General features: G+C 54.6%; 41 protein-coding genes (2 of these 41 only partly in view). 30 read left to right on the plus strand and 11 right to left on the minus strand.

Features of this window, described 5'->3' with window-relative positions:
• The 3 genes from ABD949_RS25600 to ABD949_RS25610 form a co-directional block, all read right to left on the minus strand.
• Positions 1-1,543 carry the 5' portion of a hypothetical protein gene (locus ABD949_RS25600; RefSeq protein ID WP_345248400.1) on the minus strand. Its footprint begins 626 nt before the window's first position, so 1,543 of the gene's 2,169 nt are visible here — the first part of the coding sequence; its start codon is at positions 1,541-1,543; its stop codon lies beyond the left edge, outside the window.
• Positions 1,544-1,550: 7 nt separating this feature from the next.
• Positions 1,551-4,979 (minus strand): HEAT repeat domain-containing protein, encoded by a 3,429-nt coding sequence (locus ABD949_RS25605; protein WP_345248402.1) that lies wholly within the window; start codon positions 4,977-4,979, stop codon positions 1,551-1,553.
• A 102-nt stretch (positions 4,980-5,081) separates the two neighbouring features.
• Positions 5,082-7,526, minus strand: coding sequence for a TonB-dependent receptor (locus tag ABD949_RS25610; protein WP_345248404.1), 2,445 nt, complete (start codon positions 7,524-7,526; stop codon positions 5,082-5,084).
• Positions 7,527-7,668: 142 nt separating this feature from the next.
• Between ABD949_RS25610 and ABD949_RS25615 the strand changes: the two genes are divergently transcribed.
• On the plus strand, positions 7,669-8,592 hold the full coding sequence (locus ABD949_RS25615; protein WP_345248406.1) for an SMP-30/gluconolactonase/LRE family protein: 924 nt from the start codon (positions 7,669-7,671) through the stop codon (positions 8,590-8,592).
• A 65-nt stretch (positions 8,593-8,657) separates the two neighbouring features.
• Here ABD949_RS25615 and ABD949_RS25620 read toward each other — a convergent pair whose 3' ends face one another.
• Positions 8,658-9,131, minus strand: a complete 474-nt coding sequence (locus tag ABD949_RS25620; protein ID WP_345248408.1) for a Dps family protein — start codon at positions 9,129-9,131, stop codon at positions 8,658-8,660.
• A 220-nt stretch (positions 9,132-9,351) separates the two neighbouring features.
• Here ABD949_RS25620 and ABD949_RS25625 point away from each other — a divergent pair, with 220 nt between their 5' ends.
• From ABD949_RS25625 to ABD949_RS25660, 8 genes are all read left to right on the plus strand, one after another.
• A complete protein-coding gene (locus tag ABD949_RS25625) occupies positions 9,352-12,375 on the plus strand; it encodes a sensor histidine kinase (RefSeq protein WP_345248412.1) in 3,024 nt (1,007 codons plus the stop codon).
• 42 nt (positions 12,376-12,417) lie between these two features.
• Positions 12,418-13,059: a response regulator gene (locus ABD949_RS25630; RefSeq protein ID WP_345248414.1), complete on the plus strand. Its 642-nt coding sequence runs from the start codon at positions 12,418-12,420 to the stop codon at positions 13,057-13,059.
• A gap of 130 nt (positions 13,060-13,189) precedes the next feature.
• Positions 13,190-13,756: a hypothetical protein gene (locus ABD949_RS25635; RefSeq protein WP_345248416.1), complete on the plus strand. Its 567-nt coding sequence runs from the start codon at positions 13,190-13,192 to the stop codon at positions 13,754-13,756.
• Between the two features lie 34 nt (positions 13,757-13,790).
• Positions 13,791-15,050, plus strand: coding sequence for a hypothetical protein (locus tag ABD949_RS25640; RefSeq protein ID WP_345248418.1), 1,260 nt, complete (start codon positions 13,791-13,793; stop codon positions 15,048-15,050).
• 181 nt (positions 15,051-15,231) lie between these two features.
• On the plus strand, positions 15,232-15,666 hold the full coding sequence (locus ABD949_RS25645; protein ID WP_345248420.1) for a hypothetical protein: 435 nt from the start codon (positions 15,232-15,234) through the stop codon (positions 15,664-15,666).
• A 192-nt stretch (positions 15,667-15,858) separates the two neighbouring features.
• Complete coding sequence (locus tag ABD949_RS25650; RefSeq protein WP_345248422.1) at positions 15,859-16,146, plus strand: hypothetical protein; 288 nt, start codon at positions 15,859-15,861, stop codon at positions 16,144-16,146.
• A 55-nt stretch (positions 16,147-16,201) separates the two neighbouring features.
• The gene (locus tag ABD949_RS25655) at positions 16,202-16,456 is read left to right on the plus strand and encodes a hypothetical protein (protein WP_345248424.1); all 255 of its coding nucleotides are present in this window, start codon (positions 16,202-16,204) and stop codon (positions 16,454-16,456) included.
• Between the two features lie 27 nt (positions 16,457-16,483).
• Positions 16,484-17,713 carry an acyltransferase family protein gene (locus ABD949_RS25660; protein WP_425576809.1) on the plus strand — a complete coding sequence of 410 codons (1,230 nt, stop codon included), beginning with the start codon at positions 16,484-16,486 and terminating at the stop codon, positions 17,711-17,713.
• Positions 17,714-17,750: 37 nt separating this feature from the next.
• On the opposite strand, the gene ABD949_RS25665 is transcribed toward ABD949_RS25660, so the two are convergent.
• Together ABD949_RS25665 and ABD949_RS25670 are read right to left on the minus strand one after the other, a co-directional pair.
• A complete protein-coding gene (locus tag ABD949_RS25665) occupies positions 17,751-19,271 on the minus strand; it encodes an FG-GAP repeat domain-containing protein (RefSeq protein ID WP_345248426.1) in 1,521 nt (506 codons plus the stop codon).
• Between the two features lie 24 nt (positions 19,272-19,295).
• Positions 19,296-22,985, minus strand: a complete 3,690-nt coding sequence (locus tag ABD949_RS25670) for a CRTAC1 family protein (RefSeq protein WP_345248428.1) — start codon at positions 22,983-22,985, stop codon at positions 19,296-19,298.
• 428 nt (positions 22,986-23,413) lie between these two features.
• Here ABD949_RS25670 and ABD949_RS25675 point away from each other — a divergent pair, with 428 nt between their 5' ends.
• Positions 23,414-26,686, plus strand: coding sequence for a SusC/RagA family TonB-linked outer membrane protein (locus ABD949_RS25675; protein ID WP_425576810.1), 3,273 nt, complete (start codon positions 23,414-23,416; stop codon positions 26,684-26,686).
• A gap of 82 nt (positions 26,687-26,768) precedes the next feature.
• Positions 26,769-28,538 (plus strand): RagB/SusD family nutrient uptake outer membrane protein, encoded by a 1,770-nt coding sequence (locus ABD949_RS25680; protein ID WP_345248432.1) that lies wholly within the window; start codon positions 26,769-26,771, stop codon positions 28,536-28,538.
• Between the two features lie 138 nt (positions 28,539-28,676).
• On the opposite strand, the gene pgeF is transcribed toward ABD949_RS25680, so the two are convergent.
• Positions 28,677-29,447 (minus strand): peptidoglycan editing factor PgeF, encoded by a 771-nt coding sequence (gene pgeF / locus ABD949_RS25685; RefSeq protein WP_345248434.1) that lies wholly within the window; start codon positions 29,445-29,447, stop codon positions 28,677-28,679.
• Between the two features lie 281 nt (positions 29,448-29,728).
• Between pgeF and ABD949_RS25690 the strand changes: the two genes are divergently transcribed.
• Together ABD949_RS25690 and ABD949_RS25695 are read left to right on the plus strand one after the other, a co-directional pair.
• Positions 29,729-30,121: a T9SS type A sorting domain-containing protein gene (locus ABD949_RS25690; protein WP_345248436.1), complete on the plus strand. Its 393-nt coding sequence runs from the start codon at positions 29,729-29,731 to the stop codon at positions 30,119-30,121.
• A gap of 460 nt (positions 30,122-30,581) precedes the next feature.
• On the plus strand, positions 30,582-30,974 hold the full coding sequence (locus ABD949_RS25695) for a hypothetical protein (RefSeq protein ID WP_345248438.1): 393 nt from the start codon (positions 30,582-30,584) through the stop codon (positions 30,972-30,974).
• A 69-nt stretch (positions 30,975-31,043) separates the two neighbouring features.
• Here ABD949_RS25695 and ABD949_RS25700 read toward each other — a convergent pair whose 3' ends face one another.
• On the minus strand, positions 31,044-32,009 hold the full coding sequence (locus ABD949_RS25700) for a tryptophan 2,3-dioxygenase family protein (RefSeq protein WP_345248440.1): 966 nt from the start codon (positions 32,007-32,009) through the stop codon (positions 31,044-31,046).
• A 130-nt stretch (positions 32,010-32,139) separates the two neighbouring features.
• The gene (locus ABD949_RS25705; protein ID WP_345248442.1) at positions 32,140-32,397 is read right to left on the minus strand and encodes a GlsB/YeaQ/YmgE family stress response membrane protein; all 258 of its coding nucleotides are present in this window, start codon (positions 32,395-32,397) and stop codon (positions 32,140-32,142) included.
• Between the two features lie 216 nt (positions 32,398-32,613).
• On the opposite strand from ABD949_RS25705, the gene ABD949_RS25710 reads away from it, so the two are divergent.
• From ABD949_RS25710 to ABD949_RS25720, 3 genes are all read left to right on the plus strand, one after another.
• Positions 32,614-33,144, plus strand: a complete 531-nt coding sequence (locus tag ABD949_RS25710; protein WP_345248444.1) for an ABC transporter permease — start codon at positions 32,614-32,616, stop codon at positions 33,142-33,144.
• Between the two features lie 264 nt (positions 33,145-33,408).
• Positions 33,409-33,813 carry a hypothetical protein gene (locus ABD949_RS25715; RefSeq protein WP_345248446.1) on the plus strand — a complete coding sequence of 135 codons (405 nt, stop codon included), beginning with the start codon at positions 33,409-33,411 and terminating at the stop codon, positions 33,811-33,813.
• A gap of 136 nt (positions 33,814-33,949) precedes the next feature.
• Complete coding sequence (locus ABD949_RS25720) at positions 33,950-34,231, plus strand: hypothetical protein (protein ID WP_345248448.1); 282 nt, start codon at positions 33,950-33,952, stop codon at positions 34,229-34,231.
• A 20-nt stretch (positions 34,232-34,251) separates the two neighbouring features.
• Here the strand turns inward: ABD949_RS25720 and ABD949_RS25725 are convergent, their stop codons facing one another.
• Complete coding sequence (locus tag ABD949_RS25725; RefSeq protein WP_345248450.1) at positions 34,252-35,976, minus strand: hypothetical protein; 1,725 nt, start codon at positions 35,974-35,976, stop codon at positions 34,252-34,254.
• Between the two features lie 310 nt (positions 35,977-36,286).
• On the opposite strand from ABD949_RS25725, the gene ABD949_RS25730 reads away from it, so the two are divergent.
• The 13 genes from ABD949_RS25730 to ABD949_RS25790 all read left to right on the plus strand — a co-directional run bounded on the left by ABD949_RS25730 (position 36,287) and on the right by ABD949_RS25790 (position 56,100).
• Positions 36,287-36,886 (plus strand): RNA polymerase sigma factor, encoded by a 600-nt coding sequence (locus ABD949_RS25730; protein ID WP_345248452.1) that lies wholly within the window; start codon positions 36,287-36,289, stop codon positions 36,884-36,886.
• A 46-nt stretch (positions 36,887-36,932) separates the two neighbouring features.
• Positions 36,933-38,045, plus strand: coding sequence for a FecR family protein (locus ABD949_RS25735; protein ID WP_345248454.1), 1,113 nt, complete (start codon positions 36,933-36,935; stop codon positions 38,043-38,045).
• A 29-nt stretch (positions 38,046-38,074) separates the two neighbouring features.
• A complete protein-coding gene (locus ABD949_RS25740) occupies positions 38,075-41,581 on the plus strand; it encodes a SusC/RagA family TonB-linked outer membrane protein (protein ID WP_345248456.1) in 3,507 nt (1,168 codons plus the stop codon).
• Positions 41,582-41,586: 5 nt separating this feature from the next.
• The gene (locus ABD949_RS25745) at positions 41,587-43,116 is read left to right on the plus strand and encodes a SusD/RagB family nutrient-binding outer membrane lipoprotein (RefSeq protein ID WP_345248458.1); all 1,530 of its coding nucleotides are present in this window, start codon (positions 41,587-41,589) and stop codon (positions 43,114-43,116) included.
• A 62-nt stretch (positions 43,117-43,178) separates the two neighbouring features.
• Positions 43,179-44,147: an amidohydrolase family protein gene (locus ABD949_RS25750; protein ID WP_345248460.1), complete on the plus strand. Its 969-nt coding sequence runs from the start codon at positions 43,179-43,181 to the stop codon at positions 44,145-44,147.
• Positions 44,144-44,935 carry an HpcH/HpaI aldolase family protein gene (locus ABD949_RS25755; RefSeq protein WP_345248462.1) on the plus strand — a complete coding sequence of 264 codons (792 nt, stop codon included), beginning with the start codon at positions 44,144-44,146 and terminating at the stop codon, positions 44,933-44,935. Before ABD949_RS25750 ends, ABD949_RS25755 begins: the two co-directional genes overlap by 4 nt.
• 155 nt (positions 44,936-45,090) lie before the next feature.
• Positions 45,091-46,539, plus strand: coding sequence for a GntP family permease (locus tag ABD949_RS25760; protein ID WP_345248464.1), 1,449 nt, complete (start codon positions 45,091-45,093; stop codon positions 46,537-46,539).
• A gap of 22 nt (positions 46,540-46,561) precedes the next feature.
• Complete coding sequence (locus ABD949_RS25765) at positions 46,562-47,422, plus strand: 2-hydroxy-3-oxopropionate reductase (RefSeq protein WP_345248466.1); 861 nt, start codon at positions 46,562-46,564, stop codon at positions 47,420-47,422.
• 32 nt (positions 47,423-47,454) lie between these two features.
• Positions 47,455-48,597 carry a mannonate dehydratase gene (locus ABD949_RS25770; protein ID WP_345248468.1) on the plus strand — a complete coding sequence of 381 codons (1,143 nt, stop codon included), beginning with the start codon at positions 47,455-47,457 and terminating at the stop codon, positions 48,595-48,597.
• Positions 48,598-48,689: 92 nt separating this feature from the next.
• Entirely contained in the window at positions 48,690-50,012 is a 1,323-nt protein-coding gene (locus tag ABD949_RS25775; protein ID WP_345248470.1) for an enolase C-terminal domain-like protein, read from the plus strand.
• 148 nt (positions 50,013-50,160) lie between these two features.
• Positions 50,161-53,142: a SusC/RagA family TonB-linked outer membrane protein gene (locus ABD949_RS25780; protein ID WP_345248472.1), complete on the plus strand. Its 2,982-nt coding sequence runs from the start codon at positions 50,161-50,163 to the stop codon at positions 53,140-53,142.
• An 18-nt stretch (positions 53,143-53,160) separates the two neighbouring features.
• Complete coding sequence (locus ABD949_RS25785) at positions 53,161-54,678, plus strand: RagB/SusD family nutrient uptake outer membrane protein (RefSeq protein ID WP_345248474.1); 1,518 nt, start codon at positions 53,161-53,163, stop codon at positions 54,676-54,678.
• Between the two features lie 12 nt (positions 54,679-54,690).
• The gene (locus tag ABD949_RS25790) at positions 54,691-56,100 is read left to right on the plus strand and encodes a glucoamylase family protein (RefSeq protein ID WP_345248476.1); all 1,410 of its coding nucleotides are present in this window, start codon (positions 54,691-54,693) and stop codon (positions 56,098-56,100) included.
• Between the two features lie 167 nt (positions 56,101-56,267).
• Here ABD949_RS25790 and ABD949_RS25795 read toward each other — a convergent pair whose 3' ends face one another.
• Positions 56,268-56,822: an NUDIX hydrolase gene (locus tag ABD949_RS25795; protein WP_345248478.1), complete on the minus strand. Its 555-nt coding sequence runs from the start codon at positions 56,820-56,822 to the stop codon at positions 56,268-56,270.
• A 127-nt stretch (positions 56,823-56,949) separates the two neighbouring features.
• On the opposite strand from ABD949_RS25795, the gene ABD949_RS25800 reads away from it, so the two are divergent.
• Positions 56,950-57,671: the 5' portion of an Ldh family oxidoreductase gene (locus ABD949_RS25800; protein ID WP_345248480.1), read on the plus strand. The gene runs 376 nt beyond the window's last position; only the first 722 of its 1,098 coding nucleotides appear in the window; it begins with the start codon at positions 56,950-56,952; its stop codon lies off the right edge, out of view.

The following is a 57,671-nucleotide window of genomic DNA, read 5'->3' on the forward strand; positions in this document are numbered from 1 at the left end:
AAGAAGCCAGCCGCAGGGGCATGTTACTGGCTAGTTTATATGCCTGAAGTAAAGGAGTCCCGACACCTTTACCATAACGCCGGTCGAAGGCTGCCGCAAAGACCGCATCGGGGGTAGCCGGGTTGTACAGGAGCCGCCCCCATAACGCATAAAACAGCCAGTGCTTCTCAAACGCATACCGCCAGGTTTTTGCGGCCGATGGCTTGTGCGAGTAATCGACCGCCGGAATGTAGCCTTCCGAGCCAATGAAATACCCATTTACGTAGTCCTGTTTGTTGGTGGCGATATGCTGCCGGATAAAGTCGGGCTGGCCCCAGCGCAGGATAAAAAAGTCTTCGTTGCGGATCATCCACTGGATCTGATAATTCGCTGGTTTCGGAGTCCAGAACCGCTCGTCCAGTTTGCCGGAGTGGTAATCATGGGTAATGGCCAGGTTAGGGGTGGAATGGCCATGCGACCAGTTGAACTTGATCTCGACCAACGCTGGTTCTGTCAGGCCGGCGCGGTCAATCACGCCCCGCATCGCCATGGGATCGCCGGCCAGTACCGACCGGTGCAGGAATTTAACCGGACGTTTGGCCGCTTTCATACCAGCTACTACCGTTTTTTCAATCCAGTCTTCCCGCTCCTGGGGCGACATCTTTCCGTCAAAGGTCCCCATCCAGTCGGCGAGGGTAACGCCGATGCCGGTGAGGTCATCGTATTCATCAATGAGTTGCGTCACCGATTCGCGGGTGTAGCGCTTAACCAGGTCGGAGCGGTCGTTGTATTCCTGGGCGTGGTACGCCTTGGCAAATTCCGGCGACACCACGATATTCCAGTTAACGATAAACGTCTGGATACCCCGTTGCTTCGCCATCCGAAACAGAGTTTTCCAGAACTGCTGCCAGTCTTTCATCTCCTGCTCGTTCAGTGGGGTTGCCGCCGGAAAGTTAGTGGCCCGGATCATGTAGGGGAACGGATGGTTATTCCAGAGCGACAGCACGTTTAGGCGGTTCTCCGCCATCATGTCGAGAAAAGCTTCCCAGAAACGAAGATCCCGGCAGGTTTCGGTGTGCAGCGTCGTGGCCGGGCTGTTGCGGTACGGCGACCACGGCAAGTTAAACTTAACGATGCGGTAGATGAGGTGCGGATTCTCTGTTTTGGCTGCGAGCGTCTGGTACGTTCCGGTTCCTTGCAGGTGTTCTGCCAGTTCCAGAATGCCGTATTGGGCTCCTACGGCATCCCCGGCCAGTACCACCAATGTTTTTCGGCCGTTCAGCCAGAGGTAGCCAAAACCTTCTGGCTGTAACGCTTCCAGTTCTTTTTGGGGGAGGTGCGGCCGGAGTGCAACGGGAATCGTCTTATCGGCAACTACCCAGATAGCGGGCAGGGCCGTTGAGGAAGTGGTCGTAACCGGTACGAGTTTTTGCCCTTTTTCGGAGAATACCTGCTGAAGCCTGCCGACGGCATAAGCGACGGGTTCCTGCCCTGCATCGTAGCGGATACTTACCTGAGCGTAAGCAGCGCTGGTGAGCAGGAGCAGGAACCAGAGAGCTTTCATAAAGGAATTACTTATCGTCTTTCAGCGTCGACAGAAAACTGACCACATCCCGGATTTCCCGCTTCGACAGCAGGTACTTCATATCGGGCATACTCGACGGGGCGTTGGTCCGTTTCGCAATCTGGTCTTTTTTGATGGCTGCGTCGGGCTGATCGCCCACTTTCACCAGGACCTCCGTAGCCGTTTCGCCCTGTAAAACGCCACTCACGGTCTTGCCGTTTTTGAGCTGAAGGGTCACCGTTCCGTAGCCGGGGGCCAGGCGGGCGCTGGGGTTAATCAGGGCTTCCAGTAACTGCTCCTGGGTCAGCCGGCTGGCTACGCCATTCAGGCGGGGGCCGGCATTACCGCCGAGGTCGTCGTAGGCGTGGCAGCGGATACACTGTGCCGTCTGGTGGCGGAAGAACGTACGCCGGCCCAGATTCGCATCACCGCCCGATAAGGCCCCTTTGTAAGACGCCAGTACCGCATCCGGCGACAATTTGGATGTGATGGCTTTATGACGGGCCATCAGGGGCGCAGACTTGGTGCTGGTAATCGACTCTTCCAGTTCAAGGCTGATGTCGGCCGGCAGTTTACCAGCCGCCAGTTGCCCGAGCAACTGGTCGTATACCTTCTGCGACTGCTGCACCGGTAGCTTCCCAAGCGTCAGCACGGCAGCCTGTTTCTCCTCGGTGGTGCGGGTGTTGATCACGTCCGACAGCAGGGCCACCATGCGGTCTTTGGCCATGCTGGTCTTGGTCACCAGATCCAGGCCGGCTACCCGCACACTCTTCTCCGGATCGGCCAGCGCCTGCTCAATCGCTTTGCCGACTTCTTTGTCGTTTAGCGCAACCAGCGCCCGCAGGGCGTCAATGCGCACGCCCGCTTCCTTGTCATTCTTCAGGCTGGCAAGCAACTGCGGTGACGCCTGGGTCATGCCCAGCCGGCTGATGCCCTTTACCGCGCCTGACCGCAATGAAAGTTCCGGGCTGTTCAGCATGGCGATGTACGTATCGGCGGCTTTGCTTCTGACAAGCGCCGGGTCGCGGGTGATTTCACCCCGGTAGCGACCATCTACCCGATCCAGCAACGACGGTTTGGCCCAAGTGCTGAGGGCATCCAGCGCTTCGGCACGCATGGCTACCGGAGCGCCTTCTTTGGCGGCATAGGTGATCAGGTTCTGCATGGCTTCCGGCGAACCTACCCGCAGGTTGGCGTTAATAGCGCGACGGATCAGCGGTTCATTGGTGAAGCGGGTGTTGACCAGCAGATTCCCCAGGGCAGGCAGCGCATCCTTAATGGAAAGATCATCGTTGATACCTCGTGCGGCTTCAGTCACTATAAACTCGTCTGTGTCGGCCAGGAAGTTGGCAATGCCCGGATGGCTCATGCGCCGGAGGGCCACCACGGCGGCAATCCGTACGGCCTTTGACGGGTGCTTTGCCAGTGCCACGACCGGCTCCGCTTTGCCGATGCGGGCCAGGGCCAGACTACCAGCATGGCGGATGTACGCATCTTCGTCGTTATTCGCTTCCAGCAGTTGTATAATCGGTTGAACGGCCGGTTCGTACGCAATGCGGCCCAGGGCTTCGGCGGCAAAGAAGCGGGCGCGGGCATTGGCATCTTTTAGCAGCGGCATTAGCGCCTGACCCGCATCTTTGTAGCGCACATCGCCCAGCCATTTAGCGGCCTGAGCCCGGATTTCGGCGTCACTATCCTGGAGCAGCGGCATCAGAAGCTGTCCGTATTTTTTGTCCTGACGGGTCAGTTGGCTGATGCCCCAGATACCGTGTACCCGCGCAAGCTGGTGGTCGGTTTGCCGGATGCTGGCGGTAAATATATCGGCCCCTTTGGTACCCCGCTTTGCCAGCTCCAACTGTGCCTTCTGGCGAACCCGCATATCCGGGTTTTTCAGCAGATCACCCAGATAGGCCTCCGATTGTTTAGTAAAGTCTTCCGCCAGTAGCTTTTTCGTCAGCAGCCGTTCCGCCGAAGCAGCCGCTTTCTGGTCGTCGAGTTTCCAGATGCGGCCGTAATCTTTGGTATCCCAGCCGTTGATCCAGTCAGCGATGTACATGGCTCCGTCCGGGCCGAAGTCAATACCCGTAGCCAGCACATTGCCCAGAATCTTTTTCTGCTCGGCCAGTTCAAACGTAGCGCCTTTGGGCTTCAGCTTGAACGCGTGAACTGCCGAACGGGCGGGGTTACCGACAAATTCGGCCACAAAGAAGGTGTTTTTGTACTGTGGGCTCAGGGCGGTGCCAGGGTTGTAGATCAGGCCGGCCGGGCCGCTGACAAAATTGGTGATGGTCGGCGTAATGTAGGCCGCCTGGCCCTCAAAGCGCGGCTTATACATCTGCTCATCCATCCAGACCTTATACGTATTGTTGAGCGGATCGCGGTACTTGCCGTACTGCCAGTTGCTGCGCCAGCCGGTGTCCGAGCCGTTGACGATATACACCAGCCGTTCTTTTTCGCCGGGATGGTCGCCATCATTATCCTCGCTGATCAGGTTGCCGTATTCATCAAAAGCAAACTCGTGGGTGTTGCGCACGCCATAGGCAAATACTTCAAAGTCGCTGCCGTCGGGATTCGACCGCACCACAACGCCACAATTGGGGTATTCCCATTTCTGGCCATCCTGGCCTTTGCCGTTGAAGCCTATATCGCCAATCTGCCAGTAGATCTTGCCGTCGGGACCCATTTTGACACCGGACATGCCGTGACCGCTAAAGCCGATGTGGATGCCGTACCCGTGCGAAATGGAATTTTTCTGGTCGGGAATGCCATCGCCGTTCGTATCTGTCATGCGCCACAGGTCGGGGCCAACGGCGACGTACAGATCATTACCGTGGGCCAATACCCCACCGGCTACATCGGTTACTTCATCGTTAAAGTCCTCCACAGCCAGAAAGGATTCATCCGCAACGCCGTCGCCGTCGGTATCCCGCAGCCGGAAGACCTGCTCTTTTTCGACCGTCATGTCGCGCCAGTCGTGCGAACCATCGCCGTTCACATCCTTCAGCCACTCGTTCTTCTTGCTGTTGGCCGGCGATAACACGCTCCGCAGAAACGCCCGTTTGTCCTCGATGGTCTGTAGCCGGTTCGACTCAATCTCCCAGTCCTGGTGCCCCCGGATGTCGAATTCCGAGTTTTTCTGCCGGTTGGTCCGGGTATAGAACAGGCGGCCCAGATCATCCATGTTGATGGCGATAGGGTCTGCCACGAGGGAGTCGACGCCCCACAAGCGGAGGCTAAGACCTTCGCCCAGTTCGGGTGTGACCAGGGCCTCTATGTTTTTTGCCAACTGAGCAGCCTCGGCAGGGGCCATGCGTTTGATCCGGTTTTTGATGGGATCATCGGTGAAGGCAAGCAGGAGCGTACCGGCCGTGGCAAACAGGGCCGACGACCAGACTATTTTTTTATAGATGGGTTTGACTGTATGAACAATAGTCATAATAACGGATTATTAGGAGCTTGTTGGTTACTTTGGCTCCGCACAGAAGCCACTCAGCAACCGCAATGCAAGTTACAAAATCAGGTGGATCTGTTCAGGATATTAAAATTCGCCTTCGCTGTTTTCCCGTACCTTCTTCTTGGCCTGACGCAGACGGTAGTTGAACGTCAGGTTGATCTGCCGCAGCCGTCCCTGTGAATTGATTTCGGTGTAGAAGTTAGCGCCTTCGGTAATGGACCGGAACCGGCGCGAGTTAAACACATCGAGTACGTTGAGGGTAATGGTGGCGTTGTTGTTCAGCACATCCTTGCTGAAAGCCAGATCCAGGGTAGCAATAGCTTTGGCAAATCCCTGGGGCATTTGCCGGGGCGCTTCGTAGTTGCCCCGCAACTGGAAATCAGCGTTTTGCCAGAAAGTGAACCGTGAGGTCAGGCGGGTAAACCAGCTGTAGGTGTCACTCTGGAAATTCGCGTCCAGGTTGCCGCCGTTGGTAACCGCCCGGAAGAAGTTGACATTACCATCCAGTTTCCACCATTTGTACGGTGCGAAGGAACCGGTAAATTCAGCGCCGTAGGAATCTTCCGTCGCCAGGTTTTCCGGCCGGGTATTGGCGTTTCCCTGCTCGTCTACGCGACGGATGCGGAGGATTTTGCCAATCGTGTGCCGGTAGTACAGTGAGGAACTGATCGACCCCTTCTCCACGTACTTGATGTGCCCCATCTCGAATGCGTTGGTAAACTCCGGGTTCAGGTCAGGGTTGCCGCTGAAGAAGTTGCGGCTGTCGCTGAACGTCATAAACGGACTCAGGTCGTTGTACTGCGGCCGGCGCACCCGGCGACTGTAGCTGATCTGCAACGCATGTTGCCGGGGCAGGTTGTAGGTCACATGGGCGCTCGGAAACAGGTTAGCGTAGGTACGCGGATTCACCTCGTTGGTCAGGCGCAGGGTGGTAGTTACGCCGGTCCACTCGGCCCGCAGCCCAGCCTGGTAGGAAAGCTTCTTATTCTTGTTGCCAATGATGCCGTACAGGGCGTGGATGTTTTCTTCGTACAGAAAATCGTTGGTCAGGCCGGGCAGTGGTCGCCAGCCGCCTTCCTGCGTCTGCTCCCGAACGGTAAAGTCGTTGGTCATGTCGCGGGAACTACTGCGCAAACCGGCTTCAAACTTGCCGTCTTTGCCGAAGGGCTGCACGTAATCGACCTGAACTAACAGTTGCTTCTCGGTTTCGTCGTTGAGTGACCGCTGTAGGATGGAAGGCAGTTTGGACGGAGTGCCGTCGGGGTTAAAGGTCTTTTGCGTAAAGTACTGGTCAGAGCTTTCCCAATTGTCGAGGTAGCGCACATCGGCGGTGAGTTCGTGGCCTTCGCGGGCAAAGCTCCGTTTGTAGCTGAGGACGTATTCGGAGTTCGGTTCGGTTTCGGTCTCGTCCTGGGTTCGCAGCGTGGTGCTGAGCAGGTTACTGGTTGTAGACAGGTAATCGAGGTACTGCAGATCCATGTACCGTTTGCCCTTGCTGATGCGCCAGGTGTACGAGCCGGTCAGGACGTTTTTGGGATTGAAGTAGTAATCGATACCGGCGCGGGCATTGTTGTTCTGGCCGTTCAGGCGGCTGGTCGAGTTCTGACGGGTAATAAAGGTGGAATCGTTGCGGTAGAGTTCCTGATATTGACTGCTCCGGCCCGGTGTGTTTCGGTACGATGCGGTGTAGTTAACGAAGAAGTTCAGGTTCTTGCGCCGGTAGTTGACGTTGGCAGCCGCCCCAAAGTTGGCTGGAAAGCCGGTGATGATGTCAAAGGAGCCGTTGAATCCCTGTTTCTGGTCTTTTTTAAGGATAATGTTTATGATGCCACCCATTCCTTCGGCTTCGTAGCGGGCCGAGGGGTTCGTGATTATTTCAATGCGCTCGATCATGCTGCCCTGCAACTGTTGCAGGCCGCCACCGCCTTTCAGACTAACGAGGCCGGACGGCCGGCCGTCGATCAGAATACGCACGCTGTTGCTGCCCCGCAGGCTGACGTTCCCTTCCACATCGACGGCTACCGACGGGATGTTGCGCAGAATATCGGTGGCGGTACCGCCCGCATTGGAAAGATCCTTGCCGACGTTGAAGATTCGTTTATCCAGCGCCAGTTCCATGGTACTTTTTTCGGCCTGCACCACCACTTCTTCCAGGGTATTGGTTGTGGCCGCAAGTTTAATGGTTCCCATATCATAGGGAGAGTTACTCCGGGCGAGCGTTACAGTGGCTGTTTTATGGGCTTTGTATCCCATAAAATCCAGTAGCGCGTAGTAGGTACCCGCCGGAGCCTCAACGGCAAATTCACCGGTTTCACTGGTAATGCCCCCGGTAATCAGTTTATTATCATCGATTGTAAAGAGACGGATATTGGCGTAAGCCAGGGGGGCATTGGTCTGGGCGTCCAGGATCTTGCCGGTGAGTTTTACTTTGCCGCCGGTTTGCGCATAGAGGACTGAGACAGAAAACAGTACACTGATCAGGATCAGGCCAAGTCGTGCAGGAAGTCGTGTTAACGTAGTAGTGTCCAATGGGATTATAGGGATAAAGCGTTATTATCTTACACCTGAAAGCAAATTTTACCGTCTGTTTTACTCAATTTTACGGTAAGTATACCAATTAGCAGTAGAACCTGATCTTGAACTATCTTCTATTCAAATACTCCTGACCACCATGATCGTTTTTCGTAGAATCACACGTGCAATAGCTATTTTTCTATTTTTCTCCGCTTCCGCCTACAGCCAGCAAACCACCGGCCCAATTCCCGACTCCATTAAGGTAGTGGCCCCCGGCGCTACGGTGCAGCGGGTGTCCAATCAGTTTTCGTTTACCGAAGGGCCGGCCGTCGATAAGAAGGGTAATATTTACTTCACCGACCAGCCCAACGACAAAATCTGGAAGTACGATACCGACGGCACCTTGTCGCTCTTTATGGACAAGACCGGCCGCTCCAACGGTATGTATTTTGATAAAAAGGGAAATTTGATCTCCTGCGCCGATGAAAAGAATGAACTATGGTCGATCAGTCCGGATAAGGAAGTGACAGTGCTGATGAGTGACTACAAGGGGAAGAAACTCAACGGGCCCAATGACCTTTGGATCGATCCGAAAGGCAATATTTACTTCACCGATCCCTATTACCAGCGGGCCTGGTGGGAGCGTAAAAAACCGGATGTGGAGGGGCAGCATGTCTATTATCTGCCTAAAGGCCAGAAGGAGCCGATACCCGTTTCCACCGATTTTAAGCAGCCCAACGGTATCATCGGTACGCCCGACGGTAAATACCTCTACGTGGCCGACATTGGTGATCGCAAAACCTACAAATTTGACATCAGTAAAGACGGTACGCTGACCAACCGCCAGTTGTTTGCCCCGATGGGCTCCGACGGCATGACGCTCGACAACCAGGGCAATCTGTACATCACCGGTCAGGGCGTTACCATTTTTGACCCAAGCGGGAAAAAGATCGGGAACATACCGGTTCCGTCGCGGTGGACGGCCAATGTGACCTTTGGCGGCAAAGATCGTAAAACATTGTTCATTACTGCCACCGAGTCGGTCTATACGGTGCCGATGCGGGTGAAAGGGATTAAATAGACAATGAAAATCCCGGTGTCGTTATACGATCCGGCACCGGGATTTTATAAAGAGTATTGTTCTTTTCAGGACAGATACTTCCGCAGCATCCAGGCCATGGCTTCGTGGGCTTCCATCAGGCCCGTCAGGAAATCAGCCGTGCCGGCATCGTTCAGCTCTTCGTCGCAGGTTTCCACATCCTGACGCAGTTCCCGAACCACCTGCTCGTGGTCGTTCAACAGGTTTTTGAACATTTCGGCTGTGTCTTTTGGCGTTCCTTCGTCTTCCTTCAGGCTGGTGGCTTTCAGAAACTGGTTCATGGTTGATACCGGTTTACCCCCAAGCTGCCGGATGCGCTCGGCAACCTGATCTATCTCTTCTTCAATCGCGGTATACTGCTTCTCAAAAAATTCGTGGTACTCCATGAAGTTCGGCCCGGCCACGTTCCAGTGGTATTTACGGGTTTTGATGTAGAGTACGTGTAAGTCAGCCAGAAAGGCGTTTAACAATTCATTGTCCTGCTTGAGGACTTTAGCGTCAAGACCAATATTGGGTTGCATACCTCGTTTGTTATGTTGAGTACTGCTGAACCAACCGTTTGTGACCGTCCTTTGTTTAAGCAGCCTCATGGCTTGTCACCGCTAAAATCAGATTCGGTACTTATCGCTATGGCCTCAGATAAATCTGGGAGGATGCTGGTAAAAAACGCCTGATTACCGATAACTTAGCTAAGCCGGTTCAGACGCCGGTAGTTCAGTTGGGTTGCCTCTATACCAGACAATGAAACAGGTAGTTGTGTTTTGGTGGATGCTCAGGATTGTTTTGCCGTGGCTGGCGCTATCGGTAAGCCAGGCGCAACCTACCCATCCCGCTTTTGAACACTACACTACCGATCAGGGCCTGTCGCACGATGAGGTAACCTGCCTACTGAAAGACCGGCAGGGTTTTATGTGGTTCGGTACTGTTAAGGGCCTGAACCGGTTCGATGGTACCCACTTTAAGCAGTATTACGCCGGACCTGGGCAACTGCCGGGAAATCATGTGTATGACATGGCCCCGGATGAGCATGGCCAGCTCTGGATAGCGACCGACCAGGGGCTGACCCGGCTCGACCCCGTTCGAGAAACGTTTACCCCTATCCGGTTACCTAAGCTTACGCTGGCTTCTCCTACGTATGACATCTTCCGGGTTGTGCCTGATGGGCGGGGAAGTGCCTGGTTCGGGTCGATGGAGCGGCTGTTTAAAATCGATATCCGGACCCTCCAGTACAAATCGTATCCGCTGCCGGATGACATCCGGTCGAAGTCGTACATTGTAAAACCCACCATTGATCCGGTTGGGCGGCTGTGGCTGGTGCTGGGTGGGGCCATCTACCGCTTCGATGAAGGTACCGGTCAGTATCACTATTACGCCGGCCGCAACTTTGGCCATCTGGATACAGAGCTGCTGGTCTCCGAATTGCTGGTCGATAGCCGGAAGCAACTGCTGGCGGCTACCTGGGGGAAAGGCCTCTGGCGGTATAATGCCCAGACCGACACGTTTGCCCCGTATAAAGATTTGGGTGGGACGGCCATGCTCGCAATGGCGGAGGATTCGGTGGCCAGCGAGGGGCGGTTACTCTGGATAGGAGGAGGGCTACACGGCGTACAGCAGTATTGGCTCCAGACGGGCCGCTATATAGACATACCGTTCGATCCGCAGGAGCCCTACAGCCATAATGGGGGCACGGTGTCTGCGGTGTTCAAAGACCAGCAGTCGGGTATAGTCTGGTTTGCAACCGATAAAGGCGTCGAAAAAATAGATCCCTGGTCGGTGCGGTTCCAGCGTAAGCGGCTGGGAAGTTTTTTTGAGGATAATCAGTTCAACATCGTCTCGGGAGTAGTCGAAGATAACCATACGCCCGGCCGTTATTGGCTGAGTGTCTGGGTAAACGGCGTGTACCGCTGGGACCAGTCCAGCGACAAACTGGTTCACTACCGGCACGAAAACACGCCCGCGCTAAAGAGTAACGAGCTATTTGATATTGTGCAGGACAAAACCGGCCGGATCTATCTGGGTTCCCGTTTCGGGCTGGTTACGTTCGATCCGGCTAAAAACAAATGGCAATCCTACTTTTCCTTTCTGAAAACCCCGAAGATCAACCACAAGCTGATGAAGCTGCTGCTCACCGACGATGGCCGGCTGTGGATGGGGACCAATTACGAAGGCCTCTGGTACGTAAATACCACCGCTGCCGGCCCTGAGGAGGCCTCATTCAAACAGGTACCGTTACCGGGCGGCTACCCTGAGCAAAGTCAGCAGGTGGTTGACCTGGCCATTGATAACCGGCAGCGGCTCTGGGTGGCCTCTAACCGGGGGCTGCATTGTGTCGACAGGGGGGGACAGGTGGCCCGACAGATTCCGTTGGGGCGGTACAGCCAGTATCAGATGGCGGCCGTGTTGGCCACACGCAACGGTTCGGTCTGGGTAGCTGGTACCGATTTTTTGTTGGAACTACAGCCCAGCGGCCATATCAGGCGGGTGGTTACCCCGGCCAAGGGCCTTCAGGGGCAGGTGCAGAGCCTGCTGGAAGACAGTCAGGGCGCTATCTGGATGGCAACTAATAATTACCTGCACCGGCTCGACCCGGCCACCGGTCTGTTTTCCTACTACAAAAAAGAAGACGGTCTGATCAGCAATTCGCTGAATACCTTGCGGCAGAACCGGAACGGGGATATTTTTATCGGTCATATCAATGGGTTTAATCGATTTGATCCCCTTCAGCTTCGGGTCAATCGCCTGCCGCCACCCATAGCTATCACATCAATTGAGGTCATGAACCAGCCCCGCCGGTGGGCAACGGGGGAGCCGGTTACCCTGCAAGCCGACGAAAATGTGGTAACCATCCGTTTTGCCGCGCTGAATTTCAGCCAGTCCAGCCGCAACCGTTACGCGTACAAGTTAGAAGGCTTTGATCAGGATTGGGTCTATTCCACCGCCGGGCAGGCTACCTACACCAACCTCGACGGCGGTGATTATCAGCTTCGGGTGCGGGCCTGTAACAACGATGGTGTCTGGAATGAAGCCGGACTGACGGTACCCCTGACCGTGAAGGCTCCGGTTTACAAAACGGCCTGGTTCCGCACCGGTCTGATACTGTTGGGCCTGCTGATCGTATTAGGCGTGAGTCGCTACCGGCAGCAGCAACGCCGACGCATTGACCAGATCCGCCGGCGCATTGCCTCCGATCTGCACGACGATATGGGGTCTACGCTGAGCAGCATCCGGATCATCAGCGATGTGCTACAGCAGCAGGCCCAGCAGGCTGTGCCGGTATCGGTGCCAATGCTGGCGCGGATCAGTGAGAGCGCCACAGCCCTGTCAGAATCCATGCACGACATCATATGGGCCATCAAACCGGATGAGGAAACGCTCGAAGACCTGGTTACCCGCATGCGTCATTTTGCCAACACGCTGCTCGACGCCCGCGGCATTGCCTTTGATACCGCCATACCACCGTCTTTTACGAACACCCGGCTCGACCTGGCGCAACGTCGTAATCTGTACCTGATCTTCAAGGAAGCGCTGAACAATGCCGTTAAATACGCCGAGTGCACGCAGGTGAGACTGAGCCTACAGGTGACGGGTTCAACGCTGACGATGAGTCTGGAAGATAACGGCAGAGGGTTTGTGCCTTCGGAAATTCGGGCGGGGAATGGGCTGCTGAATCTGCACCGCCGAGCCGCCGAAATAGGCGGAATCCTGACCGTTTACTCAATAGTGGGGCAGGGAACCCGGGTAGAACTATCCCTTAAAATCACCTGAAAAGGTGATTCACCGTAACCGGCAAAGCGTTTACTTTGGGATATGGAAGCACCAATCAGGCTAGTGTATTTTGAAGACAATAAAGCGTTGCGCGAAGGCATGTCGTTTTTGTTTCAGGCTACACCGGGTTTTGCCTTGCTGGGCGCCTTTGAGAATTGTAAGAATCTGAAGGAAACGATCGCTGCCTGGCAACCGGATGTGGTGCTGATGGATATTGACATGCCCGGCCTGAGTGGTATCCAGGCAGTGCCGATCGTTAAAGCCCTGTCGCCGGCTACGCAGGTCCTGATGCTGACCGTTGTTGACGATGCCGACGCTATCTTTCAGGCCATCCGGAACGGTGCCAGCGGCTATTTACTGAAGAATACCTCACCGGCCGATATCCTTACGGCCATTCGGGACATACACCGGGGTGGCTCTCCCATGACGCCCAGCGTGGCCCGGAAAGTGCTGCTGCATTTTCAGCAGCCCAAGCCCGGCGGGGAAGACTACGGGCTGTCTACCCGGGAAATGGAGATTCTGCGGGGGCTGGTCAAAGGAAACAGCTTTAAAGGCATGGCCGATGAGCTGTCGATCAGCGTTGAAACCGTCCGGACTCACGTGCGACACATCTACGAAAAACTCCAGGTAAACTCCAAAACTGAAGCCGTTCTGAAGGCCTTGCGGGAGGGCCTGACCCGCTAGATCCCCGCTTTCTCTCACCCGTTTGGAGTATTGACTACCGGGCTTGCCCCGGCCCATCTTTGTATGGCAGAAGAACCCAGTGAAGGCTTCTGCCATACAAAATCTTCCATCTCTTAAAACCAAAAAGTACATGACAAATCGTACGCTGGGTACCCTCGGTATGCTGGGTGCCCCTTTTCTGGGAATTGAGTATATCATTCAGGCCAATGCCGGCACGCAGGACATGCGACTGGCGGCTTTATTCGGTATTCCCTATGCGCTGGGCTGGCTTGGCTGTATCTGGGCGTTGTACCGGATGGATGCGGCCGGTTCCAGCCGTATCGGCCGGGGTATTCTGACCGTCATGCTTGTGTTGCTGAGCCTCGCTAACGTCTGGGATTTTTACGCAGCGGTTTATCCCTCGGCCGGCGACCTGTTGTACCGGATTACCGATCTCTCCTGGCCGGCCAGCAACCTGTTTATGCTGGCGGTTGGCGTCGCAGTGATCCGGGCGGGGCGGCTGTCCGGCTGGCGAAAGTATGTGCCGTTTGCCGTAGGCCTGTGGTTGCCTTTATCAGTTCTGTCCGGTGTGCTGCTGGGGCAGGGGGCTATGGCGGCCGTTGTGTTTTCCGCGCTGTATTCTGCCGTGATGTGGACGTTGCTTGGGTATGCCATACGCACCACGGAAGAACCATACTCCCTATCCGTTAATAGCTGATTTTTAGTACATACACCTTTCCACACCATCCTCCATGAAAACGTTCTATCTGCTGCTGCTCAGTGCAGCACTGGGACTGGTTTGCTGCCGTCCAACCAATGATCCAACGCCTGCTGGGTCAACATCCGACAAGTCCGGGTCCGGAACCATAAAGCCGGTAGGAGAGCCGCTGGGCGCTCTTATCAGCAAAAGCATTGGCCCCGAGGGCGGTATCGTTGCTTCGCCGGATGGCAGGGTTTCACTCACAATACCCGCCGGGGCCTTAAAAGCAACAACGACGATCAGCATTCAGCCAATTACCAGTACCGCACCCAGCCGGATCGGCAATGGGTTTCGTTTTAGTCCGCACGGGCAGACGTTTGACAAACCGGTTACCATAACGATGGCTTATGAGCCGGATTCCCTCAGCAGCGGTCAGCCACAGGTGCTGCAAATTGCTTACCAGAACAGTAAGGGTATCTGGGAAACGGTTGATGCGGTGACCGTGAACGAACGGGCGCATACAGTCTCTGTTCTCACGACTCATTTCAGCGATTATAGCATTTTCGAATCGTACACCATGGATGTGGTAAAGCCTATTATTGGCTACGGAGAGGGCACGCTGGTGGGTATTTACAGTACATTTAAGCAAAATAACCTGTCAGTAGATCCCAAAGGTATCCAGTTGTCTGATCCGACCAAGGTTAATGAGCTCAGTAACTGGAGACTGGAAGGGGGAGGTAAACTACTGCCGGAGAATTACTTTGCCACCTATTTTGCACCGGCGGAGGGGCCCATCACGCCGAATCCGGTGGTTATTAGTGTAGAAGTAAGACCACCTACCACCAAAGGTAAACTAATTCTGTTTTCCAGAATTACGGTAATGGGAGATGAACTCGTGTTGTTTTTCAACGGAGCCAAGTACACGATGAGCACCGTGTCAGCTATGAGTTACGGTAAAGGTTACCTGATAGGGGGAGGCTCCATCGAAAAGAATGTATCCATTGAGTTTACAACGCTTGGAAAAGGAGGAGCATTTGGTGATCTGCAAAAATCCGGGCAGGCCGAGATAGGAATTGGTGTTAACAACGTGTCATATGGCTGTGTATATACGGAGTGTAAAAAGACGGCTCCCGGTGAATACCCGGATCCTCCCGTACGGAAATTTACACCCGGAAGTGTTACGTTCACGGTGGAGAGCGGCTATGTAACCGGAACGTTCTCCGGAGAAGTAGTGAATACGAAGCGCACGTATTGTTACGACAAGCCGGAGTTTGCCTCTATCAGCGGCTCTTTCCGCATGAAAGTACTGTGAATTGCCCGGCAGGCAGCTTCTGACTGAATCGATTCAAGCCGGAAAATTGCCAGTTGGAGCTTCGTTTCTGACGACTGGAGCAGGAAGCACATCGATTCTTTTTGCCGACAATGCACCTTTGTATCGTCAGACGGACAAAACCCGCTGACAAAACATCCACACCAAAAAACACTACACAACTATGAACCTGTTTATCAATGCCCGTCGATCTGTCATGCTGGTCCTGCTGGCCGCTGTTTCGTTCACTGCCTGTAAGAAAGAGGTAGAACCCGATCCGGATATGGCCAGCCAGATTGCCGGCTCGTACACCTACACGGAAGCCAAAATTGGTGGCAAAACGTACCCCGCCAGCCAGACCAACATCAAAGGCAGCGTCAAGGTGATCAGGGAAACGGCTAACACGGTTAGCCTGGACCTGAACATCCGGGCAAAATCCGACAACAGCGATTTCCTGGTGGGCTCGGTTGATGGCATCGAACTAACCGATGCTGGCAGTGGCACCATTGGCCTGCGCGTCGAGAGCGACGAGATCGCTCAGGTGAAAGGCGACAAAATCATCATCAAAAGCACCGACGATACCGGCGCTCAGTTCACCATCACCGCCGAGAAAAACTAAGCATCGGCCTAATACGGGCCCACCTTCCTCTGATTTTCTGCCAAAGAGACCGGCTTATGTCGGTCTCTTTTTGTATATGTATGTCTGTGTTTACAAAACCTGAACTATCGCTAACTAATTATTAGCGTGCCGGTTGGCATTATTTAAATATCTTCTTATGTTACAGCCCCAATCTAAACCAAGCTATCTTTTATGGCCAGAAAAATCAACATACGTTTAACCGGAAAAGCAGAATTGTTCGTCAGGCGCATGGAACAGGAAGGCTACGACGAAGCGGGTGTCATTGCCATGGCGCTGGGCATTCTGGAGGAGGTGGTGGAAACGAAGCGCGTAGCCAAAATCGTAAAGGGCACGGAGAAGAGCAAACGCCCGCTGATTGAGTACTTCTATACCCTGAGCGACGAAGAGGAAGTACCCCTGCTCGACGAGGAATACGAAGAAGACGAAGCGCCCGAAAGCGGCCTCTCCCTGGCCAGCTAATACCTGGCTTCGTCCATTACCCGCTCATCTATCAACCATAAACTCCTGTTCACGTATGCGTACCGGAAGAATACCCGTATTGTCGGGTGTCCAGCAGGGTAAGGCCACTACCCTGCGTAAATATGTGGCGCTGCTGGCGCTGATCGCTTATTTTACGCTTTTATCCTTCATCGTTTACATGGCCTACAACAGCGCTAACCGCGAAGAGTTTGACCGGACCATGCAACTCTTTACGACCACCGCCGGTATCCTGGGTGGGGTAGTAGGGGCCATTGTCGGGTTTTATTTTCGCGAAGAAAAGTATTCCTGATCCGTTCGGTTCTTTCTGGGAGTAGGTATGCTTACACTACAAAATACTGAACCTCAAACCGGCGGTACCGGTTTAGCCTCCCAGTTCCGGGCGGGCCGGCTGATGTCGATGGACGCCTACCGGGGCTTTGTTATGTTCCTGATGATGGCGGAAGTACTCGAATTCGGGCGGGTGGCCAAACTGCTTCCCGACAGCTCATTCTGGCGCTTTCTGGCCTACCACCAGGATCATGTCGACTGGTTTGGCTGCTCCCTGCACGACCTGATTCAACCCTCGTTTTCATTTCTGGTGGGGGTAGCCCTGCCGTATTCCATGGCCAGCCGGGCCACGGCCGGCAGCTCATTCGGTTCCCTTTTCGGGCATGCCGTCCGGCGGTCGCTCATCCTGATTCTGCTGGGCATCTTTCTGAGGTCGGTCCACCGGGAGCAGACCCACTTTACCTTTGAAGATACGCTGACCCAGATTGGTCTGGGCTATCCGTTTCTGTTTTTGCTGGGCTACCGGCCCAACCGGCAGGTCTGGCTGGCGCTGGCCGCTGTGCTGGTCGGGTATTGGCTGGCGTTTGTGCTGTACCCGCTGCCTGGCCCCGGCTTCGACTATACCGCGGTGGGCGTGCCGGCCGACTGGCCCCACCACCGGACGGGCATTGCCGCTCATTTCAACAAAAACAGCAACCTGGCCTGGGCGTTTGATACCTGGTTTCTGAACCTGTTTCCGCGTCAGAAACCGTTTTCGTTCAATGGGGGCGGCTACGCCACGCTGAGTTTTATTCCTACGCTGGGTACCATGATCCTGGGTTTACTGGCCGGGCGCTGGCTGCGGTCGGAACTGACTCCCGCCGACTTGCTGAAGCGGTTTCTGATCGCCGGAGTGCTGGGTCTGATGGGTGGCTGGCTGCTGACGGTTACCGGGATTAGTCCGTCCATCAAGCGGATCTGGTCGCCGGGCTGGGTGCTGTTCAGCGGAGGCTGGTGTTTTCTGCTGCTGGCGGCTTTTTACTACATAATTGACGTGCGCAGGCAGCGGGACTGGGCTTTTCCGCTGGTGGTCATCGGCATGAACTCCATTGCCATTTATGTGCTGTCGCACCTCATCGGTGGCTTTATTATTGACACCTTCAAAATCCACCTCGGCCAGGATGTATTCAACCTCTTCGGTGAGCCGTACGAAACCCTGTTGAGCGGAACTGCCGTGCTGCTGGTGTTTTGGCTGATGCTGTACTGGATGTACAAGCGGAAGCTGTTTCTCCGGGTTTGATAGCTTCCGGACGGATCTATTCGCAGACCAAAGCTGGTCAGTGCAACCGATTTTCGAGCAGCCAGAGCCCTTTGTTGGTATTTACCTGATTGGAACGCTTTCTGAGCATAAAGGAGCCCAGGAGCAGATCCATATCACCATCCTGGTCGTAGTCGGTCTTTTCCAGCAGCATCCACTGGCCTGCCCCGTTTTCGGCGAAGGTCTGGGGACTGAAGCGGAGGTTACCGGTATTGGTAAAGTACAAAAACTGTTCGGCCGGCTTAGCTGCCGCGTCCGGGAACATCGAGATTGCCGCTATATCTAAGTCGCCGTCCTTATCGTAATCGTGGGCAAGGGCTTTGGCTGCCCCGTGCATCGGATAGAACCAGGCCTGCCTGAAGTGGTTGCGCCCGTCGTTCAAAAAAATCCGTACGCCATGGTAGGGTTTCAATATCTTTGAATAATCCGCATTGTCGCCGTTGGTGTAGAGGATGTCTGGGTGACCGTCAGCGTTGAAGTCGGCCAGTTCGGCATAACTGGAGCCGTACACCGGTGGAAATCGCAGGACCACCTGTTTCTCAAACCGGCTGTTTCCCCGGTTCCAGTAAATAGCTACTGACTCGTCGCCCTGGGTGAGCAGCGCCATAATGTCGATCCGGCCATCACCGTTGAAATCGTGGAGTTGCATAGTCCGGGTGCCGGGGGCATAGTCCAGAATATGCTCCTTATAGGTAGCGTCTGGTTGCTGTTCGTGTAGGGTCAGCCTGCCCAGGTTGTTGCCGAACTGGGCAACCAGAATATCCTCCCGGCCGTCCTGGTTAAAATCGGCGGTGAGATGCTGAACCGGCCGTTGCAGGTTTTTGAGTAGCGGAGTCACCTGGGTGGTCGGGGTGGTCTGACCGGGCCTGAGCGCAACGAATTCCCCTTTCCGGCTATCATTCGGATCCATTATGCCCATTAACAGCACCTGGGCCTGGCCATTGGGCTGTATCTTGATCGACGAGGGGGTGCTGGGCAGGTAATTGGTATCAAGCGAGCGAAACTGCTGATCCATCTGGTACAACGTTCCGTTTCGCATACCGATCCACCATTGCTTCCGGGTGCTGTCATGGTACACCAGTGTCACCAGCGGGGGAACCGCCAGGGGAGCCGGTCGGGCCTGGAACTGGGGCAGCGTGCCCTGAACCGGCTGTTTGGCAGCCTGAGAAGCGAGGCTGTCGGGGGCAAGCTGCGTATAATAATCAACAATTTTCTGCCAGTCGTCCGGGTGCATCTGGGGAGTACCCGGATAGATACCCGCGTGCAGCAGGGTATCGGCTTCGGCGGCCGTAGAGAGATTGCTGATGACGCTGATCAGGTCATCGCTCATGCCCATACGCAGGGCCATCTGGGGCAATACCCCTTCGCGCCAGACTGGTTTCGTCAAGAGATCAGGCGACGGTGCCATATGGCAACTGCCGCAGTGAAGCCGGGCCAGTTCGGCACCCGATAAGCCGGATGGCTGCTGGGTATCGGATTGAGAGAAAAAGCAACTCTGAAATGATAAGACCAAAAAACTGGCCAGTACTAAAAAACGCATACGGTTTGTTGAGAAGAGCACCGGCTACCGGGAATGTCTCGCTGTTACCAGAGTACCAACGGAAACCGGCCGGCGTTGCCCTTTGGAATCAATAATTTCGACTGCTTTTACCCCATGGTTCAGGGGTAACTCGCGGGCGCATTGGGAAAGAAAGGACTGACCGTAACAAAACTCTGCTTTTTCCCGCCGTCCGTCGCTGTATGTAATAAAGGCTGCTACATCGGTAGGCTTTAACGGTACCACCCGTGCCGAACGCCCGGCGCGGAACACTTTTAACGGTCCCCGATTCTGCGTAGCCACAATGAGCTGATTTCCGGTGGCATCACTCAGCCTGGTCAGCCCTTTGGCATTGCCGGGTACATAAAAGCCACTGGTTGCCGGCGTCAGGGCGGTGAAACTGCCTTTGCCGTCGCCTTTCAGCATCAGACCGTTCAAGGCGTCCAGCCGGCCAACAAAAACTTCGTTACTGTGATCATTTCCCACCAGCAGAACATCCGGATGCCCATCCTGGTCAAAATCATCGGCAAGCATACCGAAAACCGGAGCCAGCTGTGCCTGAACCGGAAGATCCTTCAGCCGGAAAGCACCGTTGCCCAGGTTCTCTATATACGCAGACTTCATGTAGTTGGCCCGCAGCACAATGGCATCTTTCAGTTCCTCTTCTTTCAACAGTTTGTCGACCGACGCGCCCGCAAAATCTTTGTATAACGGGAACCGGGCGCGCATAGAAATCATCTGCCGGATCAGGTCTTCCCGACCGTGAAAGGTGAATTCTTTACGCTGACCGTTTCCGTCGGGGAAGTAGGTCGTCAGGATGGCATCGTAAAAGCCGTTGTTATCAAAATCTTTGGCATACACGGAGATGGGCTCCTTTACACTGGCCTGGCTTAAGGTATTGCTGCCCAGGTTACCGGCGATATAGTCTATGTCCCCGTCGCGATCAAAATCGGCGGCCAGCAGGCTGTTCCACCACCCAACGGCTGCGATTTCGGAGTTGGGCAGGGTAACGGTTTTCCGGTTGGTGAGTTTACCGTTTACATTCTGTAAAAAAGTCAGCGGCATCCATTCCCCCGCCAGCATCAGGTCCATCCAGCCGTCGTTATCAAAGTCGGTCCAAAGCGCATCACAAACGAGACCCAGGTTCAGGAGGTCTTCCGCTACCGAAGCCGTTACGTCCGTAAAGGTAGGCTGGCCGGGCTGCGAGTCGTTTCGCAGAATATAGCTGGATACCGGTTTGGGGTACTGGGCTGGCTCTACGCGGCCACCCACAAACAGATCAAGATCACCATCCCGGTCAAAATCGGCAGCTTTTACGCAGGATTTGCTGATCAGGCTTTTGGGTAGTGCCCGAGGGGCCAATGTGTACTGACCCGTGCCATCATTGATAAATAGCCGGTCCTGGTACGCAGGGCTGTTGGGTTCGGCTTCCATGCCTCCACTGGCAATATACAGGTCCAGATCGCCGTCGCCGTCGGCATCGAACAACAGGGTGCCCATGTCTTCCTCCTGTTTGGGGCTAACCGGCCGGCCGTAGCTGGCCGCACCAATCGGAGCCGGAGGAATATTCTCCGGACCCGGTAACAGATCCCGCTGAACAAACGTGCCCTGAACCGTCTGGAGATAAAACGTCCCTTTTTGTGACCGGGAGCCCCCAATAAATAAATCAGTCAGCCCGTCGCCATTCACATCACCGGTAGACACGGCGGGGGCAAACTGCGACAGCTTATGCGGCAGCAGTTTCTGCACGTTGAAGTCGATGAACTCCGGTTCCTGATGGACAAACGTCAGGTTAAGGGAATCGGTGACCTCGCGGAAGACCGGCCGGGCCGGGCTGGTGGGCGGGTACGTGGCTGGTTCGGTGGCGTTGCGGCTGTCGACGGTCAGCACCTGATTGGCTTTCACCCCACGCAGGGTCTGGGCTTTGGCGGGCGTGGTGCCCTGGGCCGGCCAGATAATTTTTACCTGCTCAACGGTTGAAACGGCTCCTAAGCCAAAGTGGGCCGCCGGCTCTACGGATGAGAGGTAGCCCCGGTAGGGCGAGTGTTCATAGACCTGCTTTTTGCCACCATCGTAGGTGATCTCCACAAACGTGCCGAGGCCCATCCGGTTGGTATCATTCCCTTTAAATTTGATCCGGAGGTAATTAGCTTCTTTGGCCTTTGTCTCCATAAGATTGTTGCGGTAGACAAAAGCAGAGTCGTTGATGTTGTTGATCACAAAATCGAGATCACCGTCATTGTCCAGGTCACCGTAGGCGGCACCGTCGGAAAAAGAAGGCTGTTCCAGCCCCCAGTCTTTGGTCACGTTCGTAAACGTGAGGTCGCCCTGGTTCCGGAACGCATAATTGCTGATTTTAATGACCGGGATCTGCTCCAGCGTAAAGCTTTTGCTGGCGACCGAAGAGCTGTTGGCCCGGAACTGCATAAAATCACGATCGGTAATGTCTTTGGGGAAGCCATTGGTAACAATTAGATCCCGGTAACCATCGTGGTCGAAATCAATAACCAGGGGTGTCCAGCTCCAGTCGGTTTCGGCTATGTTGGACAGCAGGCTTATTTCGCTAAATACCGGCTGGCGGTTCTTCAGTGAATCGGCCGGATTAGCGAGGGCCGGTGCCGGCCGGAAGCCCTGGTTCAACTGGAGGGTATTGCGGGTATATTGATAGTTGAAGCCGTACTCCTCGTTGTTTAAATAGGTCTGGTAGTTGTTTGGGCCCAGAAGGACTTTTTTCCGGAGGTTATCCTGCGGGAGCATATCCACCGCGATGATGTCCATCAGCCCGTCATTATTAATATCGGTTACGTCATTGCCCATAGCCGTATTGCTGGTGTGCTTAAACACCTGGCTGGCCTGGTCGGTAAAGGTGCCGTCGTGGTTGTTAATGTACAGAAGGTCGTCACTCAGGTAATCGTTGGTAACGTAAATGTCCTTCCAGCCATCGCGGTTGATGTCGCAGATGTTCAGGCCGAGACCATAGCCTTCAATCTGAATACCGGCCTGCCTGGACACATTGGTGAACACCGGATGACCAAGCTGTTCGTTCCAGTCATTCCGATACAGCCGGTCGGTAGTAGGAGAGGAGCCATCGACAACTTTTTTGTGATAAGCGTTCGGGTAGTTCTCGATGGTATTCGTCAGAACATAGAGGTCGAGGTCGCCGTCGTTGTCGTAATCAAAGAAAGCCGCATTGGTGGTGTGTCCATCATCGGCAACGCCGTAGGCACTGGCCATTTCCCTGAACACCGGAACATCGCCCGGCTGCTTAACCCCCTGGTTCACGTAGAGCAGGTTTTCCCGCCGGGCCGCTGTTTTGCTGACGGTCGCGCCTACGTACAGATCCAGCCAGCCGTCATTGTTGATATCGACCACGGCAACGCCCGAACACCACTTACCGTTACCACCAACCCCAGCTTTCTCCGTAATATCAGTGAACTTAAAATCTCCTTTGTTGAGGTACAGCTTGTTGGAAACCTGATTTCCCGAAAAAAACACATCCTGCAGGCCATCGTTGTTAAAATCGCCAATGGCAGCTCCACCGCCATTATAGATGTATTCAAAATCAAGGATATTCAGGGTGTCGTTCTCACTAATGCGGTTCGAGAACGTAATGCCCGACTCCTCGGCCGTAACCTGCGTGAAGAGCGGCTTATCGCATGAACTCAGCAGCAGTGCGGCAAGGGCGAGGGCCGTAAAGAGAAAGAATGATCGTTGCACAGATGACACCGGGTTGTGTTTCAAACAGCTAATTTACAAAGGGAACGTGTATAACTCCTATTTATAGTGCCGGCCGGAAAAAAAAGTGGCGAACCAAAACCTGATAAAATCAAATCATTGGCCTCTCTTCTCTCTTTGATTATAAATTTGTTTGGTAGTAACTGTTTTGGTTATTAGGTAGATATCCTTCTTTTTGTTCAAAGAAAAAAAAATCTTTTCTTCACCTTATTCTTAGTCGAATACCGCTTTAAGCTCATAAAATAACAAACTTAAAATCAAATGAGTAGAATTTTGGTTGTCACGATTCATATAAAAAAAATACAATAAATTACTTTGTGTAAAACATACGCTAAGCAAAGACCATTTTGAAATGTGATGTTTCTTCTATAAAATTGAACCGGTTTTAATTTTTTAACATCCCTAACCATATGATGCCAAACTTTTATCAGTCCTTAAAAGCTGGTTTTTTGTGTGCACTCATGCTATTCTTAAGTATGAGTGTTTCCGCCCAGGACCGTCGTGTCACGGGACGAGTGACAAGTACAGACGGGCCAGTGCCTGGCGCGAACGTCGTGATCAAAGGGACCACTACGGGTACCTCTACGGATGCCGATGGTAACTTTTCTCTCACCTTGAGAGGTGCAAATCCGGTTCTGGTCATTTCGGGTATCGGCTACCGGTCCCAGGAAGTGGCGGTCGGAAACCAGTCCAGTCTTACCGTTAACCTGCAGGAAGATGTAACCGCCCTGAACGAGGTTATTGTAACCGGTTATACGACGGACAGCCGCCGTGAAACAACCGGTGCCGTAGCCACTGTAAAGGCGAAAGACCTCACGGTAACCCCAACCGGTAACGTGGAGCAGCAGCTGCAGGGTCGCGTAGCCGGGGTAACGGTGATTACCAACGGCCAGCCGGGTACAACCAGCCAGATCCGCGTGCGGGGTTTCGGTGCCTTCGGTGGTAACGAGCCGCTGTACATTGTTGACGGGGTACCGGTAGGAACAACCGACTTCCTGAACCCGGATGACATCGAGTCGACTACGGTATTGAAAGATGCTGCGTCGGCTTCGATCTACGGTGCGCGGGCTGCCAACGGTGTGATTGTTTACACCACCAAGAAAGGCTCCCGCTCAGCCCGTAAACTGAACATTACCTATGATGGTATGTACGGCGTAACTGACCCCGGCAAAGGCCAGCAAATGCTGAACACGCAGGATTTTGCTACGTGGACCTGGAATGCCGAGAAAAATGCTGCTTTCCAGGAAGGCAGACAACCTATTTTCAGCCATCCGCAGTTTGGTACCGGAGCCACCCCGGTTATTCCTGATTACCTGATCGTACCTGTTGTTGGTTCAACCGGCACCCGGTCATTAAGCTATGGCGTTACCGGTAATGTCGACGTGGAAGCTGCCAGAAAACTGTATAACATTGATCCCAGTGCAGGGTCAATCTACCAGTTGGTAAGAGCAAACAAGGCCGGAACAGACTGGTACGGTGCTATCACCCGCCCGGCTCCGCTGCACCGCCATACGCTGGGTATCTCCGGTGGTTCTGAGACTAGCCGGTACTATATGGGCTTAGGTGTTCAGGATCAGCAGGGTATTCTGCTTTACAACAGCTTTAAGCGGTATTCGTTCCGGGTGAACTCCGAGTTTGATATCCTGAAGAACCTCCGTATCGGGGAGAATATGCAGTTCACCTACCGTTCGGTATTAGGCCAGGGTGGTGGATCTGGTGGTCAGGGTGTGGCCGCGGACGAGAACTCAATCCTGGGTGCTTTCCGGATGCCATCTATCATTCCGGTATACGATGAATTCGGCGGATATGCCGGTACGGCAGCCAGGGGCTTTAATAACCCCCGTAACCCGGTAGCAGAACGGGATGGTATCCGTAACAACCGGGGCTTCAACGGTCAGGGCTTTGGTAACCTGTACCTGGAGTACAATCCGATCGAAAGCCTGACGCTGCGCACCAGCATCGGGGGCCGGTACGATAACTTCTACAACTTTGGTTACGGCCGCTGGCAGTACGAGAACTCAGAAAACAACTCTGCCTTTAGTTATAACGAAGGGGGTGGATACAGCTTATCCTGGGTATTCTCTAACACCGCTAACTTTAAGCAGCGCTTTGGCGTGCATAACCTGGACGTCCTGCTGGGTCAGGAAGCCTTGAATACTGGTTTTGGCCGGAACATGAACGGTAACGGTCTGAACCCATTCTCTCAGGACATCAACTTTGTTACGCTGAACACCGTTTCGCCGAGTGGCCGGGTTATCGGTAGTAACCTGTTTAAAGGTGTTAACTTCTTCTCGCTGTTTGGTCGGGTGAATTACTCATTCAACGATCGGTACATTGTTACCGCGCTGGTTCGTCGCGATGGTTCTTCCCGTTTCGGTGCTAACAACCGGTACGGTGTGTTCCCGGCTTTCTCGGCAGCATGGCGGGTTACGTCTGAGGAGTTCATGCGGAACGTCCCCTGGATTACCGACCTGAAGATTCGCGGTGGTTACGGTTTAATGGGTAACTCCAACAACGTAGACCCGAACAACCAGTACAGTCTCTATGCCAATAACCTGGGTCAGTCGGTATATGACATCAGCGGCAGCAACTCCAGTGTTTCGGAAGGCTACTATCGGACCCGGATCGGTAACCCGAATGCAAAATGGGAAACCAGTATTACCAAGAACATTGGTATCGATGCTACCTTCTTCAACGGCCGACTGGATGTAATCCTGGATCTGTGGCAGAAAGATACCCGCGACCTGTTGTTCCAGGTACCGGTTGCGCAGGTTGTCGGTTATCAGGCTGCGGCCCCTTCGGTTAACGTTGGTAAGATGGAGAACAAGGGTATTGACCTGCAGATCATCAACCGCGGCAAGATTAACACCGACCTGGGTTATGAGGTAAACTTTACCGCTGGTGTTCTGAGCAACAAAATTGTTGAGCTGGCGCCGGGTCTGACGTACCTGACGACGGTTAACCCCGGCTTCCGCGGTATCAACCCGATCCGGAACCAGTTGGGTTATTCGATCTCGTCGTTCTATGGCTATCAGGTGTTGGGCCTGTTCCAGAGCAAAGAAGAAGTAGCCGCTGCTCCTACGCAGGAAGGTGCCGCTCCGGGCCGGTTCCGGTATGCTGATATCGACGGTAACGGTAAAATTGACATCAACGACCGTACGTACCTGGGCAGTCCGGTTCCAAAATTCACTAGTGGTCTGAACCTGCAGCTGAACTTCAAGAACTTTGACCTGGCAACGTATTTCTACGCGTCGGTTGGTAATAAGATCTTCAACGTATCGAAGTGGTTTACCGATTTCTATCCGTCATTTGCCGGTGCTGCGATCAGCGAGCGCGTGAAAGATTCCTGGACGCCTGAGAACCGGGATGCCTCTACGCCGATCTTCGAAAAAGCTTCTAACTTCAGCACCAACACACAGGCGAACTCCTGGTATGTTGAGGATGGCAGCTACCTGCGGATGCAGAACCTGACCCTGGGCTACACCATGCCGGCTAATATCCTGGAGCGGGCCCGTCTGCAGCGTCTGCGGGTATTCGTGTCGACTAACAACCTGTTTACGGTGACTAAATACCAGGGTCTGGATCCGTCGGTAGGTGGTAACGCCGATACTAACTTTGGTATCGATGTAGGAAACTACCCCATTACCAGAAGCTGGACGATAGGTCTTAACCTTGGTTTCTAATTATCTATCGTAACCACCAGACCGGCAGCAGCGATCTAAACCGTTTCTGCCGGTCGATAAAACAAGATTCATAGTTATTTGTATGAAACATATAATCACAAAACGAGTCATAGCGACAACTTTAGGTGTCACACTCATTGGCTTCGCCTGTAAAGACAGTTTTCTGGTGGTACCACCTACCGGTCAGGTAAGTAGTGCCCAGCTAACCTCCAAGAAAGGACTGGATGGCGCGCTGATTTCTGCCTACGCCCAGCTAAATGGCCGGGCCAATCGCATGGCCAGTGCCTCTAACTGGGTATGGGGAAACATCCGGGGGGGCGACTCCAACAAAGGAACGGACCCTGGGGACTTCAGTGATATCAATCCAATTCAGCGGTACGAGTACCTGTCAACACAGGGGGTAATCGCCGATGCCTGGTCTGGTAACTACGAAGGTGTGGCCCGTGCCAACAACGTGTTGCGATTGATCAAGGAAGCCGGAGCCGACGTAACCGAGGACGACAAGAAGCGGATTAGCGGTGAGGCTCGTTTTCTGCGTGCTCACTACTACTTCCAGTTGAAGCGTCTGTTTAACAATACGCCTTATGTCGATGAAACTCTTGACTACGGTACCGGTATTGAGAAAGTAACGAATCAGGCTGATCTGTGGCCGAAGATCGAAGCTGACTTCAAAGCTGCGTACGACAACCTGCCGGAAACGCAGGGTCAGGTAGGCCGGGCCAACAAGTGGGCCGCGGCTTCTTACCTGGCAAAGACGTATATGTACCAGAAGAAATATGCTGAAGCCAAGGCATTGTTCGATCTGATCATTGCCAACGGCCAGACAGCCGGTGGTAAAAAATACGGTCTGGTACCGCAGTATGCCGATGTCTTCAAGGCGTCTAATGATAATAACCTGGAGTCAGTGTTTGCGATTCAGGCAGCGGCAAACACCGGTAGCGTAAACAATGCTAACCCGGAGTTTGACCTGAACTACCCGTATAACACCGGTCCCAACGGACCGGGTAACTGCTGCGGTTTTAACCAGCCGAGTTTTGATCTGGTGAACTCCTTCCGCACAAACGCCAATGGTTTGCCGTTGCTGACCGGTGCCGTTACTGACCAGGGAGGTGGACAGTACAGCACTCCAGCCAATGAGGTAAAAAGCGATATGGGTATTCTGACGAAAGATGCGTTCACGCCAGATGCCGGCCCGGTTGATCCCCGTCTGGACCATGCCGTTGGTCGTCGTGGTATTCCGTACCTCGACTGGCAGGATTTCCCCGGCGCCGACTGGATTCGGAACCAGCCGAATGGTGGTCCGTATGCACCCAAGAAGTTCATTTACTATAAGTCTGACAAGGGCTCCCTGCAGGATAACAGTTCCTGGACACCGGGCTATACCGCACTTAACGTGCCGATCATTCGCTTTGCCGATGTGTTGCTGATGGCAGCAGAAGCTGAAGTGGAAGTGGGTACCCTGGCAAAAGCTATGGAATATACGAACATGGTTCGGAAGCGGGCTGCCAACCCGGCCAGCTTTGTGAAGCGGGCTGATGGAACGAATGCGGCTAATTACGTAATCAGCGAATATCCGGCGGCTAACTTCGCCACCAAAGAAGCTGCGCGTAACACCGTACGTTTCGAGCGTCGTATTGAGCTGTCTGATGAGGGGCATCGCTTCTTTGACCTGGTGCGCTGGGGCATTGTTGAGCCGGTAGTGAACTCCTACCTAGCTTACGAAAGCAAGAAACTGCCGAACGCATTGGGTGGCGCTAAGTTTACGACCAATCAGGATGAGTACCTGCCGATTCCGCAGGCTCAGATCGATATTCAGGGACCGAGCGTCTTGAAGCAGAATCCTGGTTACTAAGAACCGGATTACGCTTAGGTTTGAAAGAGATGGCACCTACGGGTGTCATCTCTTTTTTTGTGCTTCAGAAAAACGGAAATGATTTGCGGTAAATAGTCGTGAGGTTTCTTTCTGTCCAATGCAAGTTGGCCTAGCTTGCTAACTGGGTCTGAGACCAATCACCGCCAGCATCCGGCCGGTTTGCCCTTTCTCGTGTCGGTGAGAGAAGTAATCTTTGTTGTCCAGTACGGTTGAAAAAGTAGAAACGGCGATATGGGCGGCCGGAATACCGAAATCGGTGAGTTGTTTGGTATTGGCTGATTTCAGGTTGATAAAGGCCTTACCGGAAAACGGGTCGATCCGTTTGTGGTTCGGGCCAAATTGTTCCGCCACGTCGGGGCCAACGTCAAAGGAAGTTTCGTCGATGCACGTTCCCACATACGCATAGCAATCGCCGGGGTGGGTGTCAAACTGTTCCTGCATGGCCTTCAGGGTGAGCGATACAATACCGCTTGCCGTTCCCCGCCAGCCGGCGTGTACAGCGGCCACGGCGCGGTGTCGCTGGTCGTAAATCAAGACGGGAACACAGTCGGCCGTGCTGACGGCCAGGTACAAATCCGGCTGATTCGTAATCAGGGCATCATAGCCATCATAGCGACCGGGTTCCGTGGTCAGCAGGACGTCTGCGCCGTGTATCTGATGGGAGGAGGCCACCCGATCCGGCTCAATAGTTAGGGCCTCAAAGAATCGCCGGCGGTTTTCGGCTACGTTGGCCGGATCGTCGGAGGTGTTCATGCCAAGGTTCAGGGATGCATACGGCTGGGGACTGACTCCCCCGTGACGCGTGCTTTCGGCTACTACAAGTCCTTCGAGCGAGGAGAGGAGCGTAGGCTGACGAAACAATTCTTTGGCCTTTTCTGATGGTTGCATAATGTAATTGCAAGATAAGCCTCAAATGCCAAATAATAAATGTATTTTTTATAAGTTGCTGATATACAGGCTTGAATGTCCGGTATCGGACACTGAATTTTGCGTATGAGCGTCCGTTCAATCAATCGTCCCGGCTTTTTACCATTCATATAAAGCAGTTGCCGTTTACGTAGTCTCTGCAGGCTGCTGCCGGTTTACTCCACTATCTTTGAACCATCAAACAGGCGCAGAATACCTGACACGCAAAAAGAAAGTAACAAACACACTGTCCACACAAAAACATGAAAACCTTCGTAAAAACATTCGCCCTGGCTTTATCTCTTAGCGCTTTATCGCTGACATCGTTCGCCACCGGCGGCAAAGATAACACAGCGCCAACGGCCTATAAAGCCGCCGTATTTGCCTCTGCATCGGCCACTACCCTGAACGTAATGATTGAGAAAGAAATGGGTGGCCGCGTAGAGATCCGCCTGAAAGACGCCAGCGGTCGCGTGCTGCATACCAACCATCTGCAAAAGAAAGACGGTAAGTTCTGGAGCAAATTGAACATGAGCAATCTGGCCGACGGTACCTACCGGGTAGAGGTAACCAACGGCGTTGAAACAACCGTAAAAGACATCACGCTGTCGACGCAGTCTCCTGCCACCGTAAGCCGCAATATTGAAATGAACTAACTGAGGGTGGTCAGGTCGGCACCGGTGCTGGAGCCGGCCTGATTAAGTTCTTCCAGTTCACCTTCCTCTTATCTGTCCGTCAGCCGCTATCCCCTCCGATAGCGGCTGACGTTTTTATGCCAGGATGGGATGAAGCTGTACCGGCAGCCTGCTATGTGTAATGCCACTCCTTTTGCCAGCCCACCAAAAACACCAGGCAATCCAAACGAATCAATCGTTAAATTAGTGTGTAACTGATTGATAACCAGATGAAAGTGTCCGGAAACGGACACCGATTACTCCCCGTTTTCGGACCATTTAATCAATCGTCCATCCTTTTTACCATTCATCTTGATAAAACAACCGCTGGAGTAGTATGCAATGCAAGGTAGCGGTTTTCAGGCTACCTTTGATTCATCAATCAGACAACGATTGAACACACCAACAAGAACAGTTTAACAATCTATCCACACACAAGACAATGAAAACGTTAATCACCACAATCGCCCTGGCGCTGACTTTAAGCGCAACATCACTGACCGCTTCGGCTGATAGCCACCGACTGACTGGCCCCAAGGCCCCGACCTCTTACCGGGTGGCGGTGTTTCCGTCATCTTCAGCGGCTAAGCTGAACGTTATCGTCGAAAAAGCGGCCGGCCGTGTTGAAGTTCGCCTGAAAGATGCGAAAGGCCACGTGCTGCATACGAGCTACCTGCAAAAGAAAGATGGTAAGTTCTGGAGCCGGTTCGATATGAGCGAACTTCAAGACGGTACCTACACGGTAGAAATAGACAACGGAGCCGAGACAACTGCAAAAGAAGTAACCTTGTCAACAAAAGCGACCACGTTTAGCCGGGTAGCCATTATTGACTAACGAAATATTCACACCAGTGACGCCCGCCGACGCCCAGCCTTTTGGCTGGGCGTCGGCGTTTTTGGCGTATCAGGACGGCTGGCTGCCAAACCGGAAGCTACCCCAGTGCTGTTTCTCCGCTTCGGACCAGATATCCGGAAAAAAGATCCGGTTTTGCTGAACGGGAGGCAGATATGTCTGCCAGTTGGTACCACCGGTTGCCTTGATGTCTTCCGGCTCCTTGTGCAGGTACTTCACCGCCGAGCGCAGATGCGATAATTTCCACTGAACATTCACCCGCCGGTCGAAGTCGCGGAGTTCGGTAATCAGTTCCTCCGTGGCGGTACCCGTGGCCTGCAGCCGCCGGAAACAGCGCCACAGGTTTCGCTCCTTACACTCAACCGCCATTTTGACCAACTGTGGCCCATAGCGCTTCTCAAACTGCCGGAGGGTAAGGGTTTTCTGGTGGGTAGCCAGCTCGGTGGCACCCTGCTTCCAGTACAGGTATTCATACAGAGCTTCTACGGGGGCATCGCTGGCCATCCCTTCCGGCGCTACCACCAGGTTCCGGAAATCGGTAGACGCTATTTCAATTTGCCGGAATTGTACCGACTGAAAGCCACTCGACGGCAGCAGCGCCATCCGGAATTTCAGGAACTGGTTCCGGTCCAGGCCCTCCACCATAACGTCGAAGGAGTGCTGAAGAATGGCGAAGTAGCGGTTGATGCGCTGCATCCGCTCCGTGAAAAAGGCAGCGGTGAGCGCTTCGTGCCCGGCAATCTGGTAGATCTCGTGAAGTACGAGTTTAAAGTAAAGCTCTACCGTCTGGTGGTAGGTAATAAAGATCAGTTCATCCGGATAGGCCGTTCGCGGATTCTGGAGCGACAGCAGCGTTTCCAGGTGAATATAGTCCCAGTAGGTCAGGTAATCGGCCTGCAGCAGCCCTTCTAGATACGACGCCATATCCTGGCCCATAGCGGCATATTTCTGTTCGAGCTGCCGGAGTTTATCGGCCAGTTCGGACCGGAACGTATCGGAGGTGGTGTCATGAATCATAGCGTCAAGTTATTATTTTTCCGGTAAGCCAGCCCGGTTTTGGCCGGAAATTGAGGCTGCACCGCTTATAACGCAGAAGAGCCGGCTACCAGCCGGCTCTTCTGCCAAGATGTATGAAATTGACTTCCGATTAGACGGTGCGTCTTGATCCCTTAATCAATGCGGCAATACCCAGCACGATACAGGCACCGACGAAAGCAGTCAGGATACGGTCCAGAATACCACCGGCACCGGTGTCAAAGGCATTACCAAAGATCCAGCCACCGATAAAGGCACCAATAATACCCAGGATGATCTCCATGAAAAGAGACAGCGAGAAGCGCTTAAACACAAGGTCGGCCAGCCAACCGGCAATGGCACCTACCAGAATGGTTACTAAGATTTCCATAACGTTTTTCAAAAGTTGAGTAATTGCATACATAACAACCCCTATACGATTTTGTTTGACAGGCGCTGATCGGGAGCACCTGTCCTGCATGGCAAAAAACCGTTCCGACAGAAAACTCAGAAGTTTTACCGTTTACGAACAGCTTGGGCTGGGGCGGTAAAAGATCCGCCATTTTTGGGCAAAAACACACCAAAACACATAAACCTTCTGTTCGTCATGATTAAGTCTATCCTATCTTTCCTGTTGATTGCCACGCTGAGCGTGTCGGCTATGGCGCAGGCGTCATTTGATCTTGAAGAAACAAAGCCGGTGGCACTGAACGGTATCGAATACGGCTTTGCCATCCGGAACGAAAGTAAAAAAGATGTTGGCAGTAAGGGTTCCTTTGGCCGCTTTGAGGTAACCGTATATGCCACCAACAAAAGCGGCTGCACCAAACTGCTGCTGCCCAAACAGACCTTATTTGGGCAGCAGGACCAGGATCTGCTGGCCCAGTTTGATTGCATCAATGCGACCGGTATGCGCCTGACCTCGAAAAGCGGGAATGTTCGTGCCCCGGAATTCTTTGTGCCGTATTCGACGACCACCAAAAATGCCGAGGGGAAAACGGTGACCAATACCATTCAGGTAAAAGCCGGCCATATTCTGCACAATGGGGAAACCGTTTCCAGCAATTTTATTGTCATTGTCCCGGAAAGCGAACTGCCCCGCATGAAAGTCCGGATTCGGGAGTTCCTCGACCAATAGGTACGTTGCATTGAACCAATGCCGGTTTCTTATATGGGCCGGTCCTCCCGAAAGCTATAAAAGCGGCTGTTAGGAGGACTGGCTTTTGTGTTTGTTCCCTGGCCAATAGCGATCTACCCTCGGTTTACCGTTCATCCCTGAATAAAACCGCTAAAGTACTATGCATTGCAAGGTACTATAATCTGATATACCTTTGAATCAACAATCAGGCACAACAACCTGTCCACACCAAAAAAACAGAACCATTAAAATACTATCCACACCATGAAAATTTTCATCGCTTCCGCTCTTTTCGCACTTGTCAGTGTATCATCAACCGTAACGGCCATAGCCGCCGATGACCATTCAAAACCGGCTAAGCCCAAAGCAACGGCGGCTTATCAGTCATCAATGTACGTGGTAGCCAACACCACAAAAATGGCCATAGCCGTTGACAAAGAAGCCGGTGCCGCTATTTACATTAAGATCATGGATGAAAAAGGCAATGTGTTGACTTCGCAGCAACTGGATAAAAAGGATACCAACTTCCGGGGGCGTTTCGACATGAGCGAGTTGAAAGACGGTAAATACCAGGTGGTTATTACCAACGGAACAGATGAGACAAAAAAAGAGATTACCCTGTCGACAAAGCCGGTGTTGGCCCCTGGCCGGGTAGTTGACCTTCAGTAATTCCGCAAATCCACACCAGATTCAACATGACAAGCCGACGGACCCCCGTCGGCTTGTTGTTTTTGTGTCAAAGCAGTCGTAAGACATACCAGAAATGCCGGCCTGCTTCGTTACTATAACAGAATCAAACCCTGTTATGAACGTACTACCGGTTGTTCTCTTTGTTGTGTTGCTGGCCTGGATCGGAGCTGCCTGCACCCGAACGGTTATTGTAGATCGCTATCCACCCCGGTATGATACTGGCCGCCATCCCGGCTGGCATAAAAAGCCCGGCCATCCGCACGCCCGCAGGCATATGCCGCCGGGTCAGGCCAAAAAGCGGGGCTACTATGGCGGACTGCCACCGGGACAAGCTAAAAAGCGGGGTTACTACGGAGGGTTACCACCGGGCCAGGCTAAAAAGCGAGGCTGGTATTAGCAATTTTATACAATTGGTAATTAATCCTGGATCGTGAATGCGGCATCGGAGCGGTGCTGATCGCCCGGTGCATTCGTGCGCACTGCTTTATACGCCTGTTGTTTCGGCGTTTTCCGGTGGAAAACGGTAAACGTCTGGTCAAACAGGAAAAGTCCTTTACCGGGTAGCGATGGCTGCGCCCTGACCTGGTCGGCTACCGAAAAGACCTTATGAATCGCGTAGTCGGAATCGAGCACGGAGCTTTCCTTCTTAATATTACCAATCTCCAGATTGCGCAGCACCAACCAGTCTGGATGAAGCCGGTTAATTATGCGGGCAAGGCTGTTGTGGTGGGGGATGAGGCTTTTCCGGACGTCGATTACCTCCCGGGAAGACAAGCCAGGGTAATCATACATCTTTAAGCCCGAATAAAAGCCGATATAGCCCAGGCACTCCAGAAAAACCGTTTCCTGCAGTTGGGCATTGGCTTTTAGCCACTGGCCAACCTGTTTTCGGTTGGCTTCAATCAACTGCTGCTGAAGCCTGCCATTATAAGCCCCAAACGCGAAAATACTTGCCTGCGTAACCAGGATAACTCCGGCGGCTGCATACCCGACATACTGGAGTACTCTGGACTTACCTAAGCTAATTAGCTGGTCGTAAGCAGCGGCCAGAGAAACAATGCTGAGAAGCGTCACCGGGGGAATATACCAGGGATAAGGAATCTGCACCAGGGTTCCCAGATACGATGCACCCATGAAGGCACCCAGCGACGTTATACGTCCGATGGTTCTGCCGCCCGGCACCAGCCAGTAGAATACACTTATTAAAGAAAGAACCTTGCTGAAGACTATAAAATAAACAGGCCAGCCCCCCCAAAAGGAATACGCCGGCGAAAAGATCAAGCCCAGAAAATTGTATTCAAGCGGATCGGTGAATGCCCGAATTGGAAAGGCAAGAAATCTTTTTAGGAGGTGAAGCGGAGACACACTGGCTCCTAATCCTTTCGCCAGAATGGTGTTGGGAATGAAACTCCCATAATAAACAGAGGCAAACACCAGCCAGGGCAGGTAAAGCAGACCACCCGCTACCACGGTCATTACCGCTTTCCGGATTCGGTTTAAATAGGTTTGCGGAGCGGTTTTGTTGCCGAAAAGCACGTACCCTGCCAGGATACCACCGGCAATAATAAAGGCGTCCGGGCGGGTCCACATCAACCCTGCCAGGGCTAAGGCGCTAAGCTTCCATTTAACGTGTTCTTCTGACCAGACCGCATACACAAACAGGACCGTGAAGAAGAGCATGAACGCCGTCTCCATCCCGTTTATGGCATTATCAATACTTTTGATGTCGAGAAAAAACAGGCCTACCACCAGCAGCACGCTGCTCCATGAACGGAAAGAGGCTTTGGCTATCCGGTACAACAGGATACCGGCACCGCCCATAAAGAAGGCACCTATGATTCGGAAAGACCAGATAACGGCTTCATCAGAATGGCTGCCCCATAACCAGCTGAGCAGTGCCGGAATCAGCACGCCCAGCGGTGAGGTGAAGGTGTGCAGGCGCTCACCAGGCTGATAGACCAGGCCGTTGCCCATTGCCAGGTTTTTGCTGGAGCGAAAAGTGATGAACCAATCTTCCCAGATGCGTTGGGTGTATAGGGCGTAAAGCAGACAAACAGCCAGACCTAAACCAAAAATAATCAGTTGGTTAGTGGTCAGGCGTGATAAAGGTGTATTGCGAAGAGGTAACTTCGGTTGAACCATGTCTGTGTTTGCCAATGTTAAAATATTTTGTTGGATTCAGTGTATAATCCGAAAGTTAGTAATTCGCGCCAATTACCTAAGCAGTCGCTTAATAAAACTATCGAATAGCAGTAGTATAGGCCTTATTCCCAGTCCGAAAAAAGCATTGGCTGCCCCTGGTCCCAATTTATCCCGTACCCGTCCGGTTGGAAACGCGGACAAAGGGCGGGGGTATTTATTTCCTATAAGAATTTTAAGAAAATATTTCAAAAAAGAAGGGTAGATTATGATTGCTAAATGAATCATGTAGGAAAGTTATATACCCACCCCTATGAACAGACGGCTTGATTCGGACGAAGCACAGCAACTCTGGCACGAATACCGGGCGGGGGATATGTATGCCCTGGCCAATATCATCCAACGCGCTTACCCGGATCTCTTTCATTGGGGCATGCGTTTGCACGCCGACCGCGAGTTTGTCAAAGACTGCATTCAGGAGATGTTTGTCAGCCTTTGGAAGATCCACGATACCATCGGTTCCGTCGAGAATGTACGTTCCTACCTGCTCGTGGTGCTTAAAACGCGGATTCTACGGGAATTGTCAAAGAAGTACAACACCCATCAGTCCAGCCTGTCCGACGAATATTCGTTTTCCGTGGAGTTTGCAGCTGACCTGCGCCTGATTGAGGAGGAACATGAAATCTATCAGGTTCGCAAGATGGAGCAGGTAATCAGGCATCTGCCCGACCGGCAGAAAGAACTGATCTACCTTCGGTTTTATCAGGACCTCAGCTACGAGCAGATCGCCGAGGTGATGCAACTGGAGCGCCAGTCAGTTTACAACCTGCTCAATAAATCACTGAACAGCCTCCGGAAAAACTGGGCCGTCGCCTTCGTGGGGTTCCTGCTCCAGTGGTCGATTTGGGTCTGATAAGGACCTCAGCAGTATCGTTTTATCAACAGAAGGCAGCAATGACATGAAGAATTACCAGCAGTATACGGTCGAGGACTTTATCCGGGACGAGGACTTTCAGCAGTGGGTGCAGGGACGCAGCACTCAGGAGTCGTTCTGGCTGGCCTTTGTGCAGAACCATCCGGAGAAGCGGGCGATGATCCGGCAGGCCGAGCAGTTTATCCGGGCGGTATCGGTCGCACCCGAGCGGATCAGCGAAGCCGAAATCCGGCGGGAGGTCGAGCAGTTTATTGAAACGGCCAGCGGCCTCACTACCCGTCGGCCACCCGCGCCGGAAAAGCCTTCCGAGGAAGCGAACATACCCTTATTTCGCCTGGGCCTGCGGTGGGGGATGGCGGCTGCGGCCTGTCTGTTGGCGGTACTGGCAGTGGGCGGGTATTTCTACACCGCAACGCCAGCTCAGCCAAAAGCCTCGTTACCCGTTGCCGCAGCCAGCCAGCTGGTAGAAACAATCAACGACACCCGGGATCCCCTGCGTATAGTACTTACCGACAGCTCCGAAGTGCTGCTGAGCCCCAGGAGCCGCATCCGGTACCCATCGGTGTTTTCGGAGCAGTCGCGGGTGGTGTACCTGACCGGTGAAGGCGTGTTTTCGGTGAAGCGCCAGAACCGGCCCTTTATGGTCTACACCGGCGAGATGGTGACCAGGGTATTGGGTACCCGTTTTGTGGTGCGGGCGTTCGACCTTGATAAAAAAATATCGGTCCAGGTCTTATCCGGTAAAGTATCCGTCTATAAACATAAACCCCAGCAAACCCCCGCCAACAAAGAAGTCAATGGATTGATTCTGACCGCCAACCAGGCCGCCATCTTCGAGAAGAACGTCGGCCACCTGACCAAGACGCTGGTAGCCAACCCGTCGCTGGTCGAGACAAGCAGCCGGGAGAGCGACTTTGTGTACGATGAGGTCTCCCTGCCGGCCATTTTACGGGAACTGGAAACCAGTTACCGGATTCCGATTCAGTTCGATGAGCAGAGTTTTGCGGCCTGCAAAGTCACGGCCGCACTGACGAGTGAGTCCCTGTACGAGAAGCTGGACCTGCTGTGCAAGTCCGTATCCGCCAGTTACGAAATCACCGATGGCCAGATTATCATCAGTGGCCGGGGGTGTAAGTAAACCCTGAACCTTTAACCTTATCATATCTTATGGAAAATCACCTTTACAGGCAACTGTGGCTGACCCTTATGAAGTTTTCGCTAACCCAAGGATTGGTTATGCTGCTGCTGGTGGGGGTATCGTATGCCCATACCACCAACGCGCAGGAATACCTGAACAAACGCCTGACGTTACACGCCGACAACCTGGAGATCAAAAAGGTACTGGCGGAGATCGAGAAAGCGACCGAGGTGCAGTTTGTGTACAGCTCGCAGGTCATCGAGTCGCGGCAGAAGATCAGCATCCACCTCAACAACTCGACGCTGAAAGAGGTCCTGACCAAACTCTTCAAACCCATGAACGTCAGCTATGAGCTGGTAGGCAAGAAAGTCGTTTTGTCGCCCGGTGCGTCGGCTTCGGTCGAGACCGGGCTTCGGGAGCTTATGGAGAAGGTGGGTGAGTCCGCCCCCAAACGGATTGTGTCGGGTAAAGTAAGCGACGAAAAAGGGGCCGGCCTGCCGGGCGTTTCCGTCTTGATTAAAGGAACGCAGCGCGGGACCAGCACCAACGCCCAGGGTACGTTTCAACTGGAGGTGCCGGATGACAACGCCGGGTCGACCGTGCTGGTATTCAGTTTTGTGGGCTTTGCGAGCAAAGAGGTAACCGTGGGCAATCAATCCGTCTTCAATATCTCATTGGCCCCCGAAAACAAAGCGCTGGAAGAGGTAGTGGTAACCGCCCTGGGTATCAAAAAACAATCGAAAAGCCTGGGCTATGCTACCGCTACGGTGCCGGCCGAGGAGATGACGGTGAACCGTACCGCCAATTTTATGAACGCCCTCCAGGGCAAAATGGCCGGGGTAAACATTACCTCCCTTGGCTCGGGTCCGGCCGGTACCAGTAAGATCCGGATTCGCGGGCAGTCGTCGTTCGGCGGCAACAACTCTCCGCTGATTGTGGTCAACGGCGTGCCGATTGATAACACGACTTACGGAGCCAGAGGGGATGTGTCGGAGCGGGGCAGCAACCGGACATCGGATGGGGGCGATGGCCTGAGCAGCATCAACCCGGACAACATTGAAACCATGACCGTGCTGAAAGGGGCGGCCGCTTCGGCGCTGTACGGCTCACGTGCCAAAGACGGCGTGATTATGATCACCACCAAAACCAGAGGTTCGGGTAACGGCATTGGTCTGGAATTTAATTCCAACTTTACCACCGATACGCCCCTGGATTATACCGATTACCAGTACGAATACGGTCAGGGCGAAAACGGGCAGCGGCCAACGGCCCCCAACCCTACCTCCGGTCAGTGGAGTTTTGGCGAGAAATTCAAGCCGGGCATGACCCACATCCTGTTCGATGGGGTAGAAGTACCCTATGTGCCACAGCGGAATCAGATTACGCAGTACTACCGGACGGGGCAGACCTTTACCAACACGCTGACCTTATCATCCGGGGGGGAGTTTGGCGGTTTCAGTCTGTCGGTGTCCAACCTGGGTAACAAAACCATTCTGCCCGGTTCCGGCTACGACCGGCAAACCATTAACCTGGGCTTTACCCAGACGCTGGCTAAGAAGCTGACCGTATCGGGAAACGTGAACTACTCCAAAGAATTCCGGAAGAACCCACCCAATATTGCCGAGCAGGATTACAGCCCCGTGGTGCTGTTCAACATGGCCAACTCCATGCCGCTCGACCTGCTGGAGAAATACGCTACCGACGCCAACGGCAACGAGTATGTATGGTCGCGGTTTACCAACCGGACCAACCCCTATTTTGCCCTGAAGCGGTTTGATAATATCAATACCGACCGGGTTTTTGGCAACATTACCGCCCGCTACAACTTCACTGACTGGCTGTTTCTGCAAGGCCGGATCGGGCAGGACTACTACTCCCGCGAGCAGGACTATAACCTGCCCACGGGTAGCCAGCGCCAGCCTGCTGCTCCGGCTGGTTTCGTGAACGGACAGTATGTGCAGGATGCCCGCAACGTGCGGGAACTTAACACAGACTTTCTCTTAGGTGCCAATAAGACCTTTGGCGCGATTGGACTAAACGTGAACCTGGGTGGCAACCAGATGTACAGGAAGATCAGCCGGCACAACGTATTTGTGCAGGATTTTTACACCCGGGGCCTCTACACCATCAGCAACAGCCGCCAGCGTGACCCAATCTACGAAATCTCCGAGCGGCAGGTAAACTCCCTGTACGGATCGGCGGAAGTTTCCTATAAAGACTTTGTGTTCGTCAACGGAACCGTTCGCAACGACTGGTTCTCGACCCTCTCACCGGCCAACCGTAGCATCCTGTATCCGTCTGTTACCGCCAGTTTCGTGTTTTCGCAGGCCTTTGCCGGCTCGTTGCCAAACTGGCTGACCTTCGGTAAAATCCGGGCGGCCTATGCGGAAGTAGGTAGCGATACCGATGTGTCGCCCTACGCTAACAACCTCTTCTACAGCATCAATCCGCAGCAGTTTCCGTCGCCGAGCGGAGCCGCCCAGCCTCTGGCCAGCATCAGCGGAACCACCGTACCGAACGCCGACCTGCGGCCTATGCGCGTGTCCGAAAAAGAGGTGGGTCTGGAACTGCGGCTGTTCAACAACCTGCTGGGCCTGGATTTGACGTACTACGACAAGCTGTCGTCTGACCAGATCCTGCGGGCACAGATCTCCAACGGGGGCGGCTACCAGACGCAGCTGATCAACGTGGGTGAAAGCCAGAACCGGGGTCTGGAGATGCTGGTGACGTTTTCGCCCATCAAAACGTCTGCGCTTACCTGGAACACCATCTTTAATGCAGCGTATAACAGAACGAAGGTCCTGAACCTGGGTAGCTCCGTCAGCGACAACATGATTACCGTCGGCACCGGCGACTTCACCGGCGAACTCCGCCAGGTAGTAGGGATGCCAATGGGGCAGTTGTTTGGCTTTGGCTACCTGCGCGACGCCCAGGGGCGGCAGGTATTCGATGCAGGTAACGGACGGCCGCTACGGACCCCGACCCAGATCAATTTTGGCAGCGCCTTACCGATATGGGTAGGAGGGATCACCAACAGCTTCACTTATAAGGGAGTGAACCTGTCGTTCCTGATCGACTTTAAGCTGGGCCATAAGATGATTTCCGGTACCAACCACAATGCCTGGCGGCATGGCTTGCATAAGGCGACACTGGTGGGCCGGGAAGAAGGTTTTGTGATTGGCAACGGGGTGAATCCGAACGGGGAGACTAACCAGACCAAGTCGGGCGTACAGGCGTACTACGAAACGGTACGGTCGCAGAACATTGCCGAGGAGTTTGTGTACAACGCGGGTCTCTGGCAATTACGGCAGATTACGCTCGGTTACGACTTCACCAAATTGCTGCCGGCTTCGTCCCGCTTCATCAAGGGCGTGCGGCTCAACGCCGTGGCCAACAACGTGGCGGTCCTGAAAAAATGGGTACCCAACATTCATCCGGAGCAGTTCGGCTTTCCGTCCGACAACCTGATGGGTCTGGAAGCAACCGGTCTGCCCGTCACCCGCAGCATGGGTTTTAACCTTAATCTTAAGTTTTAACGAACATGAAAAAGCCTCACCTATATCTGTCTGCCTGCCTCTTTGCTGTCTTCGGTCTGGCTTCCTGCGACCGCGGCTTCGACGAAATGAACATCAATCCGGTGGCGCTGACCTCAGTCGACCCGGCATTCCAGTTAAACACCGCTATTGTGAACAGTGCCCCTGGCTACGGTAATCTAAGCTACGAGACAACCATCGTCAAGCAGATGATTACCCCCTTCAGCGGACAGGGGTCGGCGGCTAATTTCAACCAGGACAACCGGGGTGTTACGGCCGGTAACTGGAACACGTTCTACGGCAACATCATCCGGGAGTTAACGGATGTTATTGCGAAGACAAAAGACAACGCACCGCGCTCTAACCTGTATAATATGGCCCGGATCTGGCGGGCGTATGCCTTCATGCTGATGACGGATACCTACGGCGATGTGCCATACACGCAGGCCGGAAAAAGCTATCTGGAAGGTATCGTGACGCCGGTTTACGATTCGCAGGAGGCCATCTATACCGATATTCTGAAGGAACTGGAGGCCGCTTCGGCAGCTTTGGATGCCTCCAAAGCCAGAATAACCAGTGATGTGCTATACGATGGCGATGTAGCCAAATGGAAGCGGCTGGGCAATTCGCTGCTGCTGCGGGCGGGTATGCGGCTCGCCAAAGTGAACCCCACGCTGGCGCAGGCAACGGTCCAGAAAGCAGTAGCGGGTGGCCTGATGCAGTCGAACGACGACAACGCCATCATCCGCCACAACGCCAGCTTCACCAACCCGGTCGGCTCGCAGTTGAACGGTGGACAATCCGCGTTCTTTTATCTCGACGAAGAGTTTGTTGATTTTCTGCAGAAAAATAATGACCCCCGGCTGGCGTCTATTGCCGTGCGCTATGTGGGTGCGGCCAGCGGGGCACAGCAGGTTGAGTCGCGGGCCAACCGCAAACCGGAGGTGCAGATCGGGGCTCCGCAGGGGTACGACAACACCACCATCAGTAAAGCAGTGGCGGAGAAGAAACTGGCCAGCCTTTGGGATTACAGCCAGCTCGACCGCACCCGGATGGGCAACCTGACGGCTCCGAGTTTCCTGGTGACCTACGCCCAGACGCAACTGCTGCTCGCCGAAGCGGTAGTCCGTAAATGGGCAACGGGCGATGCCGCTGCGCTGTACGCAAACGGTATCCGGTCGCACATGCGGCAGTTTGCGCTTTACGGCACCAGCACCGCCATTGCCGATGCCGCCATTACGGCGTATGTGCAGGCGAATCCGCTGGAAACCGGCAAAGAACTGGAGCAGATCAACACACAGTACTGGGTAGCTTCGTTCCTGATTGGTCCGGAGGCTTGGGCTAACTTCCGGCGCAGTGGGTATCCGGTACTGACCGCTAATCCCTATCCGGGTAAAGATCTTAAGACCGAGCCTTTTATACGCAGACTTACCTATACCGATGCTGAACTGAACGTGAATAAGAGCAATGTGCAGCAGGCAATCACCCGGCAGGGCCCCGATTTGCTGGATACGCGGGTGTGGTGGGATAAGAAATAGTTGAATGGTTGAATGGGTGAGTGATTGAATAGAAGAATCGGGTTTATAAAGATCAAACGGAGATGAAAAGGGTTCTGGGTGATGCCGGTGATGAAACAGAAAATCTGCCGACCCGGCGCGACGTGCTGGTTACGTTAACGGGTGTCGGGTTGGCAGGATTGGGTTTTAACCTGGCGAAGGCAGAAGGGCCGTCTGGTACCGGCTTTGCCCATAAACCGGCTGAACCCGTTATTGAATGGAACGCCCATATCTTCAGCCCTGATCTGCAGCGCTTTCCGTTTCATCCGCAGGCGGTATACAAACCGGACGTATCCAAACAGCCCGCCGATCCGCTGGCTGCCTACCTGAAACACCTGGATGAGGAGAAGATCGACCGGGCGGTGATTGTGCATCCGGAACCGTACGGCGACGATCACGCGCTGATCCTCGACTGCCTGAAGCGGGAGCCGAACCGCCTGAGAGGTACAACGCTGTACTACCCGAACGACCCCAACGCTCCGAAAAAGCTGGCGGCCCTTGTCCGGCAGGAGCCGCGTATCGTCGCCACCCGGTTTCACGCCCATCGGGGGAAGGAATCGTATCTGAATACGTTTGCCGATCCCGGAGTTCGCGCATTGTGGAAGCAGGCCGTTGATAACGACCTCATTATTGAACTGCACATCGGGCCGAATTACGCCCGGCAGGCTGGTGACGCCATTGCGGCTTTTCCCGGCTGCAAAGTACTCATCGATCACCTGGCCGAGCCGAATATGGGTACCGGCGTGGAGTTTGCCGATGTGCTTGACCTGGCCCGCTTTCCGAACGTGTATATGAAGCTTTCCGGCTTAGAGTATTTTGCCACCGATAAACCCTATTTTGAAAGTGCGCTGCCGTTTACGCGCCGGGTCATTCAGGCGTTTGGCGTGGATCGGATGGTGTGGGGCAGTGGTTCCCCTATTATCGTCGACAAACACATGCCGGGTTACACCGAAGCGGACCGGGCGAAAGTCAAAGGCGGAAACCTCCGCAAGTTGTTGAACTGGAACACATGAAAAATCTGAAGAAGCGCCTGCAGCAGGGCGAGACATTGCATGGATGCTGGCTGAACCTGGGCAGTTCGCTCACGGCCGAGATTGTTGGGCTGGCCGGTTTCGACTGGGTACTTATCGACCTGGAACACGGAGCCGGCTCGGAACGGGATGTGCTGTATCAGTTACAGGCTCTCGAACATACATCTACGGCGGCCATTGTTCGGGTCGAGAGTTCTGAAAGCCAGCGTATTCACCGGGTGCTTGATATGGGCGCAGAAGGCATTATGTGTCCCAAAGTGACCAATCCGGCCGGAGCCCACAAGGTCGTCAGCGGCCTGCACTATCCCCCGCATGGAAACCGGGGCGTCGCCAAGATGGTGCGCGCTACGGGCTTTGGACAACATTTTGCCCAGTACTACCAGGAGGCACGGGACAACATCCTGGGTGTGGTGCAGATCGAAACCGTGGAGGTCTTGAACCACCTCGACGAAGTAGCCGCGCTGGATGGGGTAGATGTACTGTTCATCGGTCCGGCCGACCTGTCGATGGAACTGGGGATTTTCGGGCAGTTCGATCACCCCCGCTTTAAAGAAGCGCTGCGGGAAACGGTGAATGCAGCCCAAAAGGCGGGCAAAGCCACCGGCATTCTCTTCTTTAACCCGGACGACTACCAAACGTACCACGACCTGGGCATCCGCCTGATTGCATGCGGAGCCGATGCCACCTTCGTCGCCGACGGTGCCCGTACGCTGGCGAAGCGGCTGGATTCGCTGCGCGCTGTGCCGGCTTCGGTAAACAATGGACAATGAGTGCCTTGTTACCCCAGCCCTAAAGGGGGCCTGCTGGCGCACCAGTGGGCTGACGCCATCGTTAACCCTGAATGGGCGAAGCTGTCTATGCGCCAGCAGGCTCCCTTTAGGGTTGGGGTAACCTAACTTCAAACCTTAAACTGTAAACCTAAAAAATGACAGACCCCCTAATTATCCTGCTTGTCGGCGTACTCATCGTGATGGGTGGGATCATCGGGTTAAAGCTCCATCCGTTTCTGGCCCTGCTGTTCGGGGCCTTTGTGGTGGCCATGATGACGCCCGCAGCGGCCATCGAACAATATGCCTTGTCGAAAGGAACAGCGCCGGCTGCGGCCCTGCAACTGGCGAACAAAAGCGTTGGCGAACGCATTGCCACCGAGTTCGGCAACACCTGCGGCCGGGTCGGTATTCTGATTGCCATGGCCGCTATCATTGGTAAATGCATGCTGGAGAGCGGGGCCGCCGAACGGACCGTGCGCTCCATGCTGCGGTTCACGGGTATCGAACGGGCACCCATCGCGTTTCTGGTGAGCAGCTTCTTCATCGGCGTTCCGGTATTCTTCGACACCGTTATCCTGCTGATGATCCCCATCGCCAAGGTGATGACCATGCGCATCGGCAAGAATTACCTGTTGCTGGTGCTCTGCATCCTGGCCGGGGCCGCCATGGCCAACTCACTCGTGCCACCCGCGCCCGGACCGCTGTTCCTGATCGGCGAAATGAAAATACCCATTGGGCTGATGATGATTACCGGCACCATTGTGGGCCTGATTACCATCTTCTTCGGGTACCTGTTTGCCGTCTGGGCGAACCAGAAATGGCCGATTGCGCTACGCGATTCGCTGGATGCGCGGCTGGAGGACATCAAACTGGTGGCCGCCAAAGATGATGCGCACCTGCCGTCGCTGGGCGTGTCGCTGCTGCCGGTGCTGATCCCGCTCATCTTTATCTGCGCCGATACCTACGCCGATGCCATGCCGGCTGACCAGACCACAAGCGTGAAACAGGCGGTCGTTCTGAGTCAGATCTTTGGGGTAGTCCAGTTCTTCGGCGACAAGACCATTGCGCTGATTTCCGGGGGCGTGGTAGCGCTGCTGGTACTGGCGACCCATAAGAAAGATAGTAAGGAAGGCATGGGATCATTTCTACAGGCGGCTCTGATGAGCGGGGGGAGTATCATCCTGATTATCGGAGCCGGTGGCGCGTTTGGAGGAATGCTCCAGCAAACGGGTATCAGTTCGCGCATTGCCGGCATGACCAGTGGCTACCAGATGGCCCTGATTCCGCTGGCTTTCCTGATCTCGGCCGTGGTGCGCACCGCCCAGGGCTCTGCTACGGTGGCCCTGATTACGGCATCGGGTATTCTGTCGGGGTTGGCGATCAACGGAAACCTGGATTTCCATCCGGTATACCTGGGACTGGCCATCGGCTGTGGCTCCAAACTCATTCCGTGGATGAACGACTCCGGTTTCTGGATCGTGTGCAAAATGAGCAATCTGACGGAGAAAGAGGCTCTGAAGACGTTTTCTCCCATGCTCTGCATTATGGGGATTGTCGGCCTGATCGTCATCATGATAGGCTCTCAGCTTTTTCCGCTGATCTGATAAACGTTGTAACCCGTTTTACATGGAAAAAATAGGATTTATTGGTTTGGGCATCATGGGTAAACCCATGGCACTGAATCTACGCAGAGCCGGCTTTCCCGTAGCTGTACTGAGCCAGAGCAAAGCGGCCGGTGCACTGGCCGAAGCTGGTGCCGAGGTATTGGCTTCGGTAAAGGAACTGGCGCAGCAATGTGACATCATCATCACCATGCTGCCGGATTCGCCCGATGTGGAGCAGGTCGTGTCTGGTCCGGATGGCGTGCTGGATGGTATTCGGTCTGGTTCATTGTTTATCGATATGTCGACCATTGCGCCCTCTACCGCCCGCAGCATATACAAGCAGATGCAGGAGAAAGGCGTTGAAGCACTGGATGCGCCCGTGTCCGGGGGGCAGGTAGGAGCAGAAGCCGCGTCGCTGTCCATCATGGTCGGTGGGCGTGACGCTGCGTTTCAGCGGGCGCTGCCGGTGTTTCAGGTCATGGGTAAAAATATTGTTCTCATCGGTGAGCCGGGTGCGGGACAGACAACCAAAGCCGCCAACCAGATGATTGTGGGCATGACCATTCAGGCCGTGGCTGAGGCCTTTGCCATGGCCCGCAAAGCCGGTGTTGATCTGGAGAAAATGCGGGAGGTATTGCTGGGTGGGTTTGCTCAGAGCCGTATCCTGGACCTGCACGGCAAGCGGATGATCGAGCGAAATTTTACGCCCGGTTTTAAGATCAAGCTCCACAAAAAAGATATGGGCATTGCCCTGCAGGCGGGCGAAGAGTTTTCGGTGCCGTTGCGGGGCACGGCTCAGGTGGCTGCGCAGATGGAAGCCGCGTTGGCGCAGGGCAACGGCGAGTTAGACCACAGTGCTCTTTTGCTGGTGCTGGAACAATGAAAACAAATAGTTAACCCTTAACTCTTTAGACCATGAAGCGTAAAAATTTTATCCGGGTCATTGCCGCTGGTTCAATGGGGGCGGCAGCCTTTACTCCTGAATCAGCGTCGGCAAGTGCTGAAAACACGGCAAAGCCGATCAAAAAAGTGCTGATGAAAGTGGGCTGCCAGTCGGGCGGGACCAGCAAGGAAAACCTTGAGTTCAAAGCTCGTCACGGCGTGTATAACCTGGATGGGGGGTCCCCAAAAACCATACCGGGCAAAGGGTGGGACCTGGAGGACTCGCTGGCGAAGAAAGAAGCCTGCGAAAAGTACGGTATCAGCCTGGATGCCTACCACTTTCCGCTGACCTCCGCCGGCATTGATAAGGTGGAGTACCCGAACATCATGCTGGGCAAAAGTCCGGAGCGGGACCGCGAAATTGAGATCCTACAGCAGATGATTCAGGTGGCCGGCAAAACGGGCATCAAGGTACTGAACTACAACACCACCATTCTGCCGGTATTGCGCACGGGCCGTACCGTCGACCCCAAGCGCGGGAACGCCGATTACAGCACCTGGAACTATGCCGAAGCCATCAAGCGCAACGATCCCAAGACGATTGCGGGCGACGTATCCATCGAGCAGATGTTTGAGCGCATTACCTATATGCTCGACCGGCTGCTGCCGGTGGCTAAGGAGTACAAGGTGAAAATGGCCAACCACATTGCCGACCCACCGACGCCGGTTGGCTACCGGGGTATTACCCGCTGGAACAGCCCGGATGTGTTTGCCGGCATTCAGCGGTTCGCCAAACTGTACGACAGCCCCTACCACGGCTTCAATTTCTGCATCGGCTCCATTGCCGAAGGGCTTAAAGATCCGAAAACCGAGATCTTCCCCATCATTAAATGGGTCGGCGAGCGGAACCAGATCTTCAACGTACACCTGCGGAACATCAAGGGCGGCTGGAACAACTTCCAGGAAGTATACCCCGACAACGGCGATATGAACTTCCTGCACGTAGTTCGTGCCCTGCGGGATGTGGGCTTCGACGGTATGGTGATGCCCGACCACGTACCGCACCATGCCGAACCTGGTAGTGGATTACAGGCATTCTCTTTCAGCTACGGCTACATCAAAGGCTTAATTCAGGCTGTATCTGATGAAGTTGAGCTGGCTTCCGCCAGAAATTAATTTTCAGGGGCGCTCCCGGTATGTTCAGGCCGGGAGCGCCTTTTTTAGGCTGACAACCGCAACTGTGTGGTTCTGCTAATTCCTATAGTCCTATGCCATCACCTTCCCTTTCTGCCTACAAAGCTGGTCCGAGAATCAAAGAAATTCACATTACCCCCATTGCCATTGTTGACCCTCCGCTGCTGAATGCCGCCGGCCTGCACGCGCCGTATGCACTGCGTACCGTGGTGGAACTGGTGACAGAAGACAATATTTCCGGTATCAGCGAGATACCCGGCAACCGAAGCATTGACGAAGCCCTGGAAGCTTCGCGGGCGCTCCTGATCGGCAGGGATGTATTCCAGCTCAACGACATCCGGCAGGTGCTGGAAAGCAACTTCGGTAAAGAAACCGCAGCCGAACGGGGACTGACGCCCTGGGATCAACGGAAACTGGTACACATCTTCAGCGCCATTGAGGTCGCCTGTCTGGACATTATTGGCAAAGTCATCGGCCGGCCGGTGGTCGATCTGCTAGGCGGCAGGATGCGCGATCGCGTTCCCTTCTCTGCCTACCTCTTTTACAAATACGAAGGGGCCGGCGGTGAATTGGGCTTCGGCACCGATCCAAAGGCCACTGATTGGGCCGCTGGTCGCCAGGCCGCAGCGCTTGATCCAGCCGGCATTGTCGCGCAGGCCAAAGCCATGTGTCAGGAGTTCGGCTTCCAGTCTATCAAGCTGAAAGGGGGCGTATTTGAGCCGCAGCAGGAAGTGGACGCCATGTTTGCCCTGTACGATGCCTTTGGCCCCGACGTTCCCCTGCGCATCGACCCGAATGCCTTATGGGAGGTGGAAACCGCCATCCGCTACGGCCGGATGATGGAGCCGATTCTGGAATACCTGGAAGACCCCGTCCGGGGACAGGCCAATATGGCGGAGGTTCGCAGGGCCGTCAAAACACCATTGGCCACCAACATGTGTACCACCTCGTTCGACGATATTCCCAACAGCATTGTGCTCGGTTCGGAGGATATCATCCTCAGCGACCACCATTTCTGGGGCGGTTTACGGGCCTCCATGACGCTGGCTGGTATCTGCGAAACCTTCGGGCGCGGCCTGTCCATGCACTCCAACAGCCACCTGGGCATATCGCTGGCTGCCATGGTCCATCTGGGGGCTGCTTTACCACAATTGCCCTATGCGCTGGACACCCATTATCCCTGGCAGTCGGATGAGATCATCACTGCGGGCCGCTTTACCTTTGAAGACGGGGCCGTTGCCGTGCCGCAGGAGCCCGGCCTGGGCGTCGAACTAGACCGGCAGGCCCTGGCCAATCTGCACCAGTGCTACCTGTCGTGCGGCCTGACCAAGCGCGACGACGAAATTGAAATGCAGAAAGTCCAGCCGGGCTGGACATTTCAGTCCGTCCGCTGGTAACAAACCTCAGGCTGAGCGCTACACATTACCCATGAAAATAGGCTCTTTCTTTGTTTATTTTAAATTTATCTGGGTAAAATAACATTTGACGGTAATGGCTGTTTAGTAGGATATTCATTCTTCCTTATCCACAGCAAACAGCCATTCTATGAGAAGAATCTACTTCGTGTTTTTGCTGCTATTTCTGGCTTGTTGCGGGTTTGCGCAGGCTCAGCAGCGTGTGTCCGGACGCGTGGTTTCCCAGAGTGATAAGCAGGGACTACCCGGGGTGAACGTCGTTGTGAAAGGTACCCAGACCGGTACATCGACGGACGCAAACGGACAGTTCTCCCTTACAGTCAACGAAGGCGCAGTGCTCCAGTTCAGCATGATCGGCATGCAGACGCAGGAGGTGCCTGTCGGTACCCAGACCACGATTAACGTTGAATTAGCCGATGATGCGCAGGCGCTTGAAGAAGTGGTGGTGGTGGGCTACGGCACCCAGCGCCGGCGCGACCTGACGGGGGCCATCGCCCAGCTTAAAGGGGAAGAGATTCAGCGCTATCCGGTACAAACGCCTACCCAGGCACTGCAAAGCAAACTGTCCGGGGTGCAGGTGATCGCGTCCGGTCGCCCCAACGAGCAGCCCCAGATCCGGGTACGGGGGGTAGGTTCCGCCCTGGCGGGGGTAAGCCCACTATACGTGGTGGACGGTGTGCTGACCGACGACATCCGCAACATCAGCAACAACGACATCCTCAGCATTGAGGTACTCAAAGATGCCTCGGCCGCTATCTACGGCGTGCGGGCGGCCAATGGGGTGGTTATTGTCACAACCAAACGCGGCAAGTCGGGCACGACGCAGGTGCAGTACGATGCCAACTTCGGCCTGCGGCAGCCGGCCAATCTGGTCCGGATGGCCAACCGGGATCAATACATCAGCTACCTTACCGATGCCGCTCCGAACCAGAACGTTAATAATCCGCCCCTGACCTACGAGGGTACCACCGACTGGTACGGCGAGGCTTTGCGCAATGGATTCCAGTCGAACAACAATGTGTCGGTCTCTGGCGGTGGGGAGCGGAATACCTTTTTCTTCAGCGCGGGGTACTTTACCGATCAGGGCGTGGTGAAAACCAATGATTTTCAGCGGCTGACCATCCGGGCGAATAACGAGATCCAGATTGGTCCCAAAGTCACCTTCAGCAACCAGCTTTCCTTTTCGCGGGGTAACGAACGGGGTGTCGACCTGGGTATCTACCAGAACCTCTACCGGGCCGCGCCCATTGTGCAGGCCAGGGTAGGTGATCGCTTCGGGAATACCTCCGCTTTTGGTAATGTGGGCAATGCGCTGCTCAGTCTCGATGCCCGCAACCAGCGGATCATCAACGACCGGGTGCAGGGGAATCTGGCCCTGGAATACCGGCCGGCTGAGTGGTTGACCTTGCGGTCGGCGTTCAACACCGATCTGATTTTCAACCGGGATCGCACCTATAACCGGGCCTTTCGGAACGATGCCGTTACGTTTATTTCGGCCGGGGGTAACCAGCAGCAGATCAACAGTTCGCTGGCGCTGAACGAAGGCCGCTCGCTACGCTACATCATCGACAATACCGCAACGGTTAACCGGACGTTCGGCCGCAGCAATTTTACCTTTCTGCTGGGTTCGGTCACGGAACGCTTCAACTCCAGTTTTATCAGCGGCTCCCGCATCAACATCCCCAACGATCCGAACCAGTGGTACCTGGGACTGGGTGATCCGAACCTGCAATTGTCCAACAATGCCGGGGGTGATCTGCAGACGCGGCAGTCGTTCGTGACGCGGGCCACGTTCAGCCTCGCCGATAAGTACCTGTTCAACGCGTCGCTGCGGGCCGACGGTAGTTCCAAGTTCAGCGAGCGATGGGGTTACTTTCCCACCATTGGGGCCGGCTGGGTCATTTCGGAGGAAGCGTTTATGCAGGATCAGTCCCTGCTGGACTTTCTGAAGTTCCGGGCGAGCTGGGGTATTCTGGGGAACGACGTCATTGCCAGCAACGCCTATCTGCTGACGGCCGCCGTCAATATTCCGTACTTCTTCAACAATACCCTATCGCTGGGGTCGGCCATTCAGGATATCAAGGATCAGCAGTTGAAGTGGGAGCGGACCGAGCAGTTTGATGTCGGCCTCGAGTTCACCCTGCTGAACAACCGGCTGTCCGGCGAGCTCGATTATTACAACAAAACAACCCGCAATGCGCTGGCTTTCCAGATCATTCCGGCCATTTTCGGTGACCCCGACAACCAGTACCTGACCAACATTGCCTCCTTCCGCAACCGGGGTTTGGAACTGGTGCTGAACTGGCGGGAAACCATGACTAACGGCTTTGGCTACAGCCTTGGCGGGAACATGACCATCAACCGGAACCAACTGGTGGGCCTGAACGGCGGCCAGGCCCTGCTGGCGGGTGGGGTCGGGCAGCAGGGGTTTGTGACCCGCACCGACAACGGCCAGCCGGTTGGCAGCTTCTACGTGCTCAATGCCATCGGTGTATTTCAGTCGCAATCCGAGATTGATGGCGCACCGGTATTCGGCAACCGCGCATCGGTGCGACCCGGCGATCTCCGCTACGAGGACGTAAACGGTGATGGGACAATTACGGCCGACGACCGGATCTATACCGGATCGTACCAGCCCAAGCTGTATTACGGCATCAATCTGGGCCTGAACTACCTGGGCTTTGACCTGACGGCCGACGTGTACGGTAACGCAGGTAATAAGGTGTACAACGGCAAACGGGCGTTTCGCTTCGAAAATACCGACAATATCGAAGCCGCCTATGCCGATGCCCGCTGGACGGCCACCCGGCCTTCTACGACCGACCCACGGGTAATTACCTCGGCAACGCCGGCGTCGACCTATTTTGTGGAGTCAGGTTCGTTTGTGCGGCTCAACAACCTCACGCTGGGTTATACCTTACCGGCCACGCTGATGCAGAAAGCCCGGTTCCGCACGGCGCGGATCTACCTCACGGCACAGAATCTGTTCACCATCCAGCAGTTCAGCGGCTTCAGTCCAGAACTACCCGGTGGTCCGCTCGATGCCGGTATTGAACTCAATAGCTACCCAACTGTCCGCACGTTTGCCGTTGGCCTGAACGTGGGCTTCTAACCTAAAGACGCTACGATCATGAAAACGAACCGACAATTGATACGCCGTATACTGGGGGTGTTTGCCCTGAGCGCAGCCCTGACGGCTTGTGACGATTTTCTGAACGCTCCCCCGCAGGGGCAGATTGGCGTGGCGGCCGTGAGCAATGACCCGGCCGCAGCGCAGAACCTGGTTACCGGGGTGTACAACATCATGTGGGAAGGCGGTATGCACGGTTTCGATTACGTGGGTATGACCAATATCGCGTCTGACGATGCCGACAAAGGCAGTACGGCTGCCGACGGGGCTAATACATACGGAACGTTTGATAACCTGACGATGTCGCCTGGCGTGGGCAATATCAATAACGTGTGGTCGACCTACTTCCGGGCCATTGCCCGCGCCAATCAGGCCCTGGCCCTGATCCCGTCGAGTCCCGCCGAGCAGACGGTACGTAACCAACTGGAGGGCGAGGTGCGGTTTTTACGGGCTTATTTCTATTTTAACCTGGTCCGCTTTTTCGGCGGGGTGCCGCTCCTGGTGGGGGTGCCGCCGGTAGAGGAGATCAACAACCCGGCGTTACAGGCAAGGGCCAGCCGGGAACAGGTATATACGCAGATTATCAGTGATCTGCGGTTTGCCGTAACCAACCTGCCTATCAAAGGACAGACGGCCACGGGCCGGGCCACCAAAGCTGCCGCTATGGCCATGCTGGCTAAGGTGCACCTGTACCAAAAGAACTGGCAGCAGGTGTATAACCTGACCGATTCCATTATTAAAAATCAGGCAGGCGCCTACAGTTTGCTGCCCAACTACGCCAACATCTGGCGCGAAGTGGGCGCCAACAGTACCGAGTCGATTTTTGAGGTGCAGACCGGTACCAACCTGGCCTGTAATGCCGCTATTCCCATCTATGTGGTCAGTCAGGGACCCCGCGCCGGGGGCAAACGGGGCTGGGCCGACCTGGGTTTTGGCTTCGGTACACCGTCGGAAAGCCTGCTGAACGCCTACGAACCGAACGACCAGCGCCGGGCCGCGAGTATCATTTTCATCAATCCGCCCCCCATGGGTACTACATTATGGGATGGGTACCGCATTCCGAGCCGCGATTCCGTCGAAAACGATCGCTATAACTACAAAGCCTATCATAGCCGTATTGCCGAGCGCAACTGCGGGGTGAACGACCGGCTGCCCAAAAACCTGCGTATCATGCGGCTGGGCGAAGTGCTGCTCATGCATGCCGAAGCGGCCGTGGCGCTGGGCCGGAACGCCGAAGCGCTGGCGGACATTAACGCGCTGCGCAGCCGGGCCGGTCTGACCGCCCTGTCCGCTATTGACCGGGAGCGGGTCTGGCGCGAGCGACGCATCGAACTGGCGCTGGAGCACGACCGATTCTTCGACCTGATCCGGCAGGAAGATGTGCAGCCGGGCCGGGCGGTGCAGGCCTTTGCCGAACATGGCAAAACGTTTGTCAAGGGAAAACACGAGGTATTCCCGATCCCGCAGAATCAGATCCAACTGAGCGGGGGCGCGCTGACGCAGAATCCAGGATACTAGACGATAGGCCTGATGAAACAATTGATTGCTTTTGCCGTATTACTCATCTGCCTCACCGGTTGCCAGCCGCAGCCGAAAGGGCAGGTGAGCAACACGGCCGGTTATCGCCTGACCCCGGCCGACAATGCGTTTCTGGACAGTCTGCAACGCGATACCTTCCGCTTTTTCTGGGAAACAACCAATCCTGCCAACGGTTTGGTGCCCGACCGGTTCCCAAGGCCTTCGTTTGCCAGTATTGCCGCCGTGGGTTTCGGGCTGACGGCCTACCTGGTTGGGGTAGAACGAGGATATGTGACGCGGGCAGCAGCCGCTGAACGCACGCTGCAAACCCTCCGTTTTTTTGCCAATGCCCCCCAGTCGGAGCAGGCGACGGGTATCGCGGGCCATAAGGGCTTTTTCTACCATTTTCTGGACATGAAGACCGGCGAGCGGTTCAGACAGGTCGAACTGTCGACGATTGACACCGCCCTGCTGTTGGGCGGGGTGCTGAGCGCCCAGACCTATTTCGACCAGAACAACCCCGCCGAAACCGAAATTCGACAACTCGCCGAGCAGATATACCGCCGGGCCGACTGGACCTGGTTTCAGACCCGGTCGCCGTATGTGTCCATGGGCTGGCATCCTGAGCGTGGCTTTATCAAAGCCGACTGGAAAGGCTATAACGAAGCCATGCTGCTGTACGTGCTGGCCCTGGCCTCGCCCACGCATCCGGTAGGGCCGGAGGTGTGGTCTGCCTGGACGCAGAGCTATCCCTGGGCTACCTTTTACGGGCAGGCCCACGTCAATTTCGACCCCTTGTTCGGGCACCAGTATTCGCACATCTGGATTGATTTCCGGGGCATCCGTGACCGCTACATGACCGAAAAGGGCATTGACTATGCCGAAAATTCCCGGCGGGCTACCTACGCCAATCGCGCTTACTGCGTAGAGAACCCGGCTAAGTGGCAGGACTACGGACCTGCCATTTGGGGGCTTACCGCCTGCGATGGTCCAAAAGATACCACGGTAAACAGCCGCAAGTTTTTCTCCTATCGGGCGAGGGGAGCCGCGTCCACCGGCATTGTAGATGACGGTACCCTTGCGCCCACGGCGGCCGGCGGATCATTGCCGTTTGCTCCGGAGATCTGCCTGCCTGCGTTGCGGGCGATGAAGGCCCGGTATGGGTCAAAACTCTACGGCGAATACGGCTTTCGCGATGCCTTTAACCCGACTTACCGTTATCCTTCCCGGTTTGCCAACGGATCGACCGAAACGGGTTGGTTCGATATTGATTACCTCGGTATTGACCAGGGGCCGATTCTGCTCATGGCCGAAAACCTGCGCACAGAGTTTGTCTGGAACCTCATGAAACGTAACCCTCACATCCGGCGCGGCCTGGAGCGGGCCGGTTTTACCGGTGGCTGGCTGGCCGGGAAGCAATAAGGTACGCTCTCACGCTCGTCCGCGATTGTATCGCGAGACGGGCGAGGTTCGCGTTTGTAACGCGATCTAAAGCAAGGCAAACACTTTAACTCGTGTTACAAACGCGAACCTCGGGCATCCGCGTTGCAAACCGCTACGGCGGGCCGGCGGACGAGCAATGCAAACACTCAACTTCCCAATTTCCGCAATGCCAGCAAACACAGCGCTACCGAGCCCGAGACGTTGATCCGGCCGGACAGCACCATCCCTTCTACTTCCTCCAACGGTACTGTTACTATCTCTATCGCTTCGCTTTCGTCCAGATCCTGCTCCGATACTTTACGGACGTTGCGGGCCAGAAAGAAGTAGATCCGGTTGGTATCTTTAGTGGGGTTATCAATGACCTCCAGCAAGGGTTCCAGCGTGTCGGTGGTGTAGCCGGTCTCTTCCAGCAGTTCGCGTTTCGCAGCTTCGGTGGGGTTTGTCTCCCCTTCGTCGATGACACCGCCGGGTAATTCTATGAAAATGTCTCCGGCAGCATGTTTATATTGGCGCACGAAAATGACTTGATTGTCTTCTGTGATCGGAAACGTCAGCACGACGTCCGGGCGCACGCTGACGAAATAGTCGTCCAGCACCCGACCGTTGGGTAATTCGACATGGTCCCGGCGGAGTTTGTACCATTGGTGGTCAAATACCAGCTCAGAAGACAAGGTTTTCCAGCGCTCAATTTGGTTACTCATTTTCGGACAGAATAATAATGCATGGCAATTAAAGCCAACTGCCGATTGCTGACAAACCTAACCAATGGGTTAACTAATACCAAACTCAACGTATCTTTACCCGGATACGTTGAGCATCTTTCTTCTTATGCCTACCCTGAACCCTACCTCGACAACTTTCTCGGCGGAACAACTCCGTCAGTTTACTACCCGGGTGTTCACCCACTTTAACGTCCCTGACGAGGATGCCGCCCTGGCGGCCGATGTGCTTGCCTACAGCGACGAACACGGCATCGATTCGCATGGCATCGCCCGGTTGAAAACCTACGTAGACCTGCTCCATGCCGGACGCATCAACCCGCGCCCGGCGATCAAAATCATCCGGGGTAAAGGCAGCGTGGCTACTGTCGACGGTGACAACGGCCTGGGGCTGGTGGTCGGTCCAAAGTGCATGGAGCTGGCTATGCAGAAAGCCCAGGAGCACGGTTCCGGCTGGATCAGCGTTTCCAACACCAATCATTACGGTGCGGCCGGTTATTACCCGGTGATGGCCCTGAAAGAAGACCTGATCGGCATGTCGATGACCAACACCACCAAAGGCGTAGCGCCCTTCAACGGTGCCGAAAAGATGCTGGGGACCAATCCCGTGGCTATTGCCTTTCCTGGCCTGAACGAGCCGCCGGTGCTTATCGACTTTGCCTCCAGCGCCGTCGCTTACGGCAAAGTGGAGATCGCCAGTCGGAAAGGGCAGACTATGCCGGTCGGGTGGTGCATCGACAAGGATGGCCATGACACCCAGATACCGGCAGAGATGATGCAGGGTGGAGCGCTGTTGCCGCTGGGCAGCACCACCGAAGGCAGTGGGCATAA

It is taken from the genome of Nibrella saemangeumensis, from assembly GCF_039541915.1.
Taxonomy (GTDB): domain Bacteria; phylum Bacteroidota; class Bacteroidia; order Cytophagales; family Spirosomataceae; genus Nibrella; species Nibrella saemangeumensis.

What these genes read in the sequence shown, in the direction of transcription:
- ABD949_RS25605 (WP_345248402.1), bottom strand. Translation starts at nt 4,979, where the DNA reads ATGACTATTGTTCATACAGTCAAACCCATCTATAAAAAAATAGTCTGG.
- ABD949_RS25615 (WP_345248406.1), top strand. Translation starts at nt 7,669, where the DNA reads ATGATCGTTTTTCGTAGAATCACACGTGCAATAGCTATTTTTCTATTT.
- ABD949_RS25620 (WP_345248408.1), bottom strand. Translation starts at nt 9,131, where the DNA reads ATGCAACCCAATATTGGTCTTGACGCTAAAGTCCTCAAGCAGGACAAT.
- ABD949_RS25625 (WP_345248412.1), top strand. Translation starts at nt 9,352, where the DNA reads ATGAAACAGGTAGTTGTGTTTTGGTGGATGCTCAGGATTGTTTTGCCG.
- ABD949_RS25630 (WP_345248414.1), top strand. Translation starts at nt 12,418, where the DNA reads ATGGAAGCACCAATCAGGCTAGTGTATTTTGAAGACAATAAAGCGTTG.
- ABD949_RS25635 (WP_345248416.1), top strand. Translation starts at nt 13,190, where the DNA reads ATGACAAATCGTACGCTGGGTACCCTCGGTATGCTGGGTGCCCCTTTT.
- ABD949_RS25640 (WP_345248418.1), top strand. Translation starts at nt 13,791, where the DNA reads ATGAAAACGTTCTATCTGCTGCTGCTCAGTGCAGCACTGGGACTGGTT.
- ABD949_RS25645 (WP_345248420.1), top strand. Translation starts at nt 15,232, where the DNA reads ATGAACCTGTTTATCAATGCCCGTCGATCTGTCATGCTGGTCCTGCTG.
- ABD949_RS25650 (WP_345248422.1), top strand. Translation starts at nt 15,859, where the DNA reads ATGGCCAGAAAAATCAACATACGTTTAACCGGAAAAGCAGAATTGTTC.
- ABD949_RS25655 (WP_345248424.1), top strand. Translation starts at nt 16,202, where the DNA reads ATGCGTACCGGAAGAATACCCGTATTGTCGGGTGTCCAGCAGGGTAAG.
- ABD949_RS25660 (WP_425576809.1), top strand. Translation starts at nt 16,484, where the DNA reads ATGCTTACACTACAAAATACTGAACCTCAAACCGGCGGTACCGGTTTA.
- ABD949_RS25665 (WP_345248426.1), bottom strand. Translation starts at nt 19,271, where the DNA reads ATGCGTTTTTTAGTACTGGCCAGTTTTTTGGTCTTATCATTTCAGAGT.
- ABD949_RS25675 (WP_425576810.1), top strand. Translation starts at nt 23,414, where the DNA reads ATGATGCCAAACTTTTATCAGTCCTTAAAAGCTGGTTTTTTGTGTGCA.
- ABD949_RS25680 (WP_345248432.1), top strand. Translation starts at nt 26,769, where the DNA reads ATGAAACATATAATCACAAAACGAGTCATAGCGACAACTTTAGGTGTC.
- pgeF (WP_345248434.1), bottom strand. Translation starts at nt 29,447, where the DNA reads ATGCAACCATCAGAAAAGGCCAAAGAATTGTTTCGTCAGCCTACGCTC.
- ABD949_RS25690 (WP_345248436.1), top strand. Translation starts at nt 29,729, where the DNA reads ATGAAAACCTTCGTAAAAACATTCGCCCTGGCTTTATCTCTTAGCGCT.
- ABD949_RS25695 (WP_345248438.1), top strand. Translation starts at nt 30,582, where the DNA reads ATGAAAACGTTAATCACCACAATCGCCCTGGCGCTGACTTTAAGCGCA.
- ABD949_RS25700 (WP_345248440.1), bottom strand. Translation starts at nt 32,009, where the DNA reads ATGATTCATGACACCACCTCCGATACGTTCCGGTCCGAACTGGCCGAT.
- ABD949_RS25705 (WP_345248442.1), bottom strand. Translation starts at nt 32,397, where the DNA reads ATGGAAATCTTAGTAACCATTCTGGTAGGTGCCATTGCCGGTTGGCTG.
- ABD949_RS25710 (WP_345248444.1), top strand. Translation starts at nt 32,614, where the DNA reads ATGATTAAGTCTATCCTATCTTTCCTGTTGATTGCCACGCTGAGCGTG.
- ABD949_RS25715 (WP_345248446.1), top strand. Translation starts at nt 33,409, where the DNA reads ATGAAAATTTTCATCGCTTCCGCTCTTTTCGCACTTGTCAGTGTATCA.
- ABD949_RS25720 (WP_345248448.1), top strand. Translation starts at nt 33,950, where the DNA reads ATGAACGTACTACCGGTTGTTCTCTTTGTTGTGTTGCTGGCCTGGATC.
- ABD949_RS25725 (WP_345248450.1), bottom strand. Translation starts at nt 35,976, where the DNA reads ATGGTTCAACCGAAGTTACCTCTTCGCAATACACCTTTATCACGCCTG.
- ABD949_RS25730 (WP_345248452.1), top strand. Translation starts at nt 36,287, where the DNA reads ATGAACAGACGGCTTGATTCGGACGAAGCACAGCAACTCTGGCACGAA.
- ABD949_RS25735 (WP_345248454.1), top strand. Translation starts at nt 36,933, where the DNA reads ATGAAGAATTACCAGCAGTATACGGTCGAGGACTTTATCCGGGACGAG.
- ABD949_RS25740 (WP_345248456.1), top strand. Translation starts at nt 38,075, where the DNA reads ATGGAAAATCACCTTTACAGGCAACTGTGGCTGACCCTTATGAAGTTT.
- ABD949_RS25745 (WP_345248458.1), top strand. Translation starts at nt 41,587, where the DNA reads ATGAAAAAGCCTCACCTATATCTGTCTGCCTGCCTCTTTGCTGTCTTC.
- ABD949_RS25750 (WP_345248460.1), top strand. Translation starts at nt 43,179, where the DNA reads ATGAAAAGGGTTCTGGGTGATGCCGGTGATGAAACAGAAAATCTGCCG.
- ABD949_RS25755 (WP_345248462.1), top strand. Translation starts at nt 44,144, where the DNA reads ATGAAAAATCTGAAGAAGCGCCTGCAGCAGGGCGAGACATTGCATGGA.
- ABD949_RS25760 (WP_345248464.1), top strand. Translation starts at nt 45,091, where the DNA reads ATGACAGACCCCCTAATTATCCTGCTTGTCGGCGTACTCATCGTGATG.
- ABD949_RS25765 (WP_345248466.1), top strand. Translation starts at nt 46,562, where the DNA reads ATGGAAAAAATAGGATTTATTGGTTTGGGCATCATGGGTAAACCCATG.
- ABD949_RS25770 (WP_345248468.1), top strand. Translation starts at nt 47,455, where the DNA reads ATGAAGCGTAAAAATTTTATCCGGGTCATTGCCGCTGGTTCAATGGGG.
- ABD949_RS25775 (WP_345248470.1), top strand. Translation starts at nt 48,690, where the DNA reads ATGCCATCACCTTCCCTTTCTGCCTACAAAGCTGGTCCGAGAATCAAA.
- ABD949_RS25780 (WP_345248472.1), top strand. Translation starts at nt 50,161, where the DNA reads ATGAGAAGAATCTACTTCGTGTTTTTGCTGCTATTTCTGGCTTGTTGC.
- ABD949_RS25785 (WP_345248474.1), top strand. Translation starts at nt 53,161, where the DNA reads ATGAAAACGAACCGACAATTGATACGCCGTATACTGGGGGTGTTTGCC.
- ABD949_RS25790 (WP_345248476.1), top strand. Translation starts at nt 54,691, where the DNA reads ATGAAACAATTGATTGCTTTTGCCGTATTACTCATCTGCCTCACCGGT.
- ABD949_RS25795 (WP_345248478.1), bottom strand. Translation starts at nt 56,822, where the DNA reads ATGAGTAACCAAATTGAGCGCTGGAAAACCTTGTCTTCTGAGCTGGTA.